Annotated in this window: 38 protein-coding genes; 26 read left to right on the plus strand and 12 right to left on the minus strand. The window is 77.5% G+C overall.

Annotated features, from left to right (window positions below):
* The 8 genes from WDV85_RS09020 to arc form a co-directional block, all read left to right on the plus strand.
* Positions 1 to 698, plus strand: a 698-nt coding sequence (locus WDV85_RS09020) for an ABC transporter permease (RefSeq protein ID WP_339570287.1), incomplete at its 5' end; no start/stop codon positions are given.
* Positions 695 to 1,669, plus strand: coding sequence for an ABC transporter permease (locus WDV85_RS09025; protein ID WP_339570288.1), 975 nt, complete (start codon positions 695 to 697; stop codon positions 1,667 to 1,669). The genes WDV85_RS09020 and WDV85_RS09025, both read left to right, overlap by 4 nt.
* Positions 1,666 to 2,751, plus strand: a complete 1,086-nt coding sequence (locus WDV85_RS09030) for an ABC transporter ATP-binding protein (RefSeq protein ID WP_339570289.1) — start codon at positions 1,666 to 1,668, stop codon at positions 2,749 to 2,751. Before WDV85_RS09025 ends, WDV85_RS09030 begins: the two co-directional genes overlap by 4 nt.
* Before the next feature lie 59 nt (positions 2,752 to 2,810).
* A complete protein-coding gene (locus WDV85_RS09035) occupies positions 2,811 to 3,869 on the plus strand; it encodes an ABC transporter ATP-binding protein (protein WP_445263278.1) in 1,059 nt (352 codons plus the stop codon).
* A 92-nt stretch (positions 3,870 to 3,961) separates the two neighbouring features.
* Positions 3,962 to 4,504, plus strand: coding sequence for a DUF421 domain-containing protein (locus WDV85_RS09040; RefSeq protein WP_339570291.1), 543 nt, complete (start codon positions 3,962 to 3,964; stop codon positions 4,502 to 4,504).
* Positions 4,505 to 4,590: 86 nt separating this feature from the next.
* Positions 4,591 to 5,787 carry a site-2 protease family protein gene (locus WDV85_RS09045; protein WP_339570292.1) on the plus strand — a complete coding sequence of 399 codons (1,197 nt, stop codon included), beginning with the start codon at positions 4,591 to 4,593 and terminating at the stop codon, positions 5,785 to 5,787.
* Positions 5,784 to 6,938, plus strand: a complete 1,155-nt coding sequence (locus tag WDV85_RS09050; RefSeq protein ID WP_339570293.1) for a tRNA (adenine-N1)-methyltransferase — start codon at positions 5,784 to 5,786, stop codon at positions 6,936 to 6,938. The genes WDV85_RS09045 and WDV85_RS09050 overlap by 4 nt, the downstream gene beginning before the upstream one ends.
* Positions 6,939 to 7,031: 93 nt before the next feature.
* A complete protein-coding gene (gene arc / locus WDV85_RS09055; RefSeq protein ID WP_339570294.1) occupies positions 7,032 to 8,747 on the plus strand; it encodes a proteasome ATPase in 1,716 nt (571 codons plus the stop codon).
* Between the two features lie 75 nt (positions 8,748 to 8,822).
* On the opposite strand, the gene WDV85_RS09060 is transcribed toward arc, so the two are convergent.
* Positions 8,823 to 9,272, minus strand: coding sequence for a DUF3054 domain-containing protein (locus tag WDV85_RS09060; RefSeq protein WP_339570295.1), 450 nt, complete (start codon positions 9,270 to 9,272; stop codon positions 8,823 to 8,825).
* A 106-nt stretch (positions 9,273 to 9,378) separates the two neighbouring features.
* Here WDV85_RS09060 and dop point away from each other — a divergent pair, with 106 nt between their 5' ends.
* The 8 genes from dop (at position 9,379) to WDV85_RS09100 (ending at position 18,816) form a co-directional block, all read left to right on the plus strand.
* The gene (gene dop, locus WDV85_RS09065; protein WP_445263279.1) at positions 9,379 to 10,974 is read left to right on the plus strand and encodes a depupylase/deamidase Dop; all 1,596 of its coding nucleotides are present in this window, start codon (positions 9,379 to 9,381) and stop codon (positions 10,972 to 10,974) included.
* A gap of 154 nt (positions 10,975 to 11,128) precedes the next feature.
* Complete coding sequence (locus tag WDV85_RS09070; RefSeq protein ID WP_298806474.1) at positions 11,129 to 11,326, plus strand: ubiquitin-like protein Pup; 198 nt, start codon at positions 11,129 to 11,131, stop codon at positions 11,324 to 11,326.
* 112 nt (positions 11,327 to 11,438) lie between these two features.
* A complete protein-coding gene (gene prcB / locus WDV85_RS09075; RefSeq protein WP_171202722.1) occupies positions 11,439 to 12,293 on the plus strand; it encodes a proteasome subunit beta in 855 nt (284 codons plus the stop codon).
* The gene (prcA, locus tag WDV85_RS09080; protein ID WP_339570297.1) at positions 12,290 to 13,120 is read left to right on the plus strand and encodes a proteasome subunit alpha; all 831 of its coding nucleotides are present in this window, start codon (positions 12,290 to 12,292) and stop codon (positions 13,118 to 13,120) included. Before prcB ends, prcA begins: the two co-directional genes overlap by 4 nt.
* A gap of 56 nt (positions 13,121 to 13,176) precedes the next feature.
* Positions 13,177 to 14,544, plus strand: a complete 1,368-nt coding sequence (gene pafA / locus WDV85_RS09085) for a Pup--protein ligase (RefSeq protein WP_339570298.1) — start codon at positions 13,177 to 13,179, stop codon at positions 14,542 to 14,544.
* Positions 14,545 to 14,718: 174 nt separating this feature from the next.
* Complete coding sequence (locus tag WDV85_RS09090; protein WP_339570299.1) at positions 14,719 to 15,687, plus strand: FKBP-type peptidyl-prolyl cis-trans isomerase; 969 nt, start codon at positions 14,719 to 14,721, stop codon at positions 15,685 to 15,687.
* Positions 15,688 to 15,804: 117 nt separating this feature from the next.
* Positions 15,805 to 16,176 (plus strand): FKBP-type peptidyl-prolyl cis-trans isomerase, encoded by a 372-nt coding sequence (locus tag WDV85_RS09095; RefSeq protein WP_339570300.1) that lies wholly within the window; start codon positions 15,805 to 15,807, stop codon positions 16,174 to 16,176.
* Positions 16,177 to 16,356: 180 nt separating this feature from the next.
* Positions 16,357 to 18,816: an HNH endonuclease signature motif containing protein gene (locus WDV85_RS09100; RefSeq protein WP_339570301.1), complete on the plus strand. Its 2,460-nt coding sequence runs from the start codon at positions 16,357 to 16,359 to the stop codon at positions 18,814 to 18,816.
* An 88-nt stretch (positions 18,817 to 18,904) separates the two neighbouring features.
* Here the strand turns inward: WDV85_RS09100 and WDV85_RS09105 are convergent, their stop codons facing one another.
* A complete protein-coding gene (locus WDV85_RS09105) occupies positions 18,905 to 20,119 on the minus strand; it encodes a DUF3866 family protein (RefSeq protein WP_339570302.1) in 1,215 nt (404 codons plus the stop codon).
* A gap of 433 nt (positions 20,120 to 20,552) precedes the next feature.
* Here WDV85_RS09105 and WDV85_RS09110 point away from each other — a divergent pair, with 433 nt between their 5' ends.
* From WDV85_RS09110 to WDV85_RS09140, 7 genes are all read left to right on the plus strand, one after another.
* Positions 20,553 to 21,611, plus strand: a complete 1,059-nt coding sequence (locus WDV85_RS09110) for a helix-turn-helix transcriptional regulator (RefSeq protein WP_339570303.1) — start codon at positions 20,553 to 20,555, stop codon at positions 21,609 to 21,611.
* Positions 21,608 to 22,729, plus strand: a complete 1,122-nt coding sequence (locus WDV85_RS09115; protein ID WP_339570304.1) for a helix-turn-helix transcriptional regulator — start codon at positions 21,608 to 21,610, stop codon at positions 22,727 to 22,729. Before WDV85_RS09110 ends, WDV85_RS09115 begins: the two co-directional genes overlap by 4 nt.
* Entirely contained in the window at positions 22,726 to 23,070 is a 345-nt protein-coding gene (locus WDV85_RS09120) for a hypothetical protein (RefSeq protein WP_339570305.1), read from the plus strand. The genes WDV85_RS09115 and WDV85_RS09120 overlap by 4 nt, the downstream gene beginning before the upstream one ends.
* A gap of 11 nt (positions 23,071 to 23,081) precedes the next feature.
* Positions 23,082 to 23,351, plus strand: a complete 270-nt coding sequence (tatA, locus tag WDV85_RS09125; protein WP_339570306.1) for a Sec-independent protein translocase subunit TatA — start codon at positions 23,082 to 23,084, stop codon at positions 23,349 to 23,351.
* 51 nt (positions 23,352 to 23,402) lie between these two features.
* A complete protein-coding gene (gene tatC, locus WDV85_RS09130; protein WP_339570307.1) occupies positions 23,403 to 24,182 on the plus strand; it encodes a twin-arginine translocase subunit TatC in 780 nt (259 codons plus the stop codon).
* Positions 24,183 to 24,291: 109 nt separating this feature from the next.
* Positions 24,292 to 25,329 carry a diacylglycerol/lipid kinase family protein gene (locus tag WDV85_RS09135; RefSeq protein WP_339570308.1) on the plus strand — a complete coding sequence of 346 codons (1,038 nt, stop codon included), beginning with the start codon at positions 24,292 to 24,294 and terminating at the stop codon, positions 25,327 to 25,329.
* Between the two features lie 10 nt (positions 25,330 to 25,339).
* Positions 25,340 to 28,453, plus strand: coding sequence for a DEAD/DEAH box helicase (locus WDV85_RS09140; RefSeq protein WP_445263269.1), 3,114 nt, complete (start codon positions 25,340 to 25,342; stop codon positions 28,451 to 28,453).
* A 58-nt stretch (positions 28,454 to 28,511) separates the two neighbouring features.
* Here WDV85_RS09140 and WDV85_RS09145 read toward each other — a convergent pair whose 3' ends face one another.
* Positions 28,512 to 29,522 (minus strand): 5'-3' exonuclease, encoded by a 1,011-nt coding sequence (locus WDV85_RS09145; protein WP_339570310.1) that lies wholly within the window; start codon positions 29,520 to 29,522, stop codon positions 28,512 to 28,514.
* 60 nt (positions 29,523 to 29,582) lie between these two features.
* Here WDV85_RS09145 and WDV85_RS09150 point away from each other — a divergent pair, with 60 nt between their 5' ends.
* Positions 29,583 to 31,352 carry an amidohydrolase gene (locus WDV85_RS09150; protein WP_339570311.1) on the plus strand — a complete coding sequence of 590 codons (1,770 nt, stop codon included), beginning with the start codon at positions 29,583 to 29,585 and terminating at the stop codon, positions 31,350 to 31,352.
* Positions 31,353 to 31,399: 47 nt separating this feature from the next.
* Here the strand turns inward: WDV85_RS09150 and WDV85_RS09155 are convergent, their stop codons facing one another.
* The 4 genes from WDV85_RS09155 to WDV85_RS09170 form a co-directional block, all read right to left on the minus strand.
* Complete coding sequence (locus WDV85_RS09155) at positions 31,400 to 32,599, minus strand: ROK family transcriptional regulator (protein WP_339570312.1); 1,200 nt, start codon at positions 32,597 to 32,599, stop codon at positions 31,400 to 31,402.
* Positions 32,600 to 32,679: 80 nt separating this feature from the next.
* Entirely contained in the window at positions 32,680 to 34,017 is a 1,338-nt protein-coding gene (locus tag WDV85_RS09160; protein ID WP_339570313.1) for a sugar ABC transporter permease, read from the minus strand.
* A gap of 11 nt (positions 34,018 to 34,028) precedes the next feature.
* Positions 34,029 to 34,850: an ATP-binding cassette domain-containing protein gene (locus WDV85_RS09165; protein WP_339570314.1), complete on the minus strand. Its 822-nt coding sequence runs from the start codon at positions 34,848 to 34,850 to the stop codon at positions 34,029 to 34,031.
* 214 nt (positions 34,851 to 35,064) lie between these two features.
* Entirely contained in the window at positions 35,065 to 36,165 is a 1,101-nt protein-coding gene (locus WDV85_RS09170) for a sugar ABC transporter substrate-binding protein (protein WP_339570315.1), read from the minus strand.
* A gap of 564 nt (positions 36,166 to 36,729) precedes the next feature.
* On the opposite strand from WDV85_RS09170, the gene lnt reads away from it, so the two are divergent.
* Together lnt and WDV85_RS09180 are read left to right on the plus strand one after the other, a co-directional pair.
* Positions 36,730 to 38,568, plus strand: a complete 1,839-nt coding sequence (gene lnt, locus WDV85_RS09175; protein ID WP_339570316.1) for an apolipoprotein N-acyltransferase — start codon at positions 36,730 to 36,732, stop codon at positions 38,566 to 38,568.
* Positions 38,565 to 39,185 (plus strand): FxsA family protein, encoded by a 621-nt coding sequence (locus WDV85_RS09180; protein ID WP_339570317.1) that lies wholly within the window; start codon positions 38,565 to 38,567, stop codon positions 39,183 to 39,185. The genes lnt and WDV85_RS09180 overlap by 4 nt, the downstream gene beginning before the upstream one ends.
* Positions 39,186 to 39,313: 128 nt before the next feature.
* On the opposite strand, the gene WDV85_RS09185 is transcribed toward WDV85_RS09180, so the two are convergent.
* From WDV85_RS09185 to WDV85_RS09205, 5 genes are all read right to left on the minus strand, one after another.
* Positions 39,314 to 39,664: an RNA polymerase-binding protein RbpA gene (locus WDV85_RS09185; protein WP_171204248.1), complete on the minus strand. Its 351-nt coding sequence runs from the start codon at positions 39,662 to 39,664 to the stop codon at positions 39,314 to 39,316.
* Positions 39,665 to 39,999: 335 nt separating this feature from the next.
* Positions 40,000 to 41,406, minus strand: a complete 1,407-nt coding sequence (locus WDV85_RS09190; RefSeq protein WP_339570318.1) for an MFS transporter — start codon at positions 41,404 to 41,406, stop codon at positions 40,000 to 40,002.
* Positions 41,403 to 42,236, minus strand: coding sequence for a glycerophosphodiester phosphodiesterase family protein (locus WDV85_RS09195; RefSeq protein ID WP_339570319.1), 834 nt, complete (start codon positions 42,234 to 42,236; stop codon positions 41,403 to 41,405). Before WDV85_RS09195 ends, WDV85_RS09190 begins: the two co-directional genes overlap by 4 nt.
* Positions 42,233 to 43,720, minus strand: a complete 1,488-nt coding sequence (locus WDV85_RS09200) for a M15 family metallopeptidase (protein WP_339570320.1) — start codon at positions 43,718 to 43,720, stop codon at positions 42,233 to 42,235. Before WDV85_RS09200 ends, WDV85_RS09195 begins: the two co-directional genes overlap by 4 nt.
* A gap of 228 nt (positions 43,721 to 43,948) precedes the next feature.
* Positions 43,949 to 45,808 carry an AMP-dependent synthetase/ligase gene (locus WDV85_RS09205; RefSeq protein WP_339570321.1) on the minus strand — a complete coding sequence of 620 codons (1,860 nt, stop codon included), beginning with the start codon at positions 45,806 to 45,808 and terminating at the stop codon, positions 43,949 to 43,951.
* Between the last annotated feature and the right edge of the window lie 48 nt (positions 45,809 to 45,856).

The raw sequence follows: 45,856 nt of genomic DNA on the forward strand, positions 1-45,856 counted from the left end.
TCGCGGCGCTGCTCGTCGCCGTCGTCCTCGGCATCCCGCTGGGCTACCTGGCGGCCCGCCGGCACGGCAGCGCCCTCGACACGACGCTCGTGGGCGGCTCGCTGCTCGGCACGGTCATCCCCGTGTTCTTCCTCGCCTACCTGCTCAAGCTCGTCTTCGCGGTGCAGCTCGGCTGGCTGCCGACGGCGGGCCGGCAGGACCCGCGGATCGACGCGACGCACGTGACGAACTTCTACGTGCTCGACGGGCTGCTGACGCGCGAGTGGGACGCCTCGTGGGACGCCGTCGTCCACCTCGTGCTGCCCGCGCTGGCGCTCGGCACCATCCCGCTGGCCATCATCGTGCGCATCACCCGCGCCTCGGTCCTCGAGGTGACGGGGCAGGACTACGTGCGCACGGCCGAGGCCAAGGGCTTGGCGCGCTCGCTCGTGCGCCGCCGCCACGTGCTGCGCAACGCGCTGCTGCCCGTGCTGACGACCGTGGGCCTGCAGACGGGCCTGCTGCTGTCGGGGGCCGTGCTCACCGAGACGGTCTTCGCCATCAACGGCATCGGCAGCTACCTCTTCGACTCCATCTCGACCCTGGACTACCCCGTGCTGCAGGGCTTCATCCTCTTCATCGCGCTCGTCTACGCCCTCGTCAACCTCCTCGTCGACGTCGGCTACGGCGTCATCGACCCGCGGGTGCGCGTCTCGTGAGCGGCGTCCACCTGCCCCCGGCCGGCGGCCCCCCGGGCGCCCCGGAGGACGACCCGCCCGCGGGCACGCCCGCGGAGCTCGCGCTCGAGCCGCTCGCCGAGGACGAGCGCGGCACCAGCCTCTGGCGCGGCGCCTGGCGGCGGCTGCGCCGCGACCCCGGCGCCATCGCCGGTGCCGTCATCGTCCTGGCCTTCGCCCTCGTCGCGCTGATGGCCCCGCTCATCGCGCCGTACGCCCCGGCGGGCGCGCAGTGGGCGAACCAGGTGACGCCCTCCTCGGTGCCCGGGCCGAGCGACGAGCACCTGCTCGGCCTCGACAGCTTCGGGTCCGACCTCTTCACCCAGCTCGTCTACGGGGCCCGGCAGTCGCTCGTCATCGGCGTCGTGTCGACGGTCATCGGGCTCGGCTTCGGCGCGGCGCTCGGCCTGCTGGCCGGCGCCTTCGGCGGCGCCGTCGACGTCGCCGTCATGCGCGTCGTCGACATCATGCTGTCGATCCCCAGCCTGCTCCTGGCCGTCAGCGTCGCCGCCGTCATCGGCCCCAGCCCGACCGCCCTCATGATCGCCATCGGGGCGGCGCAGGTGCCGATCTTCGCCCGCCTGCTGCGCGGCTCGATGCTCGGCCAGCGCAGCAGCGACTACGTGCTGGCGGCCTCCTCGCTGGGGCTGCGACGGCGGCGCGTGGTGATGAGCCACATGCTCCCGAACTCGCTCAGCCCCGTCATCGTCCAGGGCACCCTCACGCTCGCGACGGCGATCATCGAGGTGGCGGCGCTGTCCTACCTCGGCCTGGGCGACCCGAACCCGACCGTCGCCGAGTGGGGCCGGATGCTCGTGCGGGCGCAGGACCGGCTCGCCACCGACCCGCACCTGGCGGTCCTGCCGGGCGTCTGCATCGCCGTCACCGCCCTGGGCTTCACGCTCTTCGGCGAGGCGCTGCGCGAGTCCCTCGACCCCACCTTCCGCCGATGAGCCCCGCGGACCGTCCCGCGGGCGACCGGAGCGACGTGACGCCATCCAGCACGAGCGGCCGGGCGGGGGCCGCCGAGCCCCTGCTCGAGGTCCGCGACCTCACCGTCGACTTCCTGCGCCGGGGCAGCGAGCCCGCGCGCGCCGTCGACGGCGTCAGCCTGTCCGTGCGCCCCGGCGAGGTCATGGGCCTCGTCGGGGAGTCGGGCAGCGGGAAGTCCGTGACCTCCCTCGCCGTCATGGGGCTGCTGCCACGGCGCTCGAGCCGCGTGGGCGGCTCCGTGCGCCTCGGCGGCACCGAGCTGCTGGGGATGGCGCCGCGGCGCCTCGCCGGGCTGCGGGGCGACCAGATGGCGATGGTCTTCCAGGACCCGATGAGCTCCCTCAACCCGGTCGTGCCGATCGGGACGCAGGTCACCGAGGTGCTGCGCACGCACACGGACGCCGACCGCGCCGCCGCGCGCGAGGAGGCCGAGGACCTGCTGCGGCGGGTCGGCATCCCCGACCCCCGGCGGCGGCTGCGGGACTACCCGCACCAGCTGTCGGGCGGCATGCGCCAGCGCGCGCTCATCGCCATCGCCCTGGCCTGCAAGCCGCGGCTGCTCATCGCCGACGAGCCCACGACGGCGCTCGACGTGACCATCCAGGCGCAGGTGCTCGAGCTGCTGCGCCGGCTCGTGGGGGAGACCGGGACCGCCATGCTGCTCATCACGCACGACCTCGGCGTCGTCGCGGGCCTCTGCGACGACGTCACGGTCATGTACTCCGGCCGGGTCGTCGAGACGGCGCCGCGCCGCGAGCTCTTCGCCCGGCCGGCGCACCGCTACACCGAGGGCCTTCTCGCCTCGGTGCCGCGGCTGGACTCCTCGCGGGGGGAGCCGCTGCGGCCCATCCCGGGGACCCCGCGCGACGTGCTGCCGTGGGCGCGGGCCTGCGCCTTCGCCCCGCGCTGCGCCCATGCCGACCGCGCGTGCGCCGACCCCGGGCTCGCCCTCGCCGGTCATCCGGGGCTGCCGGAGGACCACCTCGCGCGCTGCGTCCACCCCGCCGTGCCCGAGGCGGCGACGACGGGGGCCGGCGCGTGAGCGCGCCGGCGGCCGGCGTCGAGGACGCCCGCGGGAGAGCTGACCGGGAGGACGACGTCCTGCTGCGCGTGCGGGGCCTGCAGGTGCACTTCCCCCTCAAGAAGGGCCTGCTGCTCGACCGCACGGTCGGGCACGTGCGCGCCGTTGACGGCGTCGACCTCGACCTGCGGCGCGGGCAGACCTACGGCCTGGTGGGGGAGTCGGGCTGCGGGAAGTCGACCCTCGGGCGCGCCGTCCTGCGTCTCGAGGAGCCGACGGCGGGCAGCGTCGAGCTCGACGGGCAGGACGTCCTGGCGCTGGGCCGGGACGAGCTGCGAGCCCTGCGGCGGCGCATGCAGATGGTGTTCCAGGACCCGATGTCGAGCCTCGACCCGCGCCAGAGCGTCGAGAGCATCCTCACCGAGCCGCTGCGCGCCCACGGCGCGCCAGGCGGTCCGCGGGCGTGGCGCGAGCGGGTGCTGGAGCTCCTCGAGGTCGTCGGGCTCCCGGCGTCGGCCGCCGCCCGCTACCCGCACGAGTTCTCCGGCGGGCAGCGCCAGCGCATCGGCATCGCCCGGGCCGTGGCGCTCTCGCCCGACCTCGTCGTCGCCGACGAGCCGGTGAGCGCCCTCGACGTGTCGGTGCAGGCGCAGGTGGTCAACCTCCTCGAGGAGCTGCAGGAGCGGCTCGGGCTGACCTACCTCGTCATAGCCCACGACCTGGCCGTCGTCCGGCACATCAGCGACGTCGTCGGCGTCATGTACCTCGGCGTCGTCGTCGAGCAGGCGCCGAGCGACGAGCTGTACGCCAACCCGCTGCACCCCTACACGCTGTCGCTGATGTCGGCGATCCCCGTGCCGGACCCGGCCGTCGAGGACGCGCGCGAGCGGATCCTCCTCACGGGCGACCTGCCGAGCCCGGCCGCCCCGCCGTCCGGCTGCCGCTTCCACACGCGCTGCCCGTTCCGCCAGGCGACGCGGTGCCACGACGAGGTTCCGCGGCCGCGCGAGCTGGCGCCCGGCCACGTCGTCGCGTGCCACTGGGCCGAGGAGGTGCGCGACGGGCGCGTGCGGGCCAGCGCGGCCTCGCACGACCCGACGTCCACGAGCGCGGCGGAGGAGGCGCCGGCGCACCCCTGACCGGCTCCTCCGGCTCCAGCACCGGCTCAGGTGCGGGGCGCTGTCGGACGCGCGGGCGCGACATCCGGGCGCCCGTGCCGTAGGCAGGGGCCATGTGGACCGACGGGTGGGCCGACCTGGGGCGGGTGCTGGCCGTGGGGGCCACCGCGTACGTCGCGCTCGTGGTGCTGCTGCGGGTGTCGGGCAAGCGGACGCTCGCCAAGCTCAACGCCTTCGACCTCGTCGTCACGGTGGCGCTGGGCTCGACCCTGGCGACCATCCTGCTGAGCTCGGACGTCTCCTGGACCGAGGGCGCGCTCGCGCTCGTGCTGCTCGTCGCGCTGCAGCTCGTCGTCGCCTGGACGACGACGCGGTGGCCGGCCAGCCGTCGCGTCGTCACCTCCGAGCCCACGCTCCTGCTCTGGCGCGGCGAGGTGCGCGAGGACGCCCTGCGGGCGCAGCGCGTGTCGCCGTCCGAGCTGCGCCAGGCCGTGCGCGCCAGCGGAGCCGGTGACGTGTCGCGCGTCGGGGCCATCGTGCTCGAGAGCGACGGCAGCCTGAGCGTCGTCCCCGAGTCCTCGCTCGGGGACGCCTCGGCCCTCGACGACGTGCCCGGCGCCGCGCGGCGGGGCCGGCCGGGGCACCGCCGGGCCTGAGCCGCGCGCCGGGGGCCACCGGCTGAGGGGCTCCCGGCGAGGGGCGCCCGCGGCGGGGGCCCCGGCCGCGCCCGTAGGCTCGGGGGGTGCACGCCCCCGCCGCCCGACCCCAGCCCCCGGCCGCGGGACCGCCGCCCCGCCGCGACCGCGACGGGTGGCGCCTCGGCGCGATCGCCGGGGTGCCCGTCGTCCTGGCGCGCTCGTGGGTCGTCATCGCCGTCGTCGTCACGCTGCTCTTCGCGCCGACGGTCGCCCGCACGGCCCCCGAGCTGGGTGGCGCGGGCGCCGTCGTCGTCGCCCTCGCCTACGCGCTCGTCCTGGCGCTGTCGGTGCTCGTCCACGAGGTGGCGCACGCGCTGACCGCCCGGGCCGTCGGCCTGCCGCCGACCAAGATCGTGCTCACGCTCTGGGGCGGCCACACGACCTTCGCGACGGACGCGACGACGCCGGGCCGCAGCTTCGTCGTCGCCGCCGTCGGCCCCGCCTCGAACGCGGTGCTGGCGGGCGTCGGCGCCCTGCTCCTGCTCGCGACGTCGCCGGGCGGCCTGCCGTCGCTGCTGCTGTCCGCGCTCGCGCTGGCCAACCTCTTCGTCGCCGTCTTCAACGTCCTCCCCGGCCTCCCGCTCGACGGGGGCCGGATGCTCGAGGCGGGCGTCTGGGCGGTCACCGGCGACCGGCTGCGCGCCACCGTCGTCGCCGCCTGGGCCGGCCGGGTGCTCGCCGTCGCGGCCGTCGTCGTGCTGCTGGGCCTGCCGCTCTCGCGCGGGGAGCGCCCGTCCCTCCTCTTCGTGGCGTGGGCCGCGCTCGTGGCCGGGACGCTGTGGACCGGCGCCAGCGCGGTGCTCGCCGACGCCCGCCTGCGCGGGCGCGTGGCCGCCCTGCGCGCGGATGCGCTGGCCGCCCCGGCCGTGGGCGCGCCCCTGCACGCGGACGTCGCCGCCGTCGCCGCGGCCGCCGACGCGGCCGGGGCCTCCGAGGTCGTCCTGCTCGAGGGCGACGGCCGCCCCGTGGCGGTGGTGGACCGCGACGCCGTCGGCCGCGTGCCCCGCGAGCGCTGGACCGCCGTCGCCGCCACGTCCGTGGCGCGGCCGCTCACGGGCCCGCCGATCCCGGGCGACGCCGCCGGCCAGCGCCTCGTGCAGCTGCTCGCCGTCGGCAGCGGGCACTCCGAGGCCGTCACCGGCTCGGAGGTCGTCGCGGTCGTCGACGCCGCCGGCCGGGTCGTCGGCCTGCTGCGCGGCGCCGACGTCGTCGCGGCCGCGCGGCGCGGGGGCCGGTCGTGAGCGGCCCGACGGGCGCCGCCGCCCGCCGCGGGCCCCTGCGCGAGGGCGAGCGCGTGCAGCTCACCGACCCGCGGGGCCGCCTGCACACCATCACGCTCGGTGCGGGCCGTGACTTCCACACCCACCGCGGGCACCTCGCCCACGACGACCTCATCGGCGGGCCCGAGGGCGTCGTCGTCACGAGCACCGCGGGCGTGGAGTACCTCGCCCTGCGCCCGCTCCTCGCCGACCACGTCCTGTCGATGCCGCGGGGGGCGGCGGTCGTCTACCCCAAGGACGCGGGCCAGGTCGTGGCGATGGCCGACGTCTTCCCCGGCGCACGGGTCGTCGAGGCCGGCGTCGGCTCGGGGGCGCTGAGCATGTCGCTGCTGCGCGCCGTCGGCGACGAGGGGCACCTGCACTCCTTCGAGCGGCGCGAGGACTTCGCCGACATCGCCCGCGCGAACGTGGAGGGCTTCTTCGGCGGCCCGCACCCGGCGTGGACGGTGACGGTCGGCGACCTGGCCGAGGAGCTCGGCGCCGCGGAGGAGCCGGGGACGGTCGACCGGGTCGTCCTCGACATGCTCGCGCCCTGGGAGTGCCTCGACGCCGTGGCGACGGCGCTCGCCCCCGGCGGGGTGCTCATCTGCTACGTCGCGACGGCCACCCAGCTCTCGCGGACGGCGGAGGACCTGCGCGGCGACGGCCGGTGGACCGAGCCGCAGGCGTGGGAGTCCATGGTGCGCGGCTGGCACCTCGAGGGGCTCGCCGTGCGACCGCAGCACCGCATGGTGGGCCACACGGGCTTCCTCCTCACGTCCCGCCGCATGGCCGAGGGCGTCACCGCGCCGCTGCGGCGCCGGCGGCCCGCCAAGGGCACCGCCGCCGCGACGCCCGGCTCGCGCCCGGCCGGCGGCCCGCGGGACGACGTGGAGGCCGTGGAGGAGCCGGACACCGGCGCCAGCACCGCCTGGGGCGCCGAGGAGGACTGGTCGCCCGAGGCGCTCGGCGAGCGCGCCGTCTCGGCGAAGAAGGTGCGGCGCGTGCGGCGCGACGTCACCGCACGCCGCGCCCTCCAGCAGGAGCGGGACGCGGAGGACGGGGAGGCGGAGGAGCCGGCCCCCGCCGAGGGCGACCACGCCGACGGCAGCGGGGTCGACGCCGAGGACTGAGACGGCGGGTCCGGCGCGCCCCGACCGGCCCGGGCGCCGCCGCTGGGGCCGGGTGCCCGGGTTACCGTCGTCCACGGACTCGAGGAGGCGCGCATGGACAGCCACTCAGGCACCAGTCGGGACGACCAGCCGGACCCGGGGCGGGACGCCCGCGGGGAGCAGCCGCCCGGGCGCACGTGGGGCGCGGCGAGCGCGTCGCGCGTCGCCGCCCTGCAGGACCAGGTGGGCGAGCTCGTGGCCCGCAACGACCGCCTCGCGCGGACCCTCGCGGACGCCCGCGACCAGCTCGTCTCCCTGCGCGGGGAGGTCGAGCGGCTGGCGCAGCCGCCCAGCGGGTACGCCACCTACCTCGGACCGTCGGGGGAGGGCGTGGTCGACGTCGTCCAGCAGGGCCGCAAGATGCGCGTGGCCCTCAGCGCGGCGCTCGACGCGGACGCCCTGGCGCCGGGCCAGGAGGTCGAGCTCAACGAGGCGATGAACGTCGTCGCCCTGCGCGGCTTCGAGCGCACCGGCGAGGTCGTCACCTTCAAGGAGGCCCTCGGCGACGACCGCGCGCTCGTCGTCGTCCACGGCGACGAGGAGCGCGTCGTGCGCCTCGCCGGCCCGCTCGTGGGCGCCCACCTCAAGGCGGGGGACGCGCTGACGCTCGAGCCCCGCTCGGGCTACGTGCACGAGGTCGTCCCGAAGGCCGAGGTCGAGGACCTCGTGCTCGAGGAGGTGCCCGACGTCGAGTACGCCGACATCGGCGGCCTGTCCTCGCAGATCGAGACCATCCGCGACGCCGTCGAGCTGCCCTTCCGCCACCCCGAGCTCTTCCGCGAGCACGGGCTCAAGCCGCCCAAGGGCGTCCTGCTCTACGGCCCGCCCGGGTGCGGCAAGACCCTCATCGCCAAGGCGGTCGCGCGGTCGCTCGCCCGCCAGTCGGCCGAGCGGGACGGGCGCGAGGACGCGCGCAGCTACTTCCTCAACGTCAAGGGCCCCGAGCTGCTCAACAAGTACGTCGGCGAGACCGAGCGGCACATCCGGATGATCTTCAGCCGGGCGCGCGACAAGGCGAGCGAGGGCCACCCCGTCGTCGTCTTCTTCGACGAGATGGAGTCGCTCTTCCGCACGCGCGGCTCGGGCGTGAGCTCCGACGTCGAGACGACGATCGTGCCCCAGCTGCTCGCCGAGATCGACGGGGTGGAGCGCCTCGACGACGTCATCGTCATCGGCGCCTCGAACCGCGAGGACATGATCGACCCGGCGATCCTGCGCCCGGGCCGCCTCGACGTGAAGATCAAGATCGAGCGCCCCGACGCCGAGGGCGCGCGCGACATCTTCGCGAAGTACCTCACCGCCGACCTGCCGCTGCACCCGCAGGACCTCGCCCACCACGACGGCGACCGCGAGGCCTGCGTCGAGGGGATGATCCGCGCGACGGTGGAGCGGATGTACTCCGAGACCGAGGAGAACCAGTTCCTCGAGGTCACCTACGCGGGCGGCGACAAGGAGGTCCTCTACTTCAAGGACTTCAACTCCGGCGCGATGGTGCAGAACATCGTCGACCGCGCCAAGAAGATGGCGATCAAGGACTTCCTCACGACCGGCGCCAAGGGCCTGCGGGTCGACCACCTGCTCGTGGCGTGCGTGGAGGAGTTCAAGGAGAACGAGGACCTGCCGAACACGACCAACCCCGACGACTGGGCTCGCATCTCCGGCAAGAAGGGCGAGCGGATCGTCTACATCCGCACCATCGTGCAGGGCAAGAAGGGCTCCGAGGCCGGCCGCTCGATCGACACGGTGGCGAGCCCCGGGCAGTACCTGTAGCCCCCGCGCGCAAGACGCACGCCCGCACGGCCCCCGCCCGCACGGCCCCCGCCCGCACGGGCGGGGGCGTGCGCGTCAGCGGGAGGCGCGGCGGGCCGACCAGGAGGCGAGGGGGCGCCAGGCGAGCAGGAGCAGGGCGAGCACGAGGACCGTCACGACGACGAAGGACGGGGCGGCGCCCTGGCCCGTGAGCAGCCGGAGGACGACGCCGACGACGACGGCGCCCGCGAGCACGAGGACGCCGGCGGGCACGACGCGGGTGGGGTCGCGGTGCACCCGCGGCAGCGCCCACGCCAGCAGGACGCCCACCCAGAAGGGCAGCGCCGTCCCGGCGACCTGCAGCAAGCCCGTGCCCTCGACGTGGCTGGCCCGGCCGACGCCCGCGAAGACGAGGACGGCGAGGAGGTCGACGACGAGCGCCGCGGCCGGGGGCCGGACGGGCGCGCCGCCGGGGCGCGCGCGCCCCACGACGGGGCGCGAAGGGCGGGGGCTGCGGGAGGGCCCGTGCGGGCGTCGCCGGCTCACGGGCCCCACCGTAGGCTCGCGGGCGATGAGCAGCGCCGAGGACCTCGCGAGCAGGACCCCTGACGGCGGCGGCCCGTGGGGCCGCGACGGCGGCGTCCGCCGCGTCATGGGCCTGGAGACCGAGTTCGGGATCAGCGCGCCCGGCGAGGACCGGGCCAACCCCATGCTGCTGTCGGGCCGGGTGGTGCACGCCTACGCGGCCCCGGACCCGTCGTCCGGCGGCCGCGGCACCCGCTCCCGGCGGGGCACGCGCTGGGACTACGCCGACGAGGCCCCGCTGCGCGACGCGCGCGGCTTCGAGCTCGACCGGGCCCGCGCGCACGCGAGCCAGCTCACCGACGTGCCGCCCGACGTCGCGGCCTCCCAGGCCGCGACCGCCGGCACGGGCCTGCACGTGGCCGAGGAGCTCGAGGACGCGGGCCTCGCGAACACCGTGCTCACGAACGGCGCGCGCCTGTACGTCGACCACGCCCACCCCGAGTACTCCGGCCCCGAGGTGACGACGCCGCGCGACGCGGTGCTGTGGGACCTCGCCGGCGACGAGGTGGCCCGCGAGGCCATGCGCCGCATCGCCGCCTCGCCCGGGCTCGGGGAGGTCGTCCTCTACAAGAACAACACCGACGGCAAGGGCGCCTCGTACGGCACGCACGAGAACTACCTCATGCCGCGGGCGACGCCCTTCGCCGACGTCGCGCGCGCCCTGGTGCCCTTCTTCGTCAGCCGGCAGGTCGTCACGGGCGCGGGGCGCGTCGGCCTCGGGCAGACGGGGGAGGGCAGCGGGTTCCAGCTGAGCCAGCGGGCCGACTTCTTCGAGACGGAGGTCGGCCTCGAGACGACCCTCAAGCGCCCGCTCGTCAACACCCGCGACGAGCCGCACGCGACGGCCGACCGGTGGCGGCGCCTGCACGTCATCGTCGGCGACGCCAACCTCTCGCCCGTCGCCACCCTGCTGAAGACGGGGACGACCTCCCTCGTCCTCGCCATGGTCGAGGCGGGGGAGATGCCCGACCTCGCCCTGGCGCACCCCGTGGCCTCGGTGCGGGCCGTGAGCCACGACCCGACGCTGCGCCACCTCCTCGAGCTGCGCTCGGGGGAGCGGATGACGGCGGTCCAGCTGCAGTGGCGGCACCTGGAGGCCGCGCGCGCCTTCGTCGGGCGCCGCCAGGGCGACGCCGTCGACCCGGACACGGCCGAGGTGCTGACCCGGTGGGAGCAGGTCCTCACCGACCTCGAGGCCGACCCGATGCGCTGCGCCCGCCAGCTCGACTGGGTGGCCAAGCTGCGCCTGCTCGAGGGCTTCCGCTCCCGCGAGGACCTCACGTGGGACGCGGCGCGCCTCGCGCTCATCGACATCCAGTACGCCGACCTGCGCCCCGAGCGCGGGCTGCACGCCCGGCTCGTGGCGCGGGGGGCCGTCGAGCTGCTGCACGAGCCCGCCGAGGTGGCGCGCGCCGTCGTCGCGCCGCCGGAGGACACCCGCGCCTGGTTCCGCGGCGAGTGCGTGCGCCGCTACGGCGACGAGGTGGCCGCCGCGAGCTGGGACTCGGTGATCCTCGACGTCGCCGGCCGCGCCTCGCTGCAGCGGGTGCCGATGCTCGAGCCCCTGCGCGGCACCCGGGCGACGACCGGCGCGCTGCTCGACCGCTGCGCCACGGCCGCCGAGCTCGTGCACGCCCTCACCGGGGGCCGTCCGGCGGGCTGAGGCGTCCGGGTCCGGCCGACCGGGTCGGGACCGGGCCACCGGCCGGGGTCCCCGACGGACGCGCGGGCAGGCGCCTACCATCGCGGTAGCCGGGCCGCCGGCGCCGCCCCGCGGGGCCGCCGGCGGGCGGGGTCCTCGAGGGGCGGGAGCAGCCATGGCAGCGCAGGAGCAGCGTCAGCACGAGCGCCGCGACGACGAGCCGGAGGACGCGCCGGCGCCCGCGCCGGCCGCGTCGGCGACCACCTCGAGCAGCGACGCGGAGGTCGACGACCTCCTCGACGAGATCGACGACGTCCTCGAGGCCAACGCCGAGACCTTCGTCCGCTCCTTCGTCCAGAAGGGCGGGCAGTAGGCGCGGCCCTCGACGGGCGCCCCGTGGCGCCCGCAGAGAGGCCCCGCGGCGTCCGCGGGTCGGCCGGGGCGACGGGCCGCCGTCGGGGGTGCTGGCTAGGGTCGCTCGGGTGATGCCAGCCACGCCCGCGCCCCAGCCACCCGGCGGCCGGCTCCCCGCGGCCTTCCACGTGCCGGGGGCGGCCTCCTTCACCGACTTCGTGGGCAGCCACGACCCGTCGCTGCTGCCCGGGCGCCGCCCGCTGCCGCAGGGGGCGCTGCCGCCCGAGCTGGACCCGCCGCACGGCACGACCATCGTGGCGCTCACCTACCCGGGCGGCGTCGTCATGGCGGGGGACCGGCGCGCCACGGCCGGCAGCATGATCGCCCACCGGGAGATCGAGAAGGTCTTCCCGGCCGACACCCACTCGTGCGTCGGCATCGCCGGCACCGCCGGCCTGGCCGTGGAGATGGTGCGGCTCTTCCAGGTCGAGCTGGAGCACTTCGAGAAGATCGAGGGCGCGGTGCTGTCGCTCGACGGCAAGGCCAACCGGCTCTCGACCATGGTCCGCGGCAACCTCGGCCTCGCGATGCAGGGCCTCGCCGTCGTGCCCCTCTTCGCGGGCTACGACCTCGCGGGCCGGCGCGGGCGCATCTTCAGCTACGACGTCACGGGCGGGCGCTACGAGGAGCGGGGTCACCACTCCGTCGGCTCGGGGTCGGTGTTCGCGCGCGGGGCGCTGAAGAAGCTGCACCGCCCGACCCGGGGGGTCGACGAGGCGGTGGCGACCGCGCTCGAGGCGCTCCACGACGCCGCCGACGACGACTCGGCCACGGGCGGCTCCGACCTCGTCCGCGGCATCGTCCCCGTGGTCGCCGTGGTCGACGAGGCGGGCTACCGGCGCGTGCCCGACGCGCGCGTCGCCGAGGTGGTCCGCGGCGTCCTCGACGCCCGCACCGCCCAGCACGAGGAGGACCAGCGCCCATGACGCAGCAGTTCTACGTCTCGCCCGAGCAGGTCATGCGCGACCGGGCGGACTTCGCGCGCAAGGGCATCGCCCGGGGCCGCTCCGTCGTCGTCCTGTGCTTCGACGCCGGCATCGCGCTCGTCGCGGACAACCCGTCGCGGGCGCTGCACAAGGTCAGCGAGATCTACGACCGCATCGCCTTCGCCGCCGTCGGCAAGTACAACGAGTTCGAGAACCTGCGCGTGGCCGGCGTCCGCTACGCCGACCTGCGCGGGTACTCCTACGACCGCGCCGACGTCACCGCCCGCGGCCTCGCCAACGCCTACGCGCAGACCCTCGGCAGCGTCTTCACCACCGAGAGCAAGCCGCTGGAGGTGGAGATCGTCGTCGCCGAGGTCGGCGCCTCGGGCGAGGGCGACCAGATCTACCGGCTGACCTACGACGGGTCCGTCGCCGACGAGCGCGGGGCGGTCGTCATCGGCGGCGCCGCGGACGCGCTCGCCGGGGTCCTCGCCGAGGGCTGGCGCCCCGACCTGCGGCTCGCCGACGCCCTGGCGCTGGCGCGGCGCGTCCTCGCGACCGACCCCGCCGACCCGGCCGCGGGTCACTCGCGCGACCTGCCCGCCTCCTCGCTCGAGGTGGCGGTGCTCGAGCGCGGGCTGCCGCGGCGGTCCTTCCGGCGCGTGCAGGGCGACCTGCTCGAGCGGCTGCTGTCGGACGACGACCCCACGGTGGACGCCCCGCGCACCCCCGACCTGCTGGCGCCCGCCGACGCGCCGGGCCACCCGGGGCTGCCGGAGGACGTGCCGCCCGCGCCCCCGTCGGCGGCCGCCCCCGAGGAGGGGTGACGGCGGACCGGCCCGACCGCCCGTCCGTCGTCGGCACCCCGACGTAGGGTCGGTCCATGGATCGACGCATCCTCGGCCTCGAGACCGAGTACGGCGTCACGTGCGTGGCGGAGGGGCAGCGGCGCCTGTCGGCCGACGAGGTCGCGCGCTACCTGTTCCGCACCGTCGTCGCCTGGGGCCGGTCGAGCAACGTCTTCCTCCAGAACGGCGCCCGGCTGTACCTTGACGTCGGGTCCCACCCGGAGTACGCCACGCCCGAGTGCGACGACGTCCAGCAGCTCGTCGTCCACGACCGGGCGGGGGAGCACATCCTCGAGGGGCTCGTCGGCGACGCCGAGGCGCGGCTGGCCGACGAGGGCACCACCGGGGAGATCTTCCTCTTCAAGAACAACACCGACTCGGCCGGCAACTCCTACGGCTGCCACGAGAACTACCTCGTGCCGCGGGCCGGCGAGTTCAGCGCCCTGTCGGACGTGCTCATCCCCTTCCTCGTCACGCGCCAGGTCCTCGTCGGCGCGGGCAAGGTGCTGCAGACGCCGCGGGGGGCCACGTACTGCTTCTCCCAGCGCGCGGACCACATCTGGGAGGGGGTGTCGAGCGCCACGACGCGCTCGCGCCCCATCATCAACACGCGCGACGAGCCGCACGCGGACGCCGAGCACTACCGGCGCCTGCACGTCATCGTCGGCGACTCCTCGATGGCCGAGCCGACGACGATGCTCAAGGTCGGCGCCGTCGACCTCGTCCTGCGCATGCTCGAGGCGGGCGCGCCGCTGCGGGACATGGCGCTGGAGAACCCGATCCGCGCCATCCGCGAGGTCAGCCACGACCTGACCGGGCGACGCCCGCTCCGGCTGGCGAGCGGCCGGCAGATGAGCGCCCTCGACGTGCAGGGCGAGTTCCTCGAGCGCGCCCGCTCCTTCGTCGAGCGCGGCGACGCGGGGGAGACGACGAGCACCACCAAGGCGGTGCTCGACCTGTGGGAGCGCGGGCTGCGCGCGGTCGCGACGCAGGACCCGACGCTCGTCGACCGCGAGCTCGACTGGGCGGTCAAGCAGCGCCTGCTCCAGCGCTACATGCGCAAGCACGACCTCACCCTCGCCAGCGCCCGCGTCGCGCGCCTGGACCTCGCCTACCACGACGTCTCGCGGCGCCGGGGGCTCTACCACCAGCTCGCCGCCCGGGGCCTCGTCGACCGGCTGACGACCGACGACGAGGTCGACGAGGCCACGACGGCGCCGCCGCAGACGACGCGCGCCCGCCTGCGCGGGGACTTCGTCCGCGCGGCCACGGAGCACGGCCGCGACTTCACGGTGGACTGGGTGCACCTCAAGCTCAACGACCAGTCGCAGCGCACGGTCCTGTGCAAGGACCCCTTCGCCGCTGTGGACGAGCGGGTGGAGCGGCTCATCGAGAGCATGTGAGGAGGGCCGCGTCCGTGGGCGACCCGGCTGGGCGGACGAGCGGCGGGGGACCGGCCGCCCAGGGGCCGCCCAGCGGCGGGCCAGGCCCGCCGCAGACCTGCGCGCTACGGTCGTGACCACTGCCGGTCACCACCGGTCCGACCGCCGGGACGACCGGCACGACGAGAGGTCCTCGTGCGACACCTGCGACACCCCCGCACCCTGACGGCCCGGGCCGCCCTGGCCGTCGCGCTCCCGGCCCTCCTCGTGGCCGGGTGCGGCGACGACGCCGCGCCCGCGCCGGACGAGGACGCGCTCTCGCGCGTCGAGGTCGTCGGCGACGACGCCGCGCCCGAGCTCGAGGTCGACACGCCGGTGACGATCACCAGCACGACGACCGAGGTCGTCGACGAGGGCGACGGCCGCGTCGTCGAGGAGGGCGACCTGGTCGCGCTCGACGTCCTCGCCGTGGACGGCGGTGGCGGCGACGTGCTCCAGACGACGTTCGGCACCGAGCAGCGCCTCGTCCTGCAGGCCGACCCGACGACGACCGTCCAGGGCCTCGTCAGCGGTGTGGTCGACCAGGCGGTGGGCTCGCGCGTCCTCGTCGGCGTCAGCCCGTCGGACTTCGGGGCTGACGCGCCGGGCGCCCCGACGCCGACCGCGGGCGACGGCTCGGTGCTCCTGCTCGTCGACATCCTCGACGCCTCCCCGGTGCTCGACGGCCCCCAGGGCGCCGAGCAGCCCGCTCCCGAGGGGCTGCCCGCGGTGACCGAGGGCGAGGACGGCGACCTGTCCGTGGCGACGCCGGAGGGCGACGCGCCGACGGACCTGCGGGTCGAGACGCTGGTCGAGGGCGAGGGCGACCCGGTCGAGGACGGGGACACGGTCGTCGTCGACTACACCGGTGTGCTGTGGAGCGACGGCACCGTGTTCGACTCGAGCCGGGGCGCGGACCGTCCGCCGTTCTCCTTCACGCTCGGTCAGGGCGCCGTCATCCCCGCCTGGGACGAGGGCCTCGCGGGCGTGCCCGTCGGCAGCCGCGTGATGATCGTCGCCCCGCCGGACCAGGCCTACGGCGACCAGGAGACCGGCAGCATCCCGCCCGGCTCGACACTCGTCTTCGTCGTCGACGTCCTGGCCGCGGAGAGCACGCAGCGCTGACGTGCCCCGTCCCGTCCTCGCCCGGCGAGGACGGCCCCACCGGTGGCTCCCCGCCGCCGCGCACGAGGGTCGGTGCTCCCGCACCGACCACCGCCGACCAGCAGGAGGACGCACCCCATGGCCGACAAGCCCGTCGTCGACATCCCCAGCACCGACCCCCCGACCGAGCTGGAGCTCGAGGACCTCGTCGTCGGTGACGGCCAGGAGGCCGTGGCCGGCACCACCGTGGCGGCGCACTACGTCGGCGTCTCGTGGTCGACGCGCCAGCAGTTCGACGCCTCCTGGGACCGCGGACAGCCCCTCACCTTCCAGCTGGGGGCCGGGCAGGTCATCTCCGGCTGGGACACCGGCATCCAGGGCATGCGCGTGGGCGGCCGCCGCCGCATCACCATCCCGCCGCACCTCGGCTACGGCGACCGCGGTGCGCCTCCCGTCATCGCGCCGCGCGAGACGCTCGTCTTCGTGGTGGACCTCGACGGGGTGTCCTGACCCCGACCCCCTGGGCAGCACGTGACGGGCGGCGCCTGACCGTCTGAGCAGCACCTGGACGCCCTCGGCCCACGTGGCCGGGGGCGTCCGTGCGTCCACAGGCGCCCCAGGGGCCCGCGTCGTCCACAGGCGTCACCGGTCATGGAGGCGTTGTCGGACCCGAGCCCTAGTGTCGCACACATGTTCGAGGACCTGGGGCGGGGCGGCGACGACGCCGGCGCGTCCTCGCCACCCGCCGGTCGTGGGGCGAGCTCTCGTGACGGCATGGGCGGCCCTGCCGCCGCGGAGCACGACGGCGGCGTCGCCGAGCTCGTGCGAGAGGCCGGTCGGGTGCGGTCCGCGGTGCGGGCGGGGGCGCTGGGTCGGGTGCAGGCGGTCGTGGCGTTGGAGGCGGCGCGGTCGGTGGCGTGGGCGGGGCTGCTGCGGCAGGTCGCGGCGCTGGTGGACGAGGTGGGCGCGTCGGGTGGGCCGGCGGCACCGGTGGCCGACGCCGGTGACGGTGCTGGCGACGGCGGGTCCGGTGCCGGTGACCGCGGGGCGGGGGCGGTCGGTGTCGCGGTGCGGGGTGCGGGCTCCGACCCGGCACGGTCGCTGGGGCCGGGATCGGGGTCGGGGCGGGATGCGGGTGTGGCGTTCGAGGCCGCCGCGGCCGAGCTGGCGGTCGCGCTGGTGGTGCCGCTGCGGCGGGCGCAGGACCTGGTCGCCGAGGCCCTCGCGGTGACGACCCGCCTGCCGGTGACCCTGGCGGCGCTGGAGGCCGGGCGGATCGACCCGCAGCGCTCCCGCCTGGTCGCCGACGAGACCGTCGCTCTCTCGGCCCCTCACGCGGCGGAGGTGGACGCGGCCCTGGCCGCGGACCTGGGCCCGTTGACCCTCCCGGCGCTGCGGGCGCGGGTGCGTCACCTCGTCGCGACGACCGACCCCGAGGCCGTGCGCCGGCGGGTGCGGCGCGCGACCTGCGCCCGCGGGGTCCGCCTGTTCCCCGTCGAGGACGGCATGGCCCAACTCGTGGCGACCGGCCCGGTGCTGGACCTGGCGTGCGTGTTCGAGCGCCTGACCACCACCGCCCGGGCCCGGGCCGGGGAGCACGGGCGCCTCGACCCGCACGCCGCGACGTCCGCGGGCCTGGACCCCCTCGCCCTGAGCGACGCCGGCGCGGGGTTGCCGGACCGGCGGGGCATCGACGCGCGCCGCTTCGACGCCCTCGTCGACCTCGCCACCACCACCGACCTCACCACCACCGACCCGGCCAGCACCACCGACCTGGTCACCGGCGCTGGTGCCCGTGCGGGTGCTCGCGGCGGGGCTACGGCTGGTGCGGACGCCGCCGGAGCCGGGCGCTCGGTCCCGATGAGCAGCACGGTCACGACCCGGGCGCGCAGCCCCCACGGCCCGCAGGTCACCGTGGCCCTGACCAGCCTGCTCGGCCTGGACGACGACCCCGCCCAGCACCCCACCCTCGGACCCCTCCCGGCGGTGGCCGTCGCCGAGCTCCTCGCCGCCGGGCACCGCTTCCGCCGCGCCCTGACCGCCCCACTCACCGGCCACCTCGTCGGCCTCGACGGCCACCTGATGACCCCCGACCCCACCACCACGACCACCACCACGACAGAGACGTCGACAGGGACGCCGCCCGACCCACCGCGCACGGGCCGTCAGACCACACCCGCCCGCCGCGGCCGCAGGGGCGCGATCACCGTGCGCGTCGAGACGCCCGACGACCTCACTGCGACGCCGCCACCCACACCCCTCGCCAAGACCGCGGCTGCAGCGGCGGCCGGGACGACGACCGAGACCGCAGCCGTGGCCAGGACGACGACCGGGCCCGCAGCCGTGGCCAGGACGACGACCGGGCCCGCAGCCGTGGCCGGGACGACAACCGCGCCCGCAGCCGTAGCCGGGACGACAACCGCGCCCGCAGCCGAAGACGCGCCGCCGCCCTCGCCACCGGCACCTCCTCCGTCGGAACCGGTGACGGGCTCCTCGGCGACCTCACGGCACACCTCGCTGCGCCGCGCCGCCCGACGCTCCGGCTGCTCCTACGCCGCCGCCACCGGCGGCCCCGGCCCCTACACGCCCACCGACGCCTGCGCCCGCTGGGTCCGCACCCGCTCACCCCGCTGCCAGGCCCCCGGCTGCCGCACGCCCGCCACCCGCTGCGACCTCGACCACCGCACCCCCCACGCCACCGGCGGACCGACCTGCCCCTGCAACCTCGACGTCCTCTGCCGCCGCCACCACCTCGCCGAGCACCACCACGGATGGACCGCCGTCCCGACCTCAGACGACCCCACCGACCCGTCCCTCACCTGGACCACCCCGCTCGGCCAGGTCGTGGATGTCCCCGCCCAGCCCCTGCTGCCCCGACCCGCACCCCGCACCACCGACGACGACACCTGGGAGCAGACGCTGGCCGACGACGCGGCCGCCGCCGCCCTCGAGGACCACCTCCTCGGCGGACCCCGCTACCCCCACCGCGACAGCGCCGCCCACGACCTCGACCGGGTGCACGCCGAGCTCGCCCGGCAGCAGCGTGAGCTCGAGGGCGGCGGCCCGGTGCCTGCTCGTCCCGGCGACGACCCGAGCGGCGCCACGGGCGGAGCAGGCGGATGGGGTGACGACGGCCCTCCGCCCTACTGACCGCCGGCCGTGAGGCGCACGCGCCCGACCACGCCCGTCCACGTGCCCCACGGCAGCGGGGACGGCGAGCGAGGAGCGTCGAGCGACGTCACCGCGCGGTCGCCGCCCACCGCCCGGCCGCAGCGGCGGCGAGGAAGGGGGCGTCGTCCTCGTCGACGCCGCGGCCCATGGTCGACAGACGGACGGGGCTGGTCGCCAGGGCCTCGTCGAGGTCGGCGACGTCCACCTCGACGAGCTCGTGCCGACCGGCGAGCGCCGCCGCCTGCTCCCGCACGCGCGTGCCGAGGTCCCCTGCGAGGCGGGGGACCACCACCTCCGCCCGCGCGAGGGCGACCCGCCCGTAGGCGGTGAGCGAGTGGTGCGACACGCCGCGGTGGCGCTCCCGGGCGTCGGCGCCCGAGACCCGCAGCGAGGCGACCGGGCGCCCGCCCAGCACGGAGACGGCGTTGACCGCCTCGCCGCACGCGACGCCCGAGAAGCCCCAACGCGTGCCGGTGCCGAGGTTGCCCGGACCCTGCGCGACGACGACGAGGTCGGCACCGAGCACGTGCTTCGCCGCGAGGAGCCCCGTGTGCAGCGTCACCGCCTCGGCGTCGCCCCCGAACGCCTGCCCGGTCGTCACCACGGCGTCCAGCCAGCCCGCCGCCCTCAGCCCGGCCGCGGCCCGCGAGAGCGCCGCCGGCAGAGCGCCCCCGTCCGTCATGACGTAGACGCAGCGGTCCGTCGTCATCCCGAGCGCCGCCCGCTCCGCGCGCCAGCCGGCGAGGACGGCGGGCAGCGCCGAGTGGAGGTCGGCGACGACGACGGGCAGGCCGCCCAGGTCGTCGGCGTCCACGAGCGCGGCGTGGGCGGGGGACTCCTGCTCGTCGACGCCGAGGACCATCGCCTGCAGCGGCGTGTACCTCGCCTTCACGAGGTGTCCCGGCGCCGGCGGCGGGTCCGCCGGGAGCCGGTCCGGCACCGCGACCACGCTCGCCGAGCCCCCCGTCCCGAGGCCGCGCGCCAGGGCCGACACCGACAGGAGCACCGCGTCGCCCACCTCCGGGGTGCCGACGAGGTCGACGAGCGCGGTCGCCCGGACGACCGGGCCCTCAGCACCGGCGGCGTCGGCGACGTCCGGGCCGGACGCCGCGTCGGCAGCGGTCGTCCCGGCGCCGTCCGCGCCGGGGGAGCCCGGCTCGTCGCCCTCCACCTCCGGCGCACCGCCGACCCGGGGGAGGGGTGCGTCGAGACGGACCCGGACGTCGCGGACGCCCGGCCACTCCCGCACGACGTCGCGCACGTGCCCGCGGCGCCAGTGCACGGCCCCACGACGACCCGCCCCGAGGCCGTCCGGCCCGCCATGCTCCCCGGCCGAGGTCCCGTCCGGCGCCGCAGCCGGGCTCCCGTCCGGCACCGCAGCCCCAGCATCCGGCGGCGCACCGACCGGGCTCTCCGCGGCGTCCCGTCCTGCCGCGCCGTCCCATCCCGCTCCCGGTGCGCGTCCCTCGTCCTCCACACCGTCGACGCTACGGGTCCGCCCCGCCGGAGCGGCGCCCCGACCACGGCGTGCCCTGACCACGGCACCCCGACCACGGCGTGCCCTGACCACGGCGCGCCGGCCACGGCGGCGACCTGTGGGGCGCCCTCGACGACCCCCGCACGCTGCCCGCGACCTCCCGGGCGCCGTGACGGCCCCCGTGGCGGTCTGTGACGACCTCCGGGGCGGGCCGTGACCCCTCGGGTAGCGTCGCCGCGTGGCTCCCGCCCAGCGCACCGAGCGCCTGCTCAACCTCGTGATCGCGCTGCTGTCGACCCGTCGCTGGCTCCGCAAGGAGCAGATCCGCCAGGCCGTGCCGCAGTACAGCGAGGCGACGAGCGACGAGGCCTTCGACCGCATGTTCGAGCGCGACAAGGAGGAGCTCCGCGACCTCGGCGTCCCCCTCGTCACGGGCACCGACGCCGCGTGGTTCGACGACGAGGCCGGCTACCGGGTGGACCGCGACGCCTGGGAGCTGCCCGCCGTCGACGTGACGCCCGCCGAGCTCGCCGTCCTGGGTCTCGCCTCCCGCGTGTGGCAGCAGGCGAGCCTCGCGGGCCCGGCCTCGCGCGCCCTCGTCAAGCTGCGCGCGCTGGGCGTCGAGCCCGACGAGTCCTCCCTCGTGGGCGTCGAGCCGCGGGTGCGCACCAGCGAGCCGGCCTTCGGCCCCCTGTACGCCGCCACCCGCGACCGGGCCCCCGTCACCTTCCGCTACCGGACCGGGCGGACGGGCGAGACGGCGCGCCGCCGCGTCGAGCCGTGGGTCATCACCTCCTGCTACGGGCGCTGGTACCTCGTGGGCCACGACCTCGACCGGGAGGCGCCCCGCGTCTTCCGCCTCGACCGGGTGTCCCCGGGCATCACCCGCACCGGCGGGACGGCGAGCGTGCCGGTGCCCGAGGACCTCGACGCCCGCGCCCTCGTCCGGGGGCGCGACGGCGCGCCCGCCGAGCGGACGGCGCGCGTCCGGCTCACCGGGTCGGCCGGTGCCGGCCTGCGCCTGCGGGCCGGCGCGCCCGCCGACGCCCACGAGGTCGAGGTGCCCTTCGCCGACGTCGACGAGCTGGCCCAGGAGGTGGCGCCCCTCGGCGCCGAGGCGCGGGTCCTCGACCCGCCCGACCTGCGGGACGCCGTCCTGGCGCTCTGGCGCGGAGCCCTCGCCGCCCACGAGCCCGGGCAGCAGCCGGAGCATCAGTCGGGGCAGCAGACGGAGACGGGGCACGAGGGCGGTCGCAGCGGCGCACCGGCCGCCGCGGCGGGCGGGGGCGCCCGATGAGCCCCGCCCGGACCGGCGGGACCGGTGGCGGGCGCGCGGCCGGTCCCGGCGCCGTCGCCCCCGGCGCGGGGGCCGGCGACCGGCTCTCCCGGCTCCTGGCCATGGTGCCGTGGCTCCTCGAGCGCCAGGGCGTCGCCCTCGAGGACGCCGCCCGGCACTTCGCCATCTCCACCGACCAGCTCGTCGCCGACCTCGAGCTCCTCTTCGTGTGCGGGACGCCGGGCCACATGCCCGACGACCTCATCGAGGCGGAGTGGGAGTCGGGGCACGTCTACCTCGGCAACGCCGACGCCATCGCCCGCCCGCTGCGCCTGGGGCAGGACGAGGCGCTGGCCCTCCTCGTCGGGCTCCGCACGCTGGCGGACCTCCAGGGGGTCGAGGACAGCGCCGCCCTCGAGGGCGCGCTCGCCAAGCTCTCGGCCGCCGCCGGGGACGCCGCGGCCGCGGCCGGCTCCGTCCAGCTCGACCTGGCCGCCGGCGCCGACCCGGGTGTCCTCGCCGTCGTCCGCGGGGCCCTCTCGCGCGGTCGGCGCCTGCACCTGCGCTACCTCGTGGCCACCCGTGACGAGACGACCGAGCGGGACGTCGACCCGATGGAGCTCGAGTCCCTCGACGGCCGCTGGTACCTGCAGGCGTGGTGCCACCGGGCGCAGGGCGTGCGGCGGTTCCGGCTCGACCGGGTCCTCGCCGCCGAGGAGCTCGACGCGGACGGCACGCCGCCGGCGGACGCCGTGGCCCGCGACCTCGGCAGCAGCCTCTTCGCCCCCGGCGACGAGGTGCCCCTCGTCGTCCTCGACCTCGACGACGGCGCCCGGTGGGTCGCCGAGTCGGTGCCCGTCGAGGACGTCGCGGAGCGACCCGACGCCCCCGGGGGCCTCCGGGTGCGGCTGCGGGTGGCCGACGACGGCTGGCTGCGCCGCCTCGTGCTGCGGCTCGGCGGTGCGGCCCGCGTCGTGTCGCCGCCCGCGCTGGCGGAGCAGGTGGCCGCGGCCGCCCGGGCGGCCCTCGCCGCGGCGGCGGACGACGGGGACGGGCGGCCGGACGGCGAGGACGAGCGGCGGGCCGACGGCGCCGGCGGGCCGGGCCCGTCCGGCACCGCGGCTAGGGTCGCCCCGTGACCTGGTGGATGTGGGTGCTCCTGTGGCTGGTGCTCGTCGTGGGCGCCGCCGTGGTGCTCCTGCGCCTGGGGCTCGGCCTGTGGCGCAAGGGGCTCGCCGGCCTCGCCGAGGTCGAGCGCGCGAGCCAGGTCGCCGCCGAGCTGTCCGAGCAGGTGAGCCGCCTGCAGGCGGAGAAGCCCCGCGAGCCGGTCGTCACCACGGCCTTCGACGACCCGGTCGCCCTGCGCCGGGAGCGCACCCAGCGGTTGGCCCAGCGGACACGCGCCCGTCGCCGACGGGCCGGGCGGGGGAGTCGTACGCTGGGCCGGACGACGACGCGCGCCGCCCGCACCACCGACTGAAGGGTTCCGCCATGCTCCGGGACATCTCGCTCTGGCAGGTCCTGATCCTCGTCGGGATCATCGTCATCCTCTTCGGCGCCAAGCGGCTCCCCGACGTCACGCGCAGCGTGGGCAAGTCCCTGCGCATCCTCAAGACCGAGGTCAAGAGCCTGCGCGACGACGACGAGGCCAAGCCCGCCGCCGCCGAGCCGGAGCAGCGACCCGCCGCGCAGCCCCTCGAGGGGCGCGCCGTGGACGAGGCCCGTCGCGAGCAGCGCGACGAGCAGCACCGCGCCTCCTGACCCGTGGCGCTGCGGACGCCGAGCCGCCGCCGGAAGGACCCCGAGGGGCGCATGCCCCTCGGGTCGCACCTGCGCGAGCTGCGGAACCGGCTGGTCTGGTCGGCCGTCGCGGTGCTCCTCGGCGCCGTCGCCGGGTGGTTCCTCTTCGACCTCGTCTTCGGCCTGCTGACGGTCCCGCTGACGGAGGCCGCCCGGGAGGCCGGCCGCGAGGACGACATCACCACGAACATCGGCAGCGTGACGGGCGCCTTCGACCTCAAGGTCAAGGTGTCGATCTTCACGGGCCTGCTCCTGTCGAGCCCCGTCTGGCTGTGGCAGCTGTGGGCCTTCGTCACGCCGGGCCTCACGCGCCGCGAGAAGCGCTACACCGTCGGCTTCGTCTCCGCGGCCGTGCCGCTCTTCCTCAGCGGCGTGGCGCTCGCCTACGTCGCCCTCCCGCGCGCGGTGTCCTTCCTCGTGGACCTCACGCCCGAGGGCACCGTCAACATCATCGACACGTCGATGTACATCGGCTTCATCATGAGGATCCTGCTCGCCTTCGGGGCGTCCTTCCTCCTGCCCGTCGTCCTCGTCGCCCTGAACGTCGTGGGCCTGCTGCCCGCCCGGACGATCCTGGCGGCCTGGCGGTGGGTCGTCGTCCTGGCCTTCGTGCTGGCGGCGGTGCTCACGCCGAGCCCGGAGCCGACCGCGATGTTCTTCCTCGCCGTCCCGCTCTGCGGGCTCTTCTTCCTCGCCATCGGCGTGGCCGCCCTCAACGACCGACGTCGGCGCCGCAAGGACGAGCGCGAGGGCTACGCGGGCCTGTCGGACGACGAGGCGGCCCCGCTGTGAGGCGCCCGGCCGTGAGCTCCCCGGCTGTGAGCTTCCGGGCCGCGAGCGCTCCCGCCGTGGGGACCGCGGCGCGAGGTCTCCCGGGTGCGCCGCTGGTGACGGCCGCCGGGTGAGCGCCACCGACCCGCTCGTCTGCCTCCTCACCAACCCGGTCTCCGGCGCCGGTCGCGGGCGGGGGGCGTCCGAGACGGCCCGCCGCGAGCTGGCGCGCCTCGGCGTCCGCGTCTTCGACGCGACGGGCAGCTCCGCCTCGCGGTCCCTGCGCCGGGCCCACGTCGCCGCCGAGGGCGCCGACGCCGTCGTCGTCGTCGGCGGGGACGGCATGGCCCACCTCGGCGCCGAGGTCGCGGCGGCCCACGACCTGCCCCTGGGGCTGGTGCCCGCGGGCACCGGCGACGACGTCGCCCGCGGTCTGGGACTCGCCGGCCGCGACCCGGCGCAGGCCGTCCGCCGCGTCGTCGCGGCGCTGCGCGCGGGCCGCACCCGCGGCGTCGACGTCCTCGCGGTGGAGGGCGGGGACGGAGCGGGCTCGCCCGAGCGCAACGGCTCGCCGCGGCCGGCGGACGGCGGCGACCGCGAGCGCGTCGTCCTCGGCGTCGTCTCCGCCGGCTTCGACGCCCTCGTCAACGAGCGCGCCAACAGCTGGCGCTGGCCCCGCGGGCGCGCCCGCTACGTCCTCGCGGTGGCGCGCGAGCTGCCCGTGCGGCCCCGCACGACGTACCGGCTCGTCGTCGACGGGGTGCCCGAGACGCGCGACGCCCTGCTCGTGGCGCTGGCCAACACCTCGAGCTTCGGCGGCGGCATGCGCATCGCCCCCGACGCGGACGCGGGGGACGGGCACCTCGACCTCGTCGTCGTCGACCCGCTGCCCGCCCTCGAGCTCGCGCGCGTCTTCCCCCGGGTCTTCTCCGGCGGGCACGTCGACCACCCGGCGGTGAGCGTCCGGCGGGCGCGCAGCGTCGAGGTGGCCGTCGTGGAGCAGGACCGGGAGGACGGGGCCGCGGGAGACGGGCACCGGGGAGACGGGCACCGGGGAGACGGGGCTCGGCCGGACCCCGTGCTGCCCGTCTACGGCGACGGGGAGCGGCTCGGCACGCTGCCCCTGGCGGTGCGGGTGCGCCCGAGGGGGCTGCGGGTCCTCGCCTAGGCTGGACGGCATGCCGTCGCGACGACAGCGCACGGGCGGGTCTCGCAGGGGCTCCGCCGCAGGGGCGCTCCCCGGAGGCGCGGGGGGCGTGGACGCCGACGTCGAGGAGCTGCCGCCCGCCGCGCGCTTCGCCGCCGCCCGGGCCCGCCGCGAGCGGGCGGGGGCGGCCGACGCGGCCGGCGCCGCGGCGGGACCGACGGACTCCTACGGCGACGGGTACGGCTCGGAGCTGGCCCGTTTCCGCGACTCGCTGCCGTTCCGGCTCGACGACTTCCAGGTCCGCGGGTGCCGCGCGCTGGAGGCGGGCCGCGGCGTCCTCGTCGCCGCACCGACGGGCGCGGGCAAGACGGTCGTCGGCGAGTTCGCCGTCCACCTCGCCCTCGCCACCGGCCGCAAGGCCTTCTACACGACGCCGATCAAGGCGCTGAGCAACCAGAAGCACGCCGAGCTCGTCGAGCGCCACGGCGCCGACAAGGTCGGCCTGCTGACGGGCGACGTCGTCGTCAACGGCGACGCCCCGGTCGTCGTCATGACGACCGAGGTGCTGCGCAACATGCTCTACGCGCGCTCCGACGCCCTGCGCGGGCTCGGGTACGTCGTCATGGACGAGGTGCACTACCTCGCCGACCGCTTCCGGGGCCCGGTGTGGGAGGAGGTCATCCTCCACCTGCCGCAGGACGTCCTCATCGCCTCGCTGTCGGCGACGGTGAGCAACGCCGAGGAGTTCGGCGCCTGGCTCGACACCGTCCGCGGCGGCACCGAGGTCGTCGTCTCCGAGGTGCGCCCCGTCCCGCTGTGGCAGCACGTCCTCACCGGGCGGGCGGGGATGCTCGACCTCTTCGTCGGCGAGGCCGACCAGGCGGTCGCCGGCGGGTCGGTCGACGCCGCCGAGGCCGGGGACGTCCGCCCCGCCGTCAACCCCGAGCTGCTCGCCCTCGCCCGCGACGAGGAGCGCAGCGCCCGCGCCCTCGGCGGCCGGGGCGCGCCCCCGCCGCGCGGGGGACGGCGCCGTCGCGGCGGGTACCCCCCGCACCGGCCCCGCGGCCAGGCCGCGCCGCCGTCCTCCCAGCGCGCCCCGAGCCGCGCGCACGTCGTCGCCGCTCTCGACGACGCCGACCTGCTGCCCGCCATCACCTTCGTCTTCAGCCGCGCCGGGTGCGACGCCGCCGTGCGCCAGTGCCTCGCGGCCGGGCTCCGGCTGACGACGCCCGAGGAGCGCCAGGAGGTGCGCCGCGTCGTCGAGGCCGCGTGCGCCGACATCCCCGACACCGACCTCGCCGTGCTCGGGTACTGGGACTGGCTCGAGGGCCTGACCCGCGGCGTCGCCGCCCACCACGCGGGCCTGCTGCCCCGCTTCAAGGAGGTCGTCGAGGACCTCTTCAGCCGCGGGCTCGTCAAGGCCGTCTTCGCGACGGAGACCCTCGCGCTCGGCATCAACATGCCGGCCCGCTCGGTCGTCCTCGAGAAGCTCGTCAAGTACAACGGCGAGTCCCACGCCGACATCACGCCCGGGGAGTACACCCAGCTCACCGGCCGCGCGGGCCGCCGGGGCATCGACGTCGAGGGCCACGCGGTCGTCCTCTGGCAGCCGGGCCTCGACCCGGAGGCCGTGGCCGGGCTCGCCAGCCGGAGGCTGTACCCGCTGCGCTCGAGCTTCCGGCCGACGTCGAACATGGCGGTCAACCTCGTCGACACCGTGGGCCGGGCGCGGGCCCGCGAGGTGCTCGAGACGTCCTTCGCCCAGTTCCAGGCCGACCGCGCCGTCGTCGGCCTGGCCCGGCGCGCCCGCAGCCAGGAGGAGGCGCTCGACGGCTACGCCGAGGCGATGCAGTGCCACCTCGGCAACTTCGCCGAGTACGCCGCGCTGCGCCGCCGCGTCGGCGAGCTCGAGAAGGAGGGCAGCCGGGAGGCGTCCCGCCGCCGCCGCGCCGAGGTCCTCGACTCCCTCGAGGGGCTCAGCGTCGGCGACGTCGTGCGCGTGCCCGCCGGCCGCCGCGCCGGGACGGCGGTCGTGCTCGACCCCGGCACCGCCGGCGGCCTCGAGGGGCCGCGCCCCACGGTCCTCACCGAGGAGCGCGAGGTGCGCCGCCTGTCCCTGCACGAGGTGCCGGGCGCCGTGGAGGTGCTCGCCCGGGTGCGCGTGCGCCACGACTTCAACGCCCGCGACGCCGGGGCCCGGCGCGACCTCGCCGGGTCGATGCGCTCGGCGCTCGCCGACGCCCGGCGCGCCCCGCGCGAGGAGGTCCGCGGCGGCGGCCGGTCGGGCGGCCGGTCGGGCGGGGGCCGGGGCCGCGACGAGGCCGTCCAGGAGACGCTCGACGGGCTGCGGCGCCGGCTGCGCCAGCACCCCTGCCACGGCTGCCCCGACCGCGAGCAGCACGCCCGGTGGGCCGAGCGCTGGTCGCGCCTGCGCGGCGAGACCGACGGGCTCGTGCGGCGCATCGAGGGCCGCACCAGCGGCATCGCCCGCACCTTCGACAAGGTCTGCGACCTGCTCCTCGAGCTCGGCTACCTGCAGCCGGTGCCGCGCGAGGAGGAGGAGACCCAGCCCGACGGCACCCGGGCCGCCGACCGGCTCCCGGGCGGCGCGGCCGACGAGGTGCAGGTCACCGACGCCGGGCGCCGCCTCAAGCGGGTGTACGCCGAGAAGGACCTCCTCGTCGCGCAGTGCCTGCGCGAGGGCGTCCTCGCGGGCCTCGACGGCGCCGGGCTCGCGGCCGTCGCCTCCGCGCTCGTCTTCGAGGCGCGCCGCGAGGAGGTGGGCACCGGCCCCCGCACGCCCCCCGGCGCCGTCGGCCGCGCGCTGGCGCAGGTCGTCGGCCTGTGGTCCGACCTCGAGGACCGCGAGCGCGCCCACGGCCTCGCGCCGACGTCGGCGCCCGACATCGGCCTCGCGCTGCCGATGCACCGCTGGGCGCAGGGCGCGACGCTGTCGGCCGTCCTCGAGGAGGCCGCCGGCATGGAGCTGGGCGCCGGCGACTTCGTCCGCTGGTGCAAGCAGACGGTCGACCTGCTCGACCAGGTGGCGGGCGCCGCCGGGGACGACGGCGACCTGCGCCGCGCGGCGCTGGACGCCGTCGACCGGGTCCGCCGCGGGGTCGTCGCCTACTCCGTCGTGGCCTGAGCCCTCGAGGGCCCGGGACGGGGCGCCGGCCCGGGGGAGGGCGCCCGCCGAGCGCCCCTCAGCGGCGCCCGACGACCTCGTCGCGCACGGCGTCGGTGGGCAGGCCGAGGGCCACGAGCAGGCGGCGCAGGCTCGAGGCGACGCCGTAGCGCCGGGCGAGCGCGGTGACCGCCGCCGGGTCGGCCACCTCGGCGGGCAGGGCGTCGTCGTGCTCGGGCAGGTCGGCGTCGCGCAGCACCCGCACGACGGCGGGCGCGGCGTCGAGGTAGTCGGCGGCCTCGGCCAGGCGCGCCAGCTGCGCCGGGCGCAGGGAGGGGTCGCGGTCGCGGACGGCCGCCCGGACGCCGTCGAGGTCGCCGAAGCGCTCCAGCAGCGTCGCCGCCGTCTTCTCCCCGACGCCCGGGACGCCCGGCAGACCGTCGCTGGCGTCGCCGCGGAGCACGGCCAGGTCGGCGTAGCGGTCGCCGTCGGCGACGCCGTAGCGCTCCCGCAGGCGCGGGCCGTCGACGAGCTCGAGGTCGCGGATGCCCCGGGAGGTGTAGAGGACGAGGACGTCCCCGTCCCCGGCCCCGTCGGACGGCGCCCCGGCCCGGCCGGCGAGCTGGAAGAGGTCGCGGTCGCCCGTGACCACCTCCACCGCCCGGCCCGCGGCGACCGCCCGCGTCGCGAGGGTGCCGATGACGTCGTCCGCCTCGCAGCCCGGCGCCCCGACCCGCGGGACGCCGACGGCGGCGAGGGCCTCGGCGATGACGGGCACCTGCGGGCCCAGCGTCCGCGGGGCGTCCTCCCCGCCGTCCGCCGCCACCCGGTGCGCCTTGTAGGAGGGCACGGCGTCGACGCGCCACTGCGGCCGCCAGTCGTCGTCCCAGCACGCCACGAGGCCGCCGGGCCGGCGGTCGGCGACGAGCCGGGCGGTCATGTCGAGGAAGCCGCGCAGCGCGTTGACGGGCGTGCCGTCGGGGGCCGCCACCGAGTCGGGGATGCCGTGGTAGGCGCGGAAGTACATCGACGCCGCGTCGAGCAGCAGCAGGGGGCCGGAGGGGCCGGGAGCGGTCGTGCGGGCGTCCATGCGGCGAGCCTAGAGCGGGCGGGCGACGGCCCCCGCCGCGCGCCGGGCACACTCGTGCCCGTGAGCACGAGCCCCGCCGGACCCGCCCGCCCCGACCGCCCCAGCGGCCCCGGCCCGGCCGGCCCGCCGCCGGCCCGTGCCGACGAGCGGCCCCGCAGCGTGCTGTACCTCGCCGCGTCGGTGTACTCCCCGGCGGACCCCTTCGCGACGGCCCTGCTCGTCGAGGGCGACCGGGTCTCCTGGGTGGGCTCGCACGAGGCCGCGCAGGCGCAGCGCGGCCGCGCCGACGTCGTCGTCGAGGCGCCCGGGGCCCTCGTCACGGCCGGCTTCGTCGACGCCCACGCCCACGTCACCGAGGCGGGCCTCGCCGCGGCGGGCCTGGACCTCACGGGCGTCGCGAGCGCCGACGAGCTGCTCGACCGCGTGGCCGCCGCGGCCGCCGCCGACCCCGGGCGGCCCCTGCTCGGCCACGGGTGGGACGACGACGCCTGGGCCGGCGGGGGCGCCGGGGGAGGGGCGCCGGGGGCGCGGCTGCCCTCGCGCGAGGAGCTGGACCGGGCGGCCGGGGGCGCCGAGGTGCTCCTGTCCCGCGTCGACGTCCACTCCGCGCTCGTCTCGAGCGCCCTCGCCGACCGCGCCGGGCTCGCGGGCCTGGAGGGCGCGGGCGACGGCGCGCTCGTGCGCCTGCGCGCCCACGACGTCGCCCGCGACGCGAGCCGCCGGCTCGCCCCCGCCGAGCGCGAGCGGGCGCAGCGCCGTGGGCTCGCCGCCGCCGCCGCGGCGGGCGTGGCCACGGTCACCGAGTGCTCCGCGCCGCACGTCGGCTCCCCGGAGGACCTGCGGGCGCTGCGGGCGCTGTCCGACGCCGGCGAGGTGCCCGAGGTCCTCGCCTACTGGGGCGCGCCGGCCCGCGACGAGGCGGAGGCGGCCGCCGCGCTCGCGGACGTCGAGGGCGCCGGCGTCCTCGGCCTGGCCGGGGACCTCTGCGTGGACGGCTCCTACGGCTCGCGGACCGCGTGGCTGCGCGCGCCCTACGCCGACCTCGCGGGCACCGGGCTGCCGGCCGACCACGCGGGCGTGCCCCACCTCAGCGCGGCCGACGTCGCCGACCACCTCGTCGCGTGCACGCGCGCCGGGGTCCAGGGCGGCTTCCACGTCATCGGCGACGCCGCCGCCGACGCCCTCGTCGAGGGCCTCCTGGCCGCCGAGGCGCGAGTCGGGACGGCGGCGCTGGCCTCCGCCCGCCACCGGGTCGAGCACCTCGAGGCGCCCGACGCGCGGGCGGTCGCCGAGCTGGCGCGCCTCGGCGTCGTCGCGAGCGTGCAGCCCGCCTTCGACGCCCGCTGGGGCGGCCCGGACGGGCTCTACGCGCGTCGCCTCGGGAGCGAGCGGGCCGCGGCGCTCAACCCCTTCGCCGACCTCGCCGCCGCCGGGGTGCCCCTCGCCCTGGGCTCCGACGCCCCGGTGACGCCCTTCGACCCGTGGGGCGCCGTCCGGGCGGCGGCCGCCGCGACCCCCGGACCCGCCGGCCGCGCCCGCGGGCTCTCCGCCCGGGCGGCGTTCCTGGCCCACACCCGCGGCGGCTGGCGCGCGGCGCGGCGCGACGGCGAGGGCGTCCTCGTACCGGGCGGCGCGGCGACGCTGGCGGTCTGGGAGGTCGGCGACCTCGTCGTCCAGGCCGCCGACGCGAGGGTGTCGAGCTGGAGCACCGACCCGCGCTCCGGCGTGCCCGGCCTCCCCGACCTGTCGGAGGGCGCGGCGGCCCCGCGCTGCCTGCGGCTCCTGCGCGCCGGCCGGGTGCTGCACGACACCGGCGACCTCGCGGCCTGAGAGCCCCGCAGGGCGGCAGGGCGTCATCGGCGCGCGCGGGCACCGGCTCAGGCGGGCGCCAGCGCGAGCGGGTCGTCGAGCAGCGGGGCCAGCGCGAGCTCGGCGGCGCCGACGAGCGTGGAGTCCGCGCCGAGCCCGGCGAGCCGGACGTCGACGTGGCCGCGCAGCGCCGGCAGCACGAGCCGCTCGACCCACGGAAGGACGTCGTCCTCGACGACCGGCCACAGGTCGCGCCACAGCCCCGCGCCGACGAGGACGACGTGCGGGTCGAGGACGTTGACGACGCTCGCGAGCCCGCGCGCGAAGGAGCGCGACACGCGCTCGCGCGTGCGCCGCGCCGCCACCCCGCCGCGGCCGAGGCGCTCGAGCAGGCGCTCGGCGACGTCCGGCGCCTCGGGGTCGACGTCGAGCGGGGCGGCCCAGGCCGCGGCCGACGTCTCCGCCTCCCAGCACCCGCGGCTGCCGCAGTGGCACGGGCGGCCCTCGGGGTCGACGCCGATGTGGCCCACCTCCCCGGCGAAGCCGCGGCTGCCGGTGAGGCGGTGCCCGCCGGACACGACGCCCCCGCCGAGCCCCCAGGTCCCGCAGAGGTAGACGACGTCGGCGGTGTCGCGCGCCGCCCCGCGCCGGCACTCGGCCAGGACGCCGAGGTCGGCGTCGTTGCCGACGGCGACGGCCAGGCGCCGGCCCAGGCGGGCCTCGAGCTCGCCCGCCACCTGCTCGCCGACGGGCTGCTCCACCCAGCCGAGGTTGGGCGCGAGGCCGACGACGCCGGCGCCCGCCCGCACGGTCCCCGGCACCGCGACGCCGGCGCCGACGAGGCGCTCCCGGTCGGCGGCGTCCGGCACGAGCCGCGCGGCCAGGTCGCCCGCCAGGGCGGCCACGCGGTCCGGCGGGGCCTCGAAGGGCACCTGGACGGTCCCGCGCTCCAGCACGGCGCCGCCCAGGCCGACGACCGCCGCCCGCAGCCAGTGGACGTCGAGGTAGAGCGCCAGGACCGTCGCCGACCGCTCGCGCGGCACCACGACGAGCGAGGGCCGCCCGACCCCGCGCCCGGCGGCGGCACGGGGCCGCTCCTCCTGGACGAGCCCCGCGTCGGCGAGGCCGCCCACGAGGTCGCCCACCGTCGAGCGCGACAGCCCGAGGGCCCCGGTCAGCTGCGCCCGGGTCAGCGGGCCGTCGCGGTGGACGGCCGACAGCAGCACCGAGAGGTTGTGGCGGCGCACGTCGTCCTGGCTGCGGCCCACCGGACGGGAGGGCGCCACGCGGGGGGCCGCCCCCGCCCCGGCGGGCGCGCGCAGCGTCCCCCGGGACGGGTGGGCCACCGCTACCGGCCGGACGAGCTGCGCCGGCGCCGGGAGACGGCGTCGACGGCGGCGGCCAGCAGGAGCACGGCGCCGGTGACGAGGAAGTTGACGAAGGCGCGCTGGCCCAGCAGCCCCAGGCCGTTGGCGATCGTCGCGATGACGAGGCCGCCGATGACGGCGTTGACGACCTTGCCCCGGCCGCCGAAGAGGCTCGTGCCGCCGATGACGGCGGCGCCGACGCCGAGGAGCAGCGTGTTGCCGCCGCCGGAGCCGGGGGCGACGGAGTTGAGGCGGGAGGCCTCGATGATCCCGGAGAGGGCCGCCAGCGTGGAGCCGATCATGAACACGGAGACGCGGATCATCTGGACGTTGATGCCCGCACGCCGGGCCGCCTCGGCGCTGCCGCCGACCGCGTACACGTGCCGGCCGTAGGAGGTGCGGCCGAGGACGAAGGTCAGCACGACGAGCAGGACGGCGATGAGCGGCACCGACCACGGCATCCCGGCGAGGGTGATGCTCGGCACGCGCGCCCGGTTCTGGGACAAGACCGCCGTGACGGCGAGGACGGCCACGGCCACCGCGACGACGCGGAGCACGACGAAGGCGAGGTTGTCGCGGGTGAGCCCGCGGCGGCGCAGGGTCGACCAGCGGGCGAGGCTGAGCGCGGCGTACCCGCCCGCCGCGAGGACGGCGAGGACCCAGCCCAGGGCGATGGGCACGTTGCCGTTGGCGATGGCGACCACGACGCTGTTGCGGACGGCGATGGTGCCGCCCTGGCCGATGAGCTGGAGCGTGACGCCCTGCAGGGCCAGGAAGAAGGCCAGCGTCACGACGAAGCTCGGGATGCCGACCTTGGCGACGAAGAGCCCGATGAGCGTGCCGATGACGAGGCCGGCCAGCAGGCCCGCGGGGATGCCGAGGAACCAGGGGAGCCCGGCGTCACCGAGGGCGAGGGCCATGACCGCGGCCGCGGTGCCGCCCGCGACGCCGGCGGACAGGTCGATGTCGCCGAGGAGGAGGACGAAGGTCAGGCCCATCGCCAGGACGATGATCGAGGAGGCCTGCACGAGGAGGTTGGCGAGGTTGCCGGCCGTGAGGAAGGTGTCGGGCCGCAGCGCCGAGAAGAGGACGAAGAGGACGGCGAGCCCCAGGAGCGCGGGCAGGGAGCCGATGTCGCCGCCCTTGAGGCGCTGGACGTAGGCGGTGACGCCCTCGCGGAAGGTGGGGGCGGCCGCGGCCTCGGACATGGGGCTGCCGCCCGACCCGGTGGCGCGGGCCAGCTCGACGATGCGCGCGCGCTCGTCGTCGGGCGAGCCCTGGGGCGCGCCGGCGGGGGTGGTGCCGGTGGGGGTGCTCACGGGTGCGCTCCTCAGTCCTGCGCGGCGGCGGTCAGGCCGAGCTCGCCGGAGCGGCCCGTCGTGATGAGCTCGACGACCTGGCTGCTCGTGACGTCGCGCGTGCGGACGGTCGCGGCGGAGCGGCCCAGGTACAGAGCGGTGATGGAGTCGGCGACCTCGAAGACGTCGCTGAGGTTGTGGCTGATGAGGACGACGCCGAGGCCGTTGTCGGCGAGCCGGCGCACGAGGTCGAGCACCTGGCGGGTCTGGGCCACGCCGAGGGCGGCCGTGGGCTCGTCGAGCAGGACGACCTTGGAGTTCCACAGCACGGCCTTGGCGATGGCCACCGTCTGCCGCTGCCCGCCCGAGAGGCTGGCGACGAGCTGGCGGACGGAGCGGACGGTCCGCACCGAGAGGCTGGCGAGGGTCTGGCGCGCCAGCTCCTCCATGGTCGTCTCGTCGAGGACGCCGGCCTTCTTCTTCTCGCGGCCGAGGAACATGTTCTGGACGATGTCGAGGTTGTCGCACAGCGCGAGGTCCTGGTAGACGACCTCGACGCCGAGGTCGGCGGTGTCCTTGGGCCCGTTCACCGTGACCGGCCGGCCGTCGAAGAGGTACTGCCCGCCGTCGGTCGTGTAGATACCGGCGACGCACTTGACGAGCGTCGACTTGCCGGCGCCGTTGTCGCCGACGAGCGCGGTGACCTCGCCCGCGCGCACGTCCAGGTCGACGCCGTGCAGCACCTGCACCGCGCCGAAGCTCTTGTCGATGCCGCGCAGGGACAGCAGCGGCGTCGCCGCGCCGTCGGGGCCGGAAGGGGCCGCGGTCGCGGCCGGGGTGCTCGTGGGGCCCAAGGGGGTCCTCCTCGTCGAGGCGCCGGGGGACCGGCGGCCGGGGTGCTCGTGGGGCCGCGCGCCGAGCCGGGACGGGCGCGCTGCGGTCACCACCGGGCGCGGGGGCGCCCGGTGGTGACCGGGGGAGCGGGCGAGCCGCGGGGCGGGCGGGCCGGTGACCGGTCCGCCCGCCCGGTGGAGCCGGGGACGCGGGGGCGTCAGGAGGTGCTGCTCCTCAGGAGATGCCGAGCTCGCTGCAGGCGTCGGCGAACTTCTCCGTGCAGAGCTCCTCGGCGGTGACGAAGCCGTCGTCGACGACGTCCTTGACGTTGTCGCGGAAGATGGCCTGCGGCTCGAGGAGGATGGACGCGACCTCGCGACCGCCCGTCTCGTCGGTCACGGTGCCGGTGGTCTCCGGCTCCTCGCCGTTGATGAGGGCGATGGCCGTGTCGGCCAGGCCCTGCGCCTCCTGCGTGACGGCCTTGTAGACCGTCATGCACTGGTCGCCGGCGAGGATGTTCTGCAGGCCCTGGACCGTGGCGTCCTGCCCCGTCACCGGGACCTGCCCGTTGAGGCCGTTCTTCGCGAGGATGGAGATCGCGGCGTTGCCGAGGCCGTCGTTGGCGGCCAGGACGCCCCCGATGGACGGGTTCTGCGTGAGCATCTGCTCGAAGATGGTCGCCGCCTGCTGGTTGTCCCAGTCCGGCACGGCCTGCTCGGCCACGACGGTGTACTGCGTCATCGGGTCGAGGACGCTGTGGGCGCCCTGCGAGAACAGCGTCGCGTTGTTGTCGGTGGGCGAGCCGTTGAGGTAGGCGATGTCCGTCGGCGTGTCGCCGAGGCACTGGGCCAGGCCCTCGCCCTGCAGCTCGCCGACCTTCGTGTTGTCGAAGGAGACGTAGTAGTCGGCGGACCCGCCGAGCGTGAGGCGGTCGTAGTCGATCGTCTGGACGCCGGCCTGCTGCGCCTTGGCCTCGATCGCCGCACCGGAGTCGGAGTCGAGGTTGACGATGGCGAGGACCTGGACGCCCTGGGTGATCATCTGGTCGGCGATGGTCTGCATCGCCGAGGCGTCGCCCTGGGCGTTCTGGATGACGGCCGTGACGCCGGCGTCGTCGAACGCCTGCTGGAGCAGCGGGGCGTCGAAGGACTCCCAGCGGGCCGAGGACTCCGTGTCGGGGAGGATGACGCCGACCTGGGGGCCGTCGGACCCCCCGCCGCCGTCGGTGCTGCCCCCGGAGCCGCCGGAGCCGGAGCCGCTGTCGCTGCCGCAGCCGGCGAGGGCGAGGACGGCGGCCGCGGAGGCGGCCGCGAGGGCGGTGCTGCGCACGCGCATGGATGCTCCTTCGCATCGTGGACCCGGGTCGTCGTCGGCCCGTGGATAAGTCGCGGGCCCGAACATATCCGCGACGGCGCCGTCCCACGACCACCGTGATGCGATCGTGACGCGGCAGCACCTGCCCGGGTGACGGCCGCCCCGAGCGGGGGAGGGCGCGGCGGGGCCTCGGCGCCGCCGCGGGGCGGCTGCGACGCGGGGTCCGAGCGGGCGCCCGGCCCGGCCTCCCGACGGCCTCGGGGTCCGCCGGACGCGCTGCGCCCTGACCTGCGACGACGGGGCATCACCGCAGGTCAGAGGGGGTCCTCGACCTCGCGGGAGGCGGTTGACACGGGCCCTGCCCCGAGTACCGTCGTCGTCGGCCACCGCGGCCACCCGTGCACGTGGTGGAGCAGCGGCGGACCCGCTCGCCCCGTAGACAACGTCTCGCAGACCCCGGCGCCACCGAGGCTCGGACGGACCGAAGGGCGGGCGGGTCCGTCCGCTCAGCCGATGAGCGCCGTCCGCCCACGGGCCCACGGTGCCGCCACCGGGCGTCCACCACCGGGCGCCTACCCTGGCCCCGTGCTGCTGCGCCCCTCGCCCCTGGCCCGCGCGGCCGCCGCCGCGCTGGGGGGCGCGCTCGTGGCAGCCGCCTTCCCCGAGCCGGGCTGGTGGTGGCTCGCCGCCCCCGGGGTCGGCGCCCTCGTGGCCGCCGTCGCCGGCGCGCGGCTGCGCACCGCCGCCCTCCTGGGCCTCCTCCACGGCCTGGTCCTCTTCGTCGTGCTGCTGCGCTGGACGGCGGAGTACGTCGGCCCCGTCGCCTACGCGCTCGCGGTGGCCGAGGCCCTCTTCGTCGCCCTCGCCGGGGTCCTCCTCGCGCTCGTGCTGCGCCCCCTCACCCCGGGCACGGGCGCGCGCCGGGAGGTGCCGCCGGGCTCCTGGGCGCCCCCGGGCGCGGCGACGGCGTGCCTGCAGGCGGTGGGCGCGGGCGCGGTGTGGACGGGCGTGGAGGCCCTGCGGGCCCGCTTCCCCTTCGGGGGCTTCGGCTGGGGGCGGCTCGCCTTCAGCCAGGCGGACGCGCCGACCGTCGGGCTGGCCGCGCTGGGCGGGGCGCCGCTCGTGTCCTTCGCCGTCGCGACGACGGGGGCCGCGCTGGCGCTGGCCCTCCTGCACCTCGCTGCGGCGGCGGGGGAGCACCGGCTCCGCCGCGAGGAGGCGCCGCGCACCGCCGGCCCGACGTCCACGGCCCCGCGGACGCTCGTGCGCTCGACCGCGCGGGCGCTGCCGCCGCTGCTGCTCGCGGCGCTCCTCGCCGCCGGCGGGGCGCTCGTGCCGCGCCCCACGGCCGCCGAGGCCGGGACCCTCGTCGTCGCCGCCGTGCAGGGCGACGTGCCCGAGCCGGGCCTGGACTTCAACGCCGAGCGGCGCGCCGTCCTCGACAACCACGTGCGCGGCACCGTGGAGCTGGCCGACGCCGTCGCCGCGGGACGGGCGCCCCAGCCGGACGTCGTCGTCTGGCCCGAGAACGCCAGCGACATCGACCCGTTCGCCAACCCCGACGCCGCTGCGCGGATCGAGGAGGCCGCCCGGGCGATCGGGGCGCCGGTGCTCGTCGGCACGCTCGTCCGGGGCAGCCGCGGCACCGGGCTGCCCGCGGACCTCGAGGCCGGCGCGAGCGGCACGGGAAGCACGGGGGAGGGGCTCGAGGACGACGAGCTGCGCAACGTGGTCGTCGTGTGGGACCCGGAGGAGGGCCCGACGCAGGTCTACGCCAAGCGGCACCCCGTGCCCTTCGGGGAGTACGTGCCCCACCGCGACTTCTTCCGCCTCTTCAGCGACAAGGTCGACCTCGTGCGCGCCGACATGGTGCCGGGACTTCGTCCGGGCCTCCTCGACGTCGCCGGAGCCCGGCTCGGGGCCCTCATCTGCTTCGAGGTCGTCGAGGACGGCCTCGTCGACGACGTCGTCCGCGGCGGGGCCCAGCTGTTCGTCGTCCCGACGAACAACGCCACCTTCGGCTTCACCGACGAGAGCGTCCAGCAGCTGGCGATCTCCCGGGTCCGGGCCGTCGAGGAGGGCCGCGCGGTCGTCCACGCGTCCACCGTGGGCGTCTCGGCGGTCATCGCCCCGGACGGCAGCACCGGCCGCACCACCGAGCTCTTCACGCCTGACGTCCTCGTCCAGGAGGTCCCCCTGCGCACCAGCCTGACCCCCGCCGCCCGCGCCGGCGCCTGGCCGGAGGTCGCCCTCACGGTGCTGGGGGCCCTCGCGGCCCTCGCCGGCGCCCTGGGCGGGCGCCGCGCCCGGGCCGGACGGCCCGACGACGACGACGGCGCCGGCGCCGCGGACGACGACCCCCGCGGTCCCGGACCCGGCGCGCGCCGGTCACCGGTGCCCTCGGCGGCGGGCGGCCCGGCGTGAGCGCCTCCCGCACGGCCGGCTCCCGCCGGAGCCCGGGCGGACGGCGCCGGTGGCTCGCCGTCGTGCCACCCCTGGCCGTCCTCGTCGAGCTGCTCGGGATCCTGCTCGTCGGCGAGGCGGTCGGCGCGGGGTGGACCGTCCTGCTGCTGATGGCCGCGGCCGCGCTCGGCGTCGTCGTCCTCGTCCGGGGCGGGCTGGGCGGAGCCCGGCGCGCGGCGCGCGCGGCCCGGGAGGGCCGCCTCGACGGCCGGTCGGCGAGCCGGGAGCTGGGCGACGCCGGGCTCGTGGCGCTCGGCGGGCTCCTCCTCGTCGTGCCCGGCTTCGTCAGCGACGTCGTCGGCCTCGCGTGCGTGCTGCCCCCCACGCGCCCGCTCGTGCGCCGGCTGCTCGGCGCGGCGGCCGGCGCGCTCGCGCTCCGGGTCGTCGGGCTCCGGCGCGGCGACGTCGTCGCCGGCCGGGTCGTGCTCGACCCCGACGCCTCGAGCGGGCGCTCCGGCGCGGGACGACCCGGCGACGGTGAGCGGGGCGACGGTGAGCGGGGCGACGGGGACCAGGGCGACGGGCTCCTGCGCGGGCGGGTGCTGCCCCCGCCCCAGGACCCGCCGGAGCCGCGCTGACGCGCCGCGAGCCCTCACGACGACGGCCGCGCCGCCCCCGAGGGGGCGGCGCGGCCGTCGTCGTGGTGCGCTCCTCGCGGGCCGGCACCGAGGTCAGGGGGCCGGCGCCGCGAGCGGTGCGCGAGCGCTCAGGCGGAGCGCTTGGCGTGGAGCATGCCGCTGCGCAGCAGCTCCAGCCTCTCGTCGAGGAGCACCTGCAGGTCGGCGACCGAGCGCCGCTCGAGGAGCATGTCCCAGTGCGTGCGCGGGGGCTTGCCCGGCTTCTCCTCGGGGCGCGAGGCGTCTCGCAGGAGCGCCATCTCGCCGCACCGGCACTCCCAGAGCGCCGGCACGTCCGCCTCCACGGAGAGCGGGACCACGGTCCGGTGGTCGTTCGAGCAGACGTACTCGCGCATCTGCCGGGGCGCCGGCTCGACGCCGGTGTCCGACTCGAGGCTCGCCGCGCCCAGCCGGGTGCCTCTCAGGCTCCTGTCGGCCATGGTGAGCCACCTCCATCCTGTTCTGCTGCCACGGGACGCCGCGGGATGGGGGCGTCCGGTACCTGGGGTCCAACGGTCACCCGCAGCACCCTGTTCCTCATCCGGCTGGGCGGCACCTGGGAGTTCGCCCCGGCCGGGACGGGCCCGCCGTCCCGGGCACCGTCATCCCTCCTTCGACGCCGCGGCCTCCTGCGGATGCCCGGGCGGCCCTCGGGTTCCCGGTCCGCCCCGCACCTGCGGGGGCGGCGCGGCCGGCGTCACCCGGACGGAGCAGCGCCCACCCCGGCGCTCGTGCCCGCTGCCCCCGTGCCCCTGCCCGGTGGACCGCGCGTCCCTCAGACCCTCCTCGGCTGCTCGCGGCCCGCGTCCGCGATCCCCCGGCGGACGTCGACCCGCAGCAGCAGGAGGCCGCCGAGCACGAAGAAGACGACGAGCGAGGCGACGGCGGGCCGGTAGGAGCCCGTGAGCTGGTAGACGAGGCCGAAGACGAGGGTCCCGACCCACGAGGTCCCGCGCTCGGCCGCCTGGTAGAGGCTGAAGTACTGCGCCTCCCGACCCACCGGCACGAGCTGGCTGTACAGGGACCGGGAGATGGCCTGGGTCCCGCCGAGCACGAGCCCGATGGCGACGGCGAGGAGCAGGAAGAGGCCGAAGCGGCCGGGCGGCAGGACGAAGCCGGCCGCCACGACGGCCGTCCACGCGACGAGCGACCACAGCACCGTGCGCCTCGCGCCGAAGCGGCCGGCGAGGGCGCCGAAGACGAGCGCGCCCACGAAGGCGACGGCCTGGACGAGGAGGATCGCGGTGATGAGCTGCGCCTGCGCGAGCCCCAGCTCGACCGTGCCGAAGAGGCTGGCCGCGTAGATGACCGTCTGGACGCCGTCGTTGTAGAGCAGGAAGGCCGCGAGCAGCAGGAGCGTCATGGGGTGGCCCCGCGCGTGGCGCAGCGTCCGCACGAGCTCGCCGGCGCTGCCGGCGAGGGCGCCCCGGCGCCGTGCGGGCGCCGGCTCGTCGTCCGGGGGCCGCACGAGGGGGCGGTCCCGCAGCCCGAGGACGGGCACGAGGCTGAAGACGCCCCACCACACGCCGGCGGACAGCAGGCTCACGCGCACCGCCTCGGCCTCCGTGAGCCCGAGCGCGTCGCGCCCGGACACGACGGCGAGGTTGGTCGCGAGCAGGAGGAAGCCCCCGAGGTAGCCCAGCGCCCAGCCCCGGCTGGAGACGGCGTCGCGCTCGTCGGGGCCCGCGAGGTCGAGCAGCAGGGCGTTGTAGACGACGAGCGAGGCCCCGAGCGAGGCCCCGGCCACCACCTGCAGGACGACGCCGAGCTGCCAGTCGGTGCCCGTGACGGCGGCCATGGCCGCGGCGGCCGCGGCGCCGACGAGCGCGAAGGCCCCGAGGAGCAGGCGCTTGCGCACGACCCGGTCGCACAGGGCGCCGACGAGCGGGAGCAGCAGCGCGCTGAGCGCCGTCGAGACGGTCGTCGTGTACAGCGCCAGCGACCCCGGGGCGACCGGCACGCCGAGGACCGAGAGGGTGGCGTCGCACGTCGCGCCGTCGGCGAGGTCCGGGCAGGCGGCCGCCGTGGCCACGGCGGTGAGGTAGGGGGCGAAGAGCACCGTGCCCGTCGTCGTGACGTACGCCGAGTTCGCCCAGTCGTAGACGTACCAGGCGCGACGTTCGCGGCGCAGCTCCGGAGGGACCGGGGCGACAGGGGCGCGCGCCGCGGGGGAGCGGCTCACCGGGCGCGCCCCGACCCGCCGGCGCGCGCGTCCAGCACGCGGCGCAGGAGGTCGGTGCGGTCGGTCACGAGCCCGTCGACGCCCTCGTCGAGCAGCCGGTGCATCGTCGGGACGTCGTCGACGGTCCACACGTGGACGAGCCGGCCCGCCTCGTGGACGGCGCGCACGAACGCGGGGGTGGCCACGCGCTCGGGCACCTGGAGGACGTCGACGCCCGCCAGGGCCCGGGCGACGGCCCGCCGCCGCGCGGCCGCGGGCAGGGGGGCGCGGACGGCCCCCACGACGGCGGCGACGAGCGGCGCCCCGGCCGAGGCGGCGGTCGCGGCGGGCAGGCCCGCGAGCACGGCGCGGCGGCGGCGCTCGGAGAAGCTCGCGACGACGACGCGGCGCCACGCCCCGGTCCGGCGGAGCAGGTCCGCGAGCGGCTCCACGGCGCCCGGGGCCTTGACGTCGATGTTGAGCCGCGCCCCGGGGAGGGCCTCGAGGACGTCCGCGAGGCGCGGCACCGCCTCCCGGCCGCCGATGCGGGCGCGCGAGACCACCGACCAGGGGGTCCGCGCCAGCTCGCCCTCGGCGTCGGTCACCCGGTCGAGGCGGTCGTCGTGGAAGGCGACGAGCACCCCGTCGGCGGTGGTGTGGACGTCGGTCTCGACGAGGTCGGCGCCCAGCTCCAGGGCCGCCGCGAAGGCCGGGAGGGTGTTCTCCAGGCCGTCCCGCGAGAAGCCCCGGTGGGCGAGCAGGAGCGGCCCGTCGCCCGCGAGGGCGGGGGGGCGGGTGCGGCCCGGCCCGGCCGTCCCCGGGCTGGTCCCGTCGTGGTGCGCTGCCGTCACGGGGCCGCCGGGGCCGCGCCCGCGCCGGTCGCGGTCTCGGCGAACTCGAAGTGCCACGGCTCCGGCTTGCTGCCGCCGCGCCCGGCCCACGAGGGGTGGAACCAGCCGAAGAGGGGGGCTCGCTGGACGACCCACGCGTGCTGCGGCGTCCCGAAGTCCTCCACGCCGCCGCACAGGTCCACGGCGCGGCCGAGGCCGTGGCGGCTCGTGCCGGGGACGGCGGCGAGACCCGGCTTCGTGGCCCGCAGGCGGATCTGGTCGGCCAGGGGCCGGTAGGAGTCGGTGACGCACAGGGGCGTCCCGAAGACCTCCTCGTACGCCCGGCTCATGGCGTCGAAGGCCGCCGCGGCGTCCCCGCGCAGGCGGTGGCCGGGCGCCGTCCGCAGCGCGCACAGCGCCTCCTCGGGGATCTGCCCGTTGGCGTAGGCGCTGAGGTCGCTCGAGGCGCACCCGCCCCCGCGGGCCGCGCCGGCGGCCTGCACGCCCGCGAGCCCCCCGACGGCGAGCGGGGGCGTCGTGACGCCCTCGGGCAGGCCGAGCTCCTCGCGGGCCGCGGCCAGGCGGGCGTCGACCGCGGCGGCCAGCTCGCGCTGCTCCGCGAGCGCGGTCTCGGCCGCCGCCGCCTCGGCGTCGGCCGTCCGCTGCTCGGCCACGGCGCGCTCCTCGGCGGCCGCCGCGCGCGCCAGCGCCTGCTCGGCGAGGCGCTCGGCGTCGAGGGCCCCGCGCACGGCCCCCGCGCGCTGGCGCCCGACGGCCTGCAGCAGGCTCAGCTGGGAGCCGACCTCGTCGGTCGTCGCGCTGCCGAGCAGCGCCGAGGCGACCGGCATGCCGCCGCGGGCGTCCTCGGCGCCGCGGTAGGCCGAGCTGGCCCAGCGGCCCACGGCGCTGCGGCCCTGCGCGACGAGGGTCGCCGCCGAGGCCGCGACCTGCTCCTGGTGGGCGCGCTCGGCGAGGGCGGCGTCGTGGCGGGCGCGGGCGGCGTCACGCGCCTCCAGCGCGACGGTCGCCCGGGCGGACACCTCGGCCAGCCGCGCCGACGCCTCCGCCGAGGCGGCCACCGCGGCCTCGTAGGCGGCGACCGCTCGCGGGTCCGGCACGGGTGCGGGCTCCTCGGGCGCCGCCGGCTCCTCGCCGTCCTCCGGCGCCGGCTCGTCGTCCGGGGCAGCGCCGTCCTCCGGGGTGGCGCCCTCCTCGGGAGCAGCGCCGTCCTCGGGAGCAGCGCCGTCCTCGGGAGCAGCGCCGTCGTCAGCAGCAGCGGCCTCGCCCGGGGCGACGCCGTCCTGCGCAGCGCCTGGGGCGGGCGTCTCGGCCGGCGCGGGTCCGGTGTCGCCGGGTCCGGTGTCGCCGGGTCCGGTGTCGTCGGGCCCGGCCGTCGCGCCGGGCAGCGGCACGACGGCCGCGCCCGTCGCGGGCGGCGTCACCGCGCCCGCGGCCGCCGCCGGGACGACGAGCCCTCCGCACAGCGCGGCGCTCGCCAGCACCACCGCAGCCGCGCTCGTCGTCCGCCGCGTCCTCGTCCTGCCCCGCACCGCCGGCTCCCCGCCTCGTCGTCGTCCCATCCTGCCGGTCCATCGGCAGCCGCGTCCCGGGTCTGGAGGCCTTGCCCGACCACCCGCGAGCCCACCCGACCCGGGTGTCGGCGCGTCGACCGCCCGGCGACCGCGAGGGGCCCGCCGGACGGCGACGCGGTGGCGCGCCCCGCGGGCCGCCGGCTACCGGCGCGGGCGGTACATCGCCTCGACCTCGTCGGCGAACTCCTCGAGGACGACGCCGCGCTTGACCTTCATGCTCGGCGTCAGCTGCCCGCCCTCCTCGGTGAGGTCGACGGGCAGGACCCGCAGGCGCCGGATGCCCTCGGCCGAGGACACGCTCTCGTTGGCCGCGTCGACGGCGCGGCGCAGCTCGGCCAGCAGGTCGGGGTCCTCGACGAGGTCGGCCGCCGGCGCGGCCGGGCGGCCGGACTGGGTGAGCCAGGCGTCGAGCGCCTCCTGGTCGAGCGTGACGAGGGCCCCCACGCTGCTGCGCCCGTCGCCGACGACGACGGCCTGGCTCACGAGGGGGTGCGCCCGCAGGCTGTCCTCCAGCGGGCCGGGGGAGACGTTCTTGCCCGAGGACGTCACGAGGATGTCCTTGGAACGCCCGGTGATCGTCAGGTACCCGTCGGCGTCGAGGGAGCCGAGGTCGCCGGTGGCGAACCAGCCGTCGTCGTCGAGGACCTCGCGCGTGGCCTGCGCGTTGCCGAGGTACTCCCGGAAGACGTGCCCGCCGCGCACCTGGACCTCGCCCGCCTCGGAGATGCGCAGCTCCGTGCCCGGCAGCGCGCGCCCCACCGAGCCGACCCGCTGGTCGCGGGGGGTGTTGACCGTCGTCGCCGCCGTCGTCTCGGTGAGGCCGTAGCCCTCGAGGATCGTGAGGCCGATGCCCCGGTAGAAGTGGCCGAGCCGCTCGCCGAGCGGCGCACCGCCGGACACGGCCCACTCGGCGCGGCCTCCCAGCGCGGCGCGGAGCTTGCCGTAGACGAGCCGGTCGAACAGCGCGTGCTGGGCCCGCAGCAGCAGGCCCGGGCGCCCGGTGTCCTGGGCGCGGCTCCAGGCGGAGGCGACGTCGGCGGCGCGCTGGAACACGGCCCCCTTGCCCTCGGTCGTCGCGCGGCGCCGCGCCGTCTCGTAGACGCGCTCGAAGACCCGCGGGACGGCGAGCACGAAGGAGGGCTGGAAGGTCGGGAGGTCGCGCGTGATGCGGGCGACGTCGCTGTGCCCGACGCGGATCCGGGCCATGAGCACGGCGACCTCGATCATCCGGCCGAAGACGTGGGCGAGGGGGAGGAAGAGCAGCGTGGAGGAGCCCGGGTCCTCGAAGAGCTCGGGCAGGAGCTCCACGGCCGTGCCGCACTCGACGAGGAAGTTCCCGTGGGTGAGCACGCAGCCCTTGGGCCGGCCGGTGGTGCCCGAGGTGTAGATGATCGTCGCGACGTCGTCCCGGGTGAGGGCCGCCCGCCGGCGCTCGAGCTCGGCGCGCCCGTCCGCGCCCGCCGCGCCCCCCGCCGAGACCAGGTCGGCGAGCGTCGGCAGGACGCCCGTGGCGCCCCCGTCGACCACCCAGGAGGTCCGCAGCGCCGGCAGCCCGTCGGCGACCTGCGCCAGCGTGCGCGCGTGGCTCGGCGTCTCGACGAAGCACGCGACGGCGCCGGAGTCCTCGAGGATCCACCGCAGCTGGTCGGGCGCGCTGGTCTCGTAGACGGGCACCACCACGCCCCCGACCGCCCACACGGCGGCGTCGACCAGCGTCCACTCGTACCGGGTGCGCGCCATGAGGCCGACGCGGTCGCCCGGCGCCACGCCGGCGTCGAGGAGCCCGAGCGCCACCTGCTCGACCTCCTCGCGGAAGCGCGCCGCGGTGACGGCCTCCCAGCCCCCGCCGGCGCGCCGGGCCAGCACCTCGCGGTCGGGCTCGTCCTCGGCGGCGCGGACGACGACGTCCGCGAGGCTCGCCGGCGGGTCGACCTGCCACCACCAGGTCCGACCGGTCGTCCCGCCCGAGCCGCCACGGGGGGAGTGCTGCACTGCGCTCATGGGCGCAGCCTAGGGACGGCCGGCGGCGGCCGGGCGCCACCGGTGGCG

This window comes from Pseudokineococcus sp. 5B2Z-1 (genome assembly GCF_037482305.1).
Taxonomy (GTDB): Bacteria; Actinomycetota; Actinomycetes; order Actinomycetales; family Quadrisphaeraceae; genus Pseudokineococcus.

What these genes read in the sequence shown, in the direction of transcription:
- prcA (WP_339570297.1), top strand. Translation starts at nt 12,290, where the DNA reads ATGACGCAGCAGTTCTACGTCTCGCCCGAGCAGGTCATGCGCGACCGG.
- dop (WP_445263279.1), top strand. Translation starts at nt 9,379, where the DNA reads ATGGGCCTGGAGACCGAGTTCGGGATCAGCGCGCCCGGCGAGGACCGG.
- WDV85_RS09185 (WP_171204248.1), bottom strand. Translation starts at nt 39,664, where the DNA reads ATGGCCGACAGGAGCCTGAGAGGCACCCGGCTGGGCGCGGCGAGCCTC.
- WDV85_RS09070 (WP_298806474.1), top strand. Translation starts at nt 11,129, where the DNA reads ATGGCAGCGCAGGAGCAGCGTCAGCACGAGCGCCGCGACGACGAGCCG.
- WDV85_RS09115 (WP_339570304.1), top strand. Translation starts at nt 21,608, where the DNA reads ATGAGCCCCGCCCGGACCGGCGGGACCGGTGGCGGGCGCGCGGCCGGT.
- WDV85_RS09205 (WP_339570321.1), bottom strand. Translation starts at nt 45,808, where the DNA reads ATGAGCGCAGTGCAGCACTCCCCCCGTGGCGGCTCGGGCGGGACGACC.
- WDV85_RS09170 (WP_339570315.1), bottom strand. Translation starts at nt 36,165, where the DNA reads ATGCGCGTGCGCAGCACCGCCCTCGCGGCCGCCTCCGCGGCCGCCGTC.
- WDV85_RS09095 (WP_339570300.1), top strand. Translation starts at nt 15,805, where the DNA reads ATGGCCGACAAGCCCGTCGTCGACATCCCCAGCACCGACCCCCCGACC.
- pafA (WP_339570298.1), top strand. Translation starts at nt 13,177, where the DNA reads ATGGATCGACGCATCCTCGGCCTCGAGACCGAGTACGGCGTCACGTGC.
- tatC (WP_339570307.1), top strand. Translation starts at nt 23,403, where the DNA reads ATGCCCCTCGGGTCGCACCTGCGCGAGCTGCGGAACCGGCTGGTCTGG.
- arc (WP_339570294.1), top strand. Translation starts at nt 7,032, where the DNA reads ATGGACAGCCACTCAGGCACCAGTCGGGACGACCAGCCGGACCCGGGG.
- WDV85_RS09040 (WP_339570291.1), top strand. Translation starts at nt 3,962, where the DNA reads ATGTGGACCGACGGGTGGGCCGACCTGGGGCGGGTGCTGGCCGTGGGG.
- WDV85_RS09145 (WP_339570310.1), bottom strand. Translation starts at nt 29,522, where the DNA reads ATGGACGCCCGCACGACCGCTCCCGGCCCCTCCGGCCCCCTGCTGCTG.
- tatA (WP_339570306.1), top strand. Translation starts at nt 23,082, where the DNA reads ATGCTCCGGGACATCTCGCTCTGGCAGGTCCTGATCCTCGTCGGGATC.
- WDV85_RS09030 (WP_339570289.1), top strand. Translation starts at nt 1,666, where the DNA reads ATGAGCCCCGCGGACCGTCCCGCGGGCGACCGGAGCGACGTGACGCCA.
- WDV85_RS09100 (WP_339570301.1), top strand. Translation starts at nt 16,357, where the DNA reads ATGTTCGAGGACCTGGGGCGGGGCGGCGACGACGCCGGCGCGTCCTCG.
- WDV85_RS09140 (WP_445263269.1), top strand. Translation starts at nt 25,340, where the DNA reads ATGCCGTCGCGACGACAGCGCACGGGCGGGTCTCGCAGGGGCTCCGCC.
- prcB (WP_171202722.1), top strand. Translation starts at nt 11,439, where the DNA reads ATGCCAGCCACGCCCGCGCCCCAGCCACCCGGCGGCCGGCTCCCCGCG.